The sequence below is a fragment of the Micromonospora marina genome, assembly GCF_900091565.1.
GTDB lineage: Bacteria > Actinomycetota > Actinomycetes > Mycobacteriales > Micromonosporaceae > Micromonospora > Micromonospora marina.
In genome coordinates, this window is record NZ_FMCV01000009.1 from 1 (window position 1) to 56,013 (window position 56,013).

Genomic DNA, 56,013 nt, shown 5'->3' on the forward strand with positions numbered 1-56,013 from the left:
CGTCGACACCGACTCGACCAGCCGAAACGCTTCACCACCGAAACGGTCTACGCCATCACCGACCTACCCGTGCACCAAGCGAAACCCGCGCAACTGGCCGCCTGGATCCGAGGGCACTGGCACATCGAAAACAAGATCCACTGGGTCCGCGACGTCACCTACGACGAAGACCGCAGCCAGATCCGCACCGGCAACGGACCCGAGGTCATGGCCGCCCTACGCAACGCCGCCATCGGCGCGCTCCGCACCGCCGGAATCACCAACATCGCCGCCGGCACCCGCCATCACGCCCGCGACAGCACCCGCCCGCTGGCACTCCTCGGCGTCACCTGACGACTTTGCCGGGGCCCTGCAGGTCGGCCAGAGTCCGCATGTCGCCGCGGATCGTGGCGAGGGCGTCGAGCAGGCCGGGGTGGGTGCGTAGGCAGGTGGTGTCGTGTTCCCGGCCGGGGCGCACCGGGGAGGTCCACAACGGCCAGCCGTCCGGAGCGCACACCACCTGGATGTTCCCGCCGTGGTTGGCGTGTTTCTTCGACCACCACAGGTCCACTCCCTCGGTAGGGCCCGGGGTGGACACGCGGTCGGTCTCGATCAGTGTCCCGTCGAGCAGGACGTAGTCATAGCCGGCGGCCTTCGCCGCCAGCAACGCGCCGGGTAGCCCCGGGGCCTGGGCGGCGAGCACGGCGATGCCCTCGTGGAGGTAGTCGTAGCCGGTGCTGCGGCTGATCACGTTGTCCTGGGCCAACTGGGCCATCCGGACGCCGTCGAGCAGCCACCGCAACACCAGTACCGCCTGCTTGAAGCAACTCAACGCGCGGACCCCGGTACGGGTGCCGCGGCGTTGCCGTTCGGCGTGCAGCAGGCCGGACAGGAACAGCACGGTGTCCTCGCGTACCGGGAGGGTCGCGGTGTAGGTGATACTCATGGCGGCGCGGAACTTCGGTGGCAGTGGTCTGTGAGAGGAACACTTCGTAACGGAGTTCCGCGCTTCTATCTCTCACGCCGGCTCATCCCGGCGATTCCCGCACGTCTGCACTCATCTCGGGCAGCACGCTCCGCACCCAAACCGTTGCGCGGAAGGGCTCACTAACCTCGGCCGAGATGGCATTGCTGCAACGCTGGATTGATGGTGGGCGGCGGAGTGGTTCTACTACCAAGAGTATTGGTGACATTCTGCTGTGTGCTGGTGGGCGCCAGGGTCATTGCGTGTTGGTGCAACTGCTGGTCACGGCGTCGATGAGGTCGCGTGATCGGCGGTCGGAGCGGCGGTTGGCGCGAGCGATGTTGGTGTCGCCGTTGGTGCGGTGCCAGCCGATCGCGGTGTTACGCAGGGTGGCCATGACGGCGGGTCCGGTGCCGGTCCGGGCTTGATGCTGGTCTTCACGGAACGTGACATCTCTGACGTTATGGACCTGGTTCTCGATCAACCACTCTGCCCTTGCCTACCTCTGCAGGTCAGTGGGTTGAGCGTCGGCGGCGGTCAGGGACGTGACCAGGTAGGCGGTTTCTCTGCTGGTCTTGCCGTCCACGGTGCGGGTCCGGATGATTCGGGCGGCCTGCTGGGCGCGCGGAAAGGCGATCCCGCTCGGGATTTGCAGGGTGACGGCCTTGATCGTGCGGGTCTCCTTGCGGCCGTGTCCGCGGTCGCGGGTGCGGTCACCGACCGGGATCTTCGCCCACGGCAGGGTCTTGAGCTGGGCATGAAGAGTGGGCTGGTTGCCCTTTGCCTGCAGGAGAAGGTGTGCTCCGCGGCTGGTGATCTGCTCGGCGTGACCGGTTTGGGTATACATCGCGTCGGCGACGAACAGGACCCCGGTCAGGCTGCTCAGGACTTTCTCGACGGCGTTGAGCAAGGGTGTGAAGGCCGGAATTTTCGTTGCTCTTCGTCTCGATGGTGACCTGGGCCAGGACGATGCCGGTGCTGGTGTCCAGCGCGGACAGCAGATGCACCTGGCGGCCGGCGGGCAGGCGGGCGCCCCGCAAGGTTTTGCCGTCGACGGCGATCACTGTCCGGTAGCGGCGCGGCCGGGCGGGTGCCGGCGGTGTCCGCGACCGCAGCCAGCCGGCCAGAACAGCGCTGAGCATGGCCGCGTCGAGGCGAGTCAACACCCGCCACATCGTCGTGCCGGCGGGCACGCCGCGGGTGAACCCGAGCCGCTGCTGGTCGGCCTCGTCGAGGTCGTACAGCCAGTCCACGATCGCGGCAAACGAGGTGGCACCGGCCAGGACCGCGCAGACCGCGACGGTCAGCAGCGCCACGAGGGGATACCGGGTCCCGTGGGGGTTCCGTGGGTCCGGGATCCGGCCCAGGGCTTCGATAAGCCCGGCGTGTTCACTATCGGTGACCGGCGGTGTGGGCGTGCCTGAGCCGGGGGTTGTCACGGTCAGTGCGGAGATCAGAGATGATGTCATCGGCGGGTGGAGTTCCTCGGTGGTCGTGCAGCGCCAGAAACTCCATGATCACCTTGAGGGCTTCACCCGCTTCATCCGCCTCCACAGAGGCCACTCACCCCACGAAATCCCTGTTCAGCGCCCCGCGCCGGGAGAACGCAACAGCCCTGCCAGCCTGATCCTGCGTGAGTCGGATAAAGGGCGTCGAGAGTTGACCCGGGAGGTCAGTTCAAGCGATCAGTCGAAGTGCCTATAACCTTCTTCCGCAATCCTATCTGACGCCTCCTGCCCAATCACTCGCTCAAGAGCGTCAAACATCGCGCTTCGCGCCGAAGCGAGGCGTTGCCGAACGTTTCTTTCCGACACATAAATCGTCAGCAAGTCCGAATTTGCTTCCCCAAAGGCAATCCGCGAGAGAATCTGGTCGAACGCGACAACGAACTCATTGAGGTCGGTGGCGACCCTGATCGCCTCATCGACCGCCAGCTGGCAATTCTTGCTGCCGCCTTCAGTCATCGAACCACCCTAGCATTAGAAATTGGCAAATCACCATCGGCCACCCACTCGGTGATACCCATTGTTGGGTTAGATCTACTACTGACTCTACTGGCTGGTGCATCAAACTCAATGACCTTACGGCCACGGCCACGCCCAATACCCAACGTGTCCTCGGCATCGCGCGGGCTCATCGGCTTCCCTCGCGCGGGCACCATGAACACCTTGTTTTGGTCACTGGCTCTAATTACGCCACTCTCCATGATGCCAGCAGCGCCGCGAGAGTTAGTGTAATACCGCATTCTAACGGTTGCTTCCGCAACTTCCTCGCCGCCCAGCCCGGAAGGGCAATTGTGCACGAGGACTGGCGTGTTGCCGGCCACCACTTAGTACGTGTGGGATTTTTATTCCGTCACGCAGTGTGACCTACGTGGTCATGGCGTTTCACCTGGCCTTTCGCGTGTGACACCAACTCGCCGCATCGAATCTATCGGTGTTGACGGCGACGGTGACGGCAACCTGGAGAGACGCCCGCGCCCGCCGACGGCCAGCGCATCGATGGGTGGGGCTATCCGAGGTAGGGGGTGTCGCGGTGCTCGGCGTGGTGGTGGAGGCGGAGGCGGACGGTGTCGTGGATGGGGATGCGGTCGAAGTCGGTGGGGTGGATGAAGCGGACCTCGGTGGACTCGTCGCTGACGGTCAGCGTGCCGCCGGTGACTCGGGCGAGGTAGGTCACGGTGAACTCCTGCCGGACCTCACCGTCGGCGTAGGCGATGACGTGGGCGGGGTCGGTGTAGATGCCGAGCAGGCCGGTGATCTCGATGTCGAGTCCGGTCTCTTCTTTGACCTCGCGGATGGCGCACTGTTGAAGGGTTTCGCCGATGTCCATGGCGCCGCCCGGTAGGGCCCAGTTGCCGGAGTCGGTGCGGCGTTGCAGCAGTACGCGGCCGTGCAAGTCGGTGACGATGGCGGCGGCGCCGGGGACGAGGCTGTTCGCGGTGGGGGCGTGCGGGTCGTGGTAGTAGTCGCGCCGGCCGGTCACCGGGTCTCCTTCGGGTAGGCGGTGGTGGTTTGCCAGATCTGTTGGAACTGGTCGGCGTGGACGGCGAAGATGCCGTGCGCCGAGAGTTCGCGCAGGTGCAGGGCAGGGTGTTGGTAGCCGCGGGCGCGGTACAGGTGAGGGGTGACGATCATCTGGTGGTCGAACCGGAACACCGAGTTGTACAGGTGCACGGTGTGCAGGCCGATCTCCACCCCAGGCACGCCGTGGAGGGGTTCGCAGAAGTTGAGGGCGTTACGGATCCGACCAGGCAGAGTGCCGCCGATCTGTTCCAGGGCGTCGCGTTCGGCGACGTGCGGGCAGTCGGGGTCGGCGAACGCGAGACGGACCCGGGCGCCGTTGGCGGCTTTGTCGGTGATGAGCTGCATGGTGTTGGGCAGCAGTTCCAGCAGGAACGGGTAGGCGTAGCCGAGCAGGTCGATCCGCGTGGTGGCGCCGTTGAGCAGGGCGGCCCAGACGTGGTGAGGGATGTCGGCGCGGTGGGCGTAGGCGGCGACGACCTCAGCGGTGGCTTCCGCGCCCGGAGCCTGGTCGGGGCGGGTCTGGGGCCACAGGTCGGCTTCGGTCTCGCCGAGGGCGTCGGCGACGGCGAGGCGGGTGCGTTGATGGGGGACGCGACCGGCGAGCCACCGGGTGACGGTCTTGACGTCGACACCGACGGCTGCGGCGAGGGCGGCCGGGTCGAGGTGGGCGCGGAGCATGGCCGCGCGGAGGCGGTGACTCATACCGACCCAGGGTAGTGGACACGGCGGGACGCACCAGGGCCGTAGAAGTGTCCGACGTGATGTCTGTCGGGACGTTGGGGTGCCCGGGGTTGGTTCGTAGGTTCAGCGGCGAGGGCCTCGCCGGTTCGCTTGCGGCAGATTCGCCGGGCTGGTGGGTGCCAGGGGAAGGGGTTGCCGTCGACCCGGGATGTGGTCGGGTCGGGTGTCGGCAGTGGCCCCTTCCCCCTTCCAACGAGTCGGGAGGGTGGTGGGGTGGGTGTCGGTGCATCAGCCGGTACGGCCGCAGTGGATCTGCGCGGGGTGCGGCGCGGCGTGGCCGTGCCGGACCCGTAAGCGGCAGCTCGTGGCGGAGTTCACCGGCGCGCGGATATCGCTGATGCTGCACCTGTCGGCGTACCTGGTCCAGGCGTGCGAGGACTTGCCGCACACCCCGTCGGGGGTGTTGCACGCGCGGTTCCTCGCCTGGCCACGCTCGGCGGCACTGCGCAGCGAGTAGCAAGCGCCCCGACCAGGATCATGGGTCCGGGTCGGGGCGCCGCTGGTCGGATGTCAGTTGTCGGCGGGTGGGGCGTCGTCGTCTGGGTCGGTGTCGTCGGGGTGTAGGGCGCGGTTCATGGCTTCGATGGCGTTGCGGTGCAGGCGGGGTCGGACGTGGGCGTAGATGTCGGCGGTGACGTGCAACCGGGCGTGGCCGAGGAGTTCCTTGATGGTGACGAGTTCGACGCCCTGTTCCAGCAGCAACGTCGCGCACGTGTGTCGGAGATCGTGAAAGCGGATGTATCGCACCTCGGCGAGGTAGCAGATCGTCTCGTGCTGGCGGTGAACGTTCGCGGGATCGAGCGGTCCGCCGGTCGCGGTAGCGAACACCAGGTCGAGATCTGTCCAGGTGTCGCTGGCTTCCCGCCGGTCGATGTCCTGTCGGCGCCGGTAGCGGGTCAGCGAGGTGATGCAGTCTCGGGGTAGCAGGATCCGCCGCTGTGAGGCTTCGGTCTTGGGTGGTTGGAAGGTCATGCCGCCTTTGGTGCGGGCGAGGGTGCGGCGTACGGACAGGTGCCCGGCGTCGAGGTCGATGTCGGACCATTGCAGGCCGAGGATTTCGCCGCGTCGCATGCCGGTGCGTAGCGCGAGTTCGAACAGTGGGCCGTGGCGGTGGAACGCGGCGGCGTACAGGTACTTGCGGGCCTCGCCGGCGGTGAACGGTTGGTATCGGCTGCGGGCGGGGGTGGGGAGGCGGACCGGGGAGGCGACGTTGCGGTACAAGAGTTCCTCCCGTACGGCGTGGGCGAGGGCGGCGGACAGGACCGCGCGGATGTAGCGGACGGTCGCCGGCTTTACGTGGCGTTGGCAGCAGGCGCCGATGGCGCAGCAGCGGGGTCGCCGGTCCTTGCGCGGGTGGTGCGGGTCGCGGCGGGCGTCCCAGCCTCGGGCGCAGCACTGGCACACGGTTTGGATGGTGTCGAGGAAGGTGCGGACCTCGGTGACGGTGAGCGCGGCGAGCCGGCGGTGACCGAGTGCGGGGTTGAGGAACTGGCGGATGTAGGTGTCGTAGTTGGCGTAGGTGGTGGGCCGTACCTGGTGGACCGCCACGGTGGTGAGCCAGCGGGTGAGGTAGTCGGCGACGGTGAGCGTGGGGTCGGCGGTCGCGGGTAGGCCCCGGTGGGAGTCGGCGAGTTTGCCGGCCAGCTTGTCGGCGGCTTCCTTGCGGGTGGCGCCGTAGACGCGCACACGTCGGCTGCTGCCGTCGGCAGCCTGGACGTAGGCGGCGCCTTCCCACCGGCCGTCGGCGCGCTGGTAGACGGTGCCTTCACCGTTGGCGCGTTTCCTACCGGCCATGTCCGGTCACCTCCCCGCTCAACTCGTGCAGGTAGGCGGCCAGCGCCGTGGCGGGGATGCGGCGGCACCGGCCGATGCGGACCGATCGGAGTCGTCGGGTGCGGATGAGGTGGTAGACGGTGTGTTTGGAGACTTGGAGCCGGTCCATGACCTGGGCGACGGTGAGCAGGTCAGCGGTCACGCTCCACCTCCGGGTCCGGTGTAGCGCCAGTCGTCGACGACGAGCACGCTCGCCGGGTCGACGCCGGCCCGCTCGGCATGCCGGTCGGCCATCCAGTGACGGCGTTCGGCGCGTAGCGCGGTGAAGGTGGTCGAGTAGCGGCGTGAGGTGGTGGCGAAGTGGCCCCGGAAGCCGAGGGTGTGCGCGTACCGGCGCAGCCGCAGCCGACTGAGGCCGGGTTGGGCGCCCAGCCACCAGCAGGTGTCAACCAGCCGACGGGCGTGCCCGCTCAGGTGCCGCAGGCTGACGCCGGGTCGCCGGCCGGTCCCCGCGCACCGGTGACACAGCACCGTCGTCGTGGGGTGGGTGCCGTGGCCGTCGCAGGCGCGGCAGTAGATCGGGCCGAGGTCGACCCCGACCGTCTCGGCGGCCTTGGTGGCGTACTTCGCCACGTACCGGGCCACCACCGTCTCCGACATGCCATCAGCGCGGGTGATCGGGCGGACGTCGACCTGCCGGCCCCACCTCAACCGTCGCGAGGGCACCCGGCGAGAGGCCGGAGTGGTGACCTCGACCCGCCGGATCGCGGCGTGGATGGCGTGGTCGAGCAGGTCGACGCTGGCCCAGCCGGCCGGGGCCAAGAAGGGGCCGTCGGCGCCGTCCAGGCGGACGATCGCGTGCAGGTGCACCACGCCCCGGGCCTGGAACTCGGCGACCTTGGCGAACACCACCCGCACCTGCCGGGCCGCCACCGCCCGAGGCAGACCGGCTGCGGCAGCCAGGCCACGACGCGTCTCGGTCGTGAACCGTGCCCACAGCAGTCCGACATGGGCGTTGAACAGCACCTGACCCGGGTAGTCGTAGCCGGTGGGGTCCAGTGGCGTGCCGATCGCCGGGTCGGCGGCCGGGTGCCATCGGCCGCAGCTACGGTGCACGGGCGTACGCCGGGCACGGGGGTGGCAGGGGCGCGGCTGGCCGTGCCGGTCCGGGCCGAGGTGCACCGGCCCGAACGACGGCGCGGTCACCGTGACGAACAGCCGGGGCCGATCGGCGACCTGCGCCGGGGTGTCCTTCCCGCCGTGCAGGCCGGCGGCGATCAGATGGTAGGCGTCCAGCTTGTACAACGCGGAGCAGGCCGGACACACCGACGCGCGGCGGCTGCGGCAGCGCAACCCGACCACCCGGCCCGGTGAGGTGACCGTGTCGAGGCGGTCGACGATCCTGCCGGTACCACGCTCGACGAGCAGACTGCTCCCGGCGACGGCGACCGGATGCCGGCACTCGCCAACCCGGTGGGCGAGGCCGGTGGAGGCCGCCACGCGGAGCAGGCCCTCTGGGTCTGCCGGTATGGGGCGGGGTGACATCATCGGGGGCGGTTCCTTCTCCTTGCTGGGATAGGGGCTGGACCCGGGCAGCGCGGCGGAGTGTTCTTGGCGGAATGGGCCGCCGCTCTGCCCGGGGAACTCGTCATCGGGGTGCGGCATCGGCCACCACCTTCCCCGTGGTCAACAGGTGCAGCGGGTCGCGGACCAGGTGCGCGGTCGCGGTGGCGATCGCATCGGCGGTCGCGTCCGGCACGTACGGCGTGCGGACCAGGGTGAACCCGGGCCGACCCTGCGCAACCATCGAGGCGACACCGACATAGGCCGGGTCTTGCAGCCGACGCGGGTGCTCATCCGGCGCGGCCGTGATGTCCGAGCCGAGCACCGCCGTGGCCGCCTCCGAGGTGCGCTGCGCGAAGCTGATCGCGACCTGGCAGTTGTCGCGGATCTTCGTCGGGATCGCATCCCCGGTCGCCTTCTGCGTCGCCAAGATGACCTGGATGCCGACGTTGCGGCCCTTACGGATCAACTCCTCCACCAGCCGGGCGGTCTCCCGGGCCAGGGTGTCGAGGCGCTTGGACTGCGCGTCGGTGCCCTTGGTCTCGTTCAGGAACGTATGCGCCTCATCGATCACCGCCACGATCAGGGGCCAGGAGGCGGACGGGCCGACGTGCCACACGTTCTTCACCCCGAGCACCGCGCGGATCGCGTGCTGACGGGCGACCATCAACTCCCGCACCCGGGCCAGATGGTCACGGACCTGCTCCGGGTCGTCCTTCGCCGACAGCCACGCGCGGGTGAACAGGTCGTCGTAGTCAGGGCCACCCTTGCCGTCGATCAGCACGAACTGCACCGCCGACGACGGGGCGAGCTGGCAGAACCGGGCGTTCAGGAACGACGTCTTGCCGTAACCCGCCAGCCCCGCCACCACCACACCGGAAACACCAGCCGATCGGATCGTGACCGGCTGACCGTCGGCGTCCACGCCAGCAACCCACACCGCCGGATCCGACCCGGCGTCGGCCGATTCGGCCCAGGTCGCGGGTTCGGTGAGGGGGTCGTGCATCAGCGCCCGTATCCGGACCAGGCCGGGACGGACCTGCGCCACCCTCACGAGGGGCACCCGCCACACGTCGGCCAGATGCCCGGCCGCCTGCGTGAACTCCTCAACGCCGAGACGACCGACGGTGGAAGCGTCGACGCGCACGCCCCACCGCTCGGCCGCCACCGTCACCGCCGGGATCAACTCCCGGGTCACGACCGTGCCCGGCGGACGGTTGGACCACCACGGCGGACGGACCCGCTCGATCTGGGCCAGGCCGACCCGGCGGGCGGTCCGCCGCCACGTGTACCTGATCCGCCACGCGACCCGCAGCACCGGACGAAGCTGCCTGTTCGCCGCCAGGTACCGCACGGCATGCGCGCCGAGCCACACGAGTACGGCCAGGGCGGCGACCGACAGCACGACGGCTGGCATCGCCATGACCAGGCGGCTATCAGGGGGATGGATCATCCGGGCTTCACCGCCGTCAACGCCGACGCCCGGAAGATCTGCCAGGCCCGGCCGTTCTTCTCCCCCGTCACGAACGTCAACCCGGACGCCCGCACCATCTGCCCCACGGCCAGGTCCTTCGGCACCGACGGCTGCGGCACCGACACCCGCAACACCTGCGGCTGCCCACCCTCGACCGTCAACGCCAGCGGCACCTCCACCAACGGCGCACCCGTGACCCGATCAGTCGCGGCCACCCCGTTGGCCTTGTCCTTGAACTGCGGCGCCGGCACAGCCAGCACCAGCAGCGTCTGGCTGCCATCAATCGGCAACACCAACATGTTGTGTTCTCCTCTACTCCGGTCCACGCCACCGCGCGGCGTGCGTCCCGTGCACATAAGGTGTCACGTGACACCTGTGACAGTCAAGGGGTTTGGAGACACGAGTGTCATGTGACGCCTGTCTCGCCTGATCAGCTCGTGATAGCTACGATCAGCGCATGGCCCACGACCCAGACGACAAGCGAGCACTGTTCCAGCAGGTCGTCGACGACATCCTCGACCAGATCCGCGATGGACGCCTCAACCCCAACGACCCACTACCGTCCGCCCGCAAGATGGCCGACCTCTACGGCGTGGCCTCCATGACCGCCCAACGCGCACTGCGCGAACTCCAACACCGGCGCATCACCTACAGCGTCGCCGGCAAAGGCACCTTCGTGCACCCCGACGCCTTCGACCTGCTACGCGGCGGCGTCCTCCGCGAACCCATCGACGACCCCGACCTCCGACGCCGAGTCGCCGCCTACCTCGCCGACCAGCAGGCCATCACCATCCGCTACCACCACGCCCGCACGGCCGACGACAAGAACGAAGCCCTGCACGACCTGCTGCGCCACGCCGACACCAACAACGACCTCATCGACGAAGTGATCAAATACCAGGCCGACCGAGGCAACTTCGCCCAGCAACCCGAACACCTCCGACGCCCCGGCAACGACGAGGCGCCACCACCCGCCAAGCGCTCCCGCAGCAGCCGCGACCGCGCACCCAAGCAGTAAGCCAGCCGGACCAAGGCTCTCGACCAAGATCCGACTGGCTCAAAACTGCTCTACAGGATCAAGAGCGCCCGGCTACGCCGGACGCACGCGCACGCGCTACAGCCGTACCGGCCCCGCGCGCACGCGCCCACGCAACAAGATCGCCCAGACGCCGGCGAAGGATCAACCCACCACGCCAGAGACCATGACGATCGCCGAGTGGCGACCCGGTCGGTGCGCCCGGCGATCGACGCGACGCCGCGCAAGCGCGGCCCGGCACCGAACAACCCACTCACCCACCCAGCCATCAAGCGCCGCCTGCCCGAAGCCAACTCATCCATGCATTCAGATATATGCCGCCTATCTGACGGCAACGCTGACGGCAACCCGGGCGGACAACCACGGACTTCGGCGCACCGCGCGAACACCCACCTACAGACCGTAGTCGCGTGAAGTGTTGTCATGCAACTCCCAGCAAGCTAAGCAGTGACCGAATATTCGGCGCAATTTCGACCCACCCGTTGTCGCTCCTAAGGTAGACCACCGATGGGTCCAAATCTGAGGTGCGGTAGTCCAAAGCAAAGGGTTGATCTGGCCCCATGTCACCGATCAGTAGCGACCTGGCGGGATCAATATCTCCTGGTGGACTTTCCATGCTCTTCGATCCCACATACCACTCGCGCGTTTCGGGTTCCATCTCCGAATGCCATGATTCGTTTTCGCGCACCATGCCGTTGACTTTGTAGAAAGTCGGTTGCTGTGGAGTCTCGCCAAAAATCGAGGCTAGCAAGGCTGGATCGTTCGGAGCCACCCACCGATCTTCACGGATCACTCTCAGTAGGAGCTCGGGAACCCGAAGACCGCCTACGAGCAGCTCGGTTTCATCAGTCATCGGGACCATACCTTCCTGCCTGTGGCTGCCGAGATGGCGTCCATAATCGACTGCCTGGTGCCTACGGGCGCTAGGGGGTTGCCGTGGTTTCGACCATTTACGCTTCGTGACATCCAGCTCACAGAGAAGCCGCCCTCCTCAGAGAACATTGTGAAGCCAACAGTCTCCCGTGAACCGCCAAAATGCTCGAAATTAATCTGCCCATGCCCACCAAGCCGTCGAACCGAATTCGCCGGCGGATTCGGCATGTCAGGATCAACGCTTAGATGAGCCCGGAAGCCACCTGTGCTCGGCTCGTAGATTCCGCTAAAGGCCGTACCATTCCCATGTGCGCCCAGGGCGCCCGCATTGTCGTATCCGTCCGCGTTTGAAATTACGTTATTGCAATTGTGGACCAGCACCGGCGTGTTGCCGGCGAGCACATAGTACGTGTGGATGTCGTCGACGGTGAGGTTGTGGACCTGTGCCGGTTCCGTCCACTGCCTGGTCGCGCTGATCTGCACGTGGGTGCCGGCCGAGGTGCGCAGCCACTGACCAGCCCGCAGATTGGCGGCGTCGACCCACTCGTCCAGGCCGGCCACCCAGAACGGGTGGTTGTCGGTGGCGACCACGCGCTCCGTGGCGTCGCCGCTGTCACCGTCGGGATCGATGGTGACTTCGACCAGGTTCTTGGTGCCATGGCGATGATCGTCGCCACCCCGAGTTTGGTCGTCGTCTTGCCGGTGGCCGGATCGGTCACCAGAACGGCCTCGCCGGCCTTGACCTCCTCGATCGGCTTACGGGAGCCGTTGGCCATCACCACCAACGTGCCCGGCACGAAGCTGTTCTTGCACTTGATGAACGTCTTCGCGCTGCTCACCAGGTCGCCGAGCAAACCCCTGAGCCGACTGACAAGTGCCGCGGCTTTCTCCCACTTCCATGGTGCGCCGTATCTGGCGGCCAACTTGCCGAGCGAACCACCGATGGCCGGTTGCGGTGCGTAAGGCAGCCCCCTGCAGGGACGAGGAGGCGCGGCCTTGGTCACGCCTCCTCGTCCGCTTGCCACTTAACTACTATCTCTATTGAAGGTTTTCAGGAAGATGCTCCCTAGTCAGCGCTTTGGCGGAAAGCACCACTCCGTAATTCGTATCGACTATGGAGTCAAACCTCCGGGAAATCGCCTGGACAACCTTAACCATGAGCCTTGGATCGACATAGTCGAAACTGAAAACGGACGCTGATTTCTGTGGAATCATTGCCGTCGGCCAGTCTTCGAAGACCCCCTCTGCAACGAAGTCCGTTACCGGAACCAGGAACAGCGCTGCCTGAACTTCGTCCGGATCACTTATTGTCAACGACACGGAATCGCCACTGACTACGAACTCATCCTCAAGTAAATCCCGCAGTTCACCCAGCCCGACCGATGGGTCAAGAACAACGATTAGCAGGGTAGCGCTCATTTTTTGGGACCAACCCAAGCGGCGAGGTCTTCCAAGGTTCTAAAAACCGGCACACCCTGAGCTTCGATACCCTTTACCACGCTACCCTTCAACTTAGGCCCGAATACTGCAACTCTTGTCCCGTTCGCGCTAGGCAGAATATTGTTTTGCATCTGCGCCACCTTTCCACTTCCGCCCCCGCATGCGACTTCGCAGATGAAGTCGTCGTCGTAGACGTCGTGGTCGGTCAACTGACTGCCATCTTCACGATACACATCACGGTTCTGCCGAATATTCCTCTCAGGGAACGCGCTCTGAAGGTGATCGGCTACAGCTTGTTCCGAGCAGTTGTGTACGAGAACCGGGGTGCTGCCGGCGAGCACATAGTACGTGTGGATGTCGTCGATCGTGAGGTTGTGGACCTGTGCCGGTTCCGTCCACTGCCGGGTCGCGCTGATCTGCACGTGGGTACCAGCCGAGGTACGCAACCACTGACCGGCCCGCAGATCGGCGGCGTCGACCCACTCGTCGAGGCCCGGTACCCAGAACGGGTGGTTGTGTGTGGCGACCACGCGCTCCGTGGCGTCGCCGCTGTCACCGTCGGGATCGATGGTGACTTCGACCAGGTTCTTGCTGCCCTGACCGATGATGGTCGCCACCACCGGCTTGATCGTCGTCTTGCCGGTCACCGGATCGGTCACCAACACCATGTCGCCGGTCTTGACGTCCTCAATCGGCTTGCGCGATCCGTCGGCCATCACCACCAACGTGCCGGGCACGAAGCTGTTCTTGCAGTTGATGAATGCCTTGGCGTTGTCGACCAGGTTGATCAGCAGGCCCTTGACCCGGCTGGTCAGGTTGGCGAGTTTCTTCCACTTCCATGGAGCGCCGTATCTGACGGCCAGCTTGCCCAGCGCACCGCCGATCGCCGCGCCCGCGACGTTGACTGCGGTGGCCAGGCAGCCGCCCATGTCGCCCTTGAGGAAGCAGTCCAGGGCATCGGTGATACCCAACTCGTCCATCAGGATCTTCGCCAGGGCCTTGGCGGCGTTGAGCATCTTCGCCTTGGCCGCGGCGACCCGCCGCTGCCTCTCCTTCTCCGCCGCCGCCCGCGCGGCCGCGGCCCGCTCCTCCGCTGATGCCCGCGGGTTGTTGTGGACGTTGATCGTCGGCTCGTCCGGGTCGTACGCGCCCGAGCAACCACCGCAACCGTCGTTGTGGCCCTTGACCTTGTGGTAGGTGCCGTACATGTCCTCGTAGTCGGCGCCCGGCCCGCAGGCGTCGTCGGAACAGGCCTTGAGGCCGTCCGGGTCGGAGAACGAGATCGGGTTGTTGTTGGCGTACGCGTACCCGTTCATCTGCTGCGGGTCGTTGACGTCGATGATCGGGTCGACCGAGATGAACCGGCCGGCGATCGTGTCGTACTCCCGCGCGCCGATGTTGACCAGGCCTGTCGTGGAATCGATGTTCCCGTTGACGAAGCCCTTCTCCGTCGGCCACTGACCTGGCGACGCTCCCCGGTTCTCGCCGTACGGGGTCATCCGCCGGTGCGTGACAGCGCCGCTCTGGTCCACCACTGCCTGGCCGGTGCCGTGGTGGTCGTTCGCGACGTACCGGAGGCCGTCCACCTTGCGGACCAGGCTCGCCCCGCCCGGAAGCGCGTAGTACCGGGTGGCGTCGGTGGACCGGGTCTGGTGGTTCAGCCGGATCTCCATGCCCGGCAGGTAGAGCGTGGTCGAGGCCGGCTCCTTGCGGAGCATCCGGGAGCCGTCGACGTCATAGAGGAAGCTGGTCTTCTTGCCGGCTTCGGTGACCGACTCGAGGTTGCCCTCGGCGTCCCAGACCAAGGTCTGGTCCTCGCCGGTCCTCGTCCGCTTCTTCGTGTTGCCGGCCGCGTCGTACTCGTACGAGTACAGCCGGTCGCCCTGCGGAGTCTTCTCCGTCATCTGGCTCAGCGTGTGCGGCTGCGCCTGGCCGGCGGCCGGATAGGTGTAACTGCGCTCGATGAGCGGAGTGCCGTTGGTCCCGTACTGGACCTCGGTCTTGCGGTTACCCGTGACGTCGAAGGTGTAGGCGTGGTGGTAAGGGGCCACACCGCCCACCCCGGTCACCGAGGGCCCACCGGCGCACGGGTCGGTCGCGGTGCTCGCCGACGTCCAGGCCCGCTCCATCCGGCGCAGGTAGTCGTACGTGAAGCACTGCGTGTCCTGCGTACCGGACGGGTTGTTGGCGATCCGCAGGATGTTGCCGGACTGGTCGTACGTGTAGCGGGCGTCGATGTCCACGACCGGGGCCGACTCGCGGTCCAGCCGTTGCCGGGTGAGCCGCTTGGAGCCCTGCTCGTACTCGTAGGTCGACCAGACCTTCCGGGTGCCCACCCGGGCCTCGGTCTGCAACACCTCGCCAGTGGTGGCGTACTCGACGCCGGTCAGGTAGGGGGCGTCACCGGTCGCCGCGGTCAGGCGCTCAAGATCGTCGTAGGTGTAGGCGACCGTCTCGAACGGCAGCCCACCGCCGTCCGACATGCTCAGCGACTGGATGCTGCCGTCCCGGTTGTACTCGGTACCGAAGGTGTAGAAGCCGGCCAGTTCGGCACCGGCGTGCTCGGGTACGGAGTAGTAGGTGGCGTGCGGCCGGTAGAACTCGTCGTAGATCGAGAAGTACGTGGCGTACTCGTGTCCGTCGATCCAGCGGCTCGTCGAGGAGAGCTCACCGAGCATCTCCAGGTCGTACGTCCAGCTGCTCACCAGTTCCCCGGTGTCGGCGGCCCCCTTGTAGACGGCGATCTTCCGGCCGATCTCGTCGTACTTGGTGCTGATCGTCTGGTTGAGGGCATTCGTGGTGCTGGTGAGCCGGTCCAGGTCGTCGTAGCCGGACGTCGACGTGCCGGCATCCGGGTCGGTCGACTTCGTCTTGCGGCCCAACTGGTCGTACTCGTGGGACCAGACGTTGCCGGCCGGGTCCTTGACCGTCTTCAACTGGCCGGCGTGCGTGTAGGTGTACTCGGTCTTGTCGAAGTCGCCCGTCGGACCGCTGCCCTTGTACTGCCGCAGTTCGGTGGTCTTGCCCAGGGCGTTCGTGATCGAGGTCGTCGGGGTGCCGCCGGCCGGCGGGTCGACCGAAACCCGGTCGCCGCCGTAGGTGGTCGTGGTGCGCCACTTCTCGTTGCCCGCGACCGCGAAGATCTCCGCCGTGACCCGGTCCGCGCCGTCGTAGACGTACAGCGTCTGGCCGTTGACGTCACCGTTAACGGCCGGGTAGATCACGTCGGTGGGCGTGCCCGCGACCGTGTACGTCGCGTACGTCTTCGCCAGCTGGCCGGTGCCGGTGTAGAAGGTGTCGGCGACCGTACGGGTGCCGTCCGGGCCCTCCGACTGCACCTGGCGGGGCCGGAGCAGACCGTCGTGCAGCTTGTACTCGACGCTGTAGGAGCCGTCGTTCTGCCGCCGCTCGGTCTTGATGGCGACCGGCTTGTCCGTGCGAACCAGGTAGCTGTAGCGGATGCTCGGCTCCAGCCCGCTGGCGCCCGTCCGGTCCGGCATCCAGACCTTCGCCAGCCGGCCCAGGGCGTCGTACTCCAGGACGCTCTTGAGGCCGTTCTGGTCCACCTGGCCGACCGGCACACCCCACGCCGGGGCGTAGTCGGTGGTGGTGACGAACTCCAGCGGGTTGGTCTCCTTGACCTTGGTGGTCAGGCCGTTGGTGTCCGTGTACACGGTCTTCGTGACCCGGCCCAGCGCGTCGACGGCGGTCAAGGGCCGGCCGTACGCGTCGAACGTGCCCTCCGAGGCGCGGATGTAGGTGGCCGTCGTGCCGTTGTGGCTCTTCAGCCGCTCGGTCCGGGTCGGGTTGCCCAGCGTCGGCGCGACGCCGAACGCCTTGCCGTCGTAGAGCGTCCGGGTGTCGGAGATGACCTGCTTGCTGCGGTCGGGGGTGGCCGAGCACGCCACCGACACCGACTCGACCCGCGACACCAGGCTGTACAGGTGGGCGGTCGCGTTGTCGGCGTACGTGGTCCGGCTGCAGGCCTCGTCGCCGGTGACCGCCACGTCACCCTCGTTCTCGGTCTCGGTCACCCGGCCGAAGCTGGTCTCGAAGGTCGAGGTCTGCTTCGTCTCCCGCCACCCGCCGGCGGCCAGGGCGACCAGGCTCCGGGCGGTGGTGGTGTTGATGAACCAGGCCTTCTTGCTGCCCCAGATGTGGGTCTCCGTCGCGGTGTTGTGCCGCCACGGGACGGCGATGCTCTTGCTGACCGCGTCGGCGCCGTCGTAGACGATGCTCTCCAACTGGTGGCCGGAGAACTCGTTGTGGTCGGTGTGGCTCCCGCCGGTCGAGTCGGCGACGCTGACGGTACGCGTGCCGCCGTCCGGATCCTTGTCGCCGTGCATGCCGCGCAGGTAGCGGTACTCCGTCTTGGTCGTCTGGACCTGACCGTCGCCGGCCGTGACGATCACGCGGCCGTAACCGCGCCAGTCGCTCCAGGTCAGGTCCTTCGGGTCGGAGATGCCGTCCGGGTCGGCGTGCCGCCAGGCCGCACCGTCCAGGTACTGGTAGCGGGTCACCATGTCCGGCGCCCCGCCGGTGCGGTCGGTCTCGACGACCTGCTCGACCACGTACTTGTGGAACCAGTCGGTGATCGGGTCGCCGCTGCCGAGCGGATTCCACTTCACCGGGTAGCAGCGCCTGGTGCTGTTGCCCGGCGTGGGCAGCGTGCTCTTGGTGCAGTCCGGGGTGGCGTAGTTGACGTCGATCTGACCGCCGGCGTCGGTCCACACGGTCGCCAGCCGGAAGCGGACCAGCGGGGCGATTTTGTCGCCGTCGCGGTCGATCCGGTTGGGCAGTTGCAGACCGCCCAGTTCGACCGACGGCATGGCGATGTCGGCGCCCGGCCCGTAGAGACCGGTGTGGGTGATCTTGTGGAGCCAGAGGGTCAGCGAGCCGTCACCGTTGTCGGTGAGCAGGTGGTCGAGCTTCCAGTTGTCCACCGGCGTCCAACCGGTGCCTTCGCGGATCTCCGTGGTGATGCCGGTCAACCGGGCCCGGGTCCAGAACGTCGGGGTGATCTGGTCGAGCTTGCACTTGGTGTCCTTGGCGCAGTTCCGGTCGAACGGCACATCCGGCCAGTAGGGTGCGGTGGTGGTGTTCAGATCCTGCGGGTCGCAGTCGACGTTGCCGGACGGCAGGCACCGTTCCTTGGTCTCGAAGCGCACCCGGGCGGGGGCGTTGGTCGAGTAGACGGCCTCGTGCCGCTGGCCGTAGTCGACCCGCTTGAGCCAGCCGCCCCGGACGTACGGGACACCGTTGACGTCGGTCTTCTTGCCCCGGGCGTAGTAGTTGATCTCCTTCTCGTAGAAGTACGAGGTGACGTTGCCGTAGCGGTCCTTGACGTAGTCGAGGCTCCAGCGCCACGCCTGGTCGCAGTAGGCCGACGTGAACGTCGCGTTGTAGCAGGGCTCGCCCGAGTCGTCGCCGTAGATCGGCACGGTCCAGGTCGAGCCGGTCTCCTCCTTGCCGGAGGTCCAGCCGGGGAGCCGGTTGCGGCCGAAGTGGTACTGGGTGCCGTCGGTGGTGGTGACCCGCCAGTACTCGCCGTCGTTGTCACCGTTCACCGCGCCGGTGAGCCGCTCGACCTTCGAGCCGTCGTCGGTCCCGAACCGCCAGGTGTCACCGGTCTTGACCAGTTCCGTCGACTTGCCGTTGAGCAGGATGGTCGCGTTGTCGTACGCCCAGCACTGGTCGGCGTACTGGTCGTGCCCGTCGTCCGAGCAGGGCTTGTACCGGCGCTCGATGTGCCCGGGCTCGTAGTTGAAGCCCTCACCGATCCACGAACCCTGGTTGTTGGTCGTCGCGGTCCGGCCGTCGACCGACTGCGACGAGTAGGCAAGCGCGATCGGCGGCGCACCACCACCCGGCACCGGCGGGCTCCGCAGCGGGTAGCTCCAGGAGAAGCCACCCGTGGAGGGGGCCACCGACCACTTGGACGACGGGGACAGCTTCGTGGCGCCGTAGTCGCCCTGCGAGGAGGAGTCGGTGGCGGTCATGGCGAAGAGCGCACCGGTGCCCGCCTCGGCGGAGAGCGTCTCGGCGGCGCTGTCGTTCGTCGTCGGCAGCGGAACCGGGGCACACTGGGCCTTCTCCGGCGTGGTCAGCGCGCACTCCGGCAGGCGGACCAGCCGCAGCCGGGCGCCGAAGTCGCCACCGAACGCACCGGCGACCCCGCCGTAGCCGAGGTCGAGGCGGACGTTCCCGGCAGCGGCCTGACCGTCGGCCCGGTCGAGCCGGACGATCGGGCCGTCGACCTTGGCCTTCTCCGAGGCCTTCCGGTCGAGCACCTCGATGCGTACCTTGCCGGGAGCGGAGGCCGCCGGACGGGCCGAGTCCGCCGCGGCGGCCGCCGCGGCGGGTGCGGCCGACACCGCGACCGGCAGGCCACCGATCTTGGCGGTGGCCGCCGGGGCCTTCCCGGCGGTGGAGCGGGCCGACGCGGGCGCCGGCACGGTGATGTCCGCGGCGCCGGCGGCGGGCCAGGTGACCTTCGCCGGGGCGGTGGAGGCGGCAGCCACCGCCGGGTTGGCCGCCTTCGGCTTGGCCGGCAGCGGGTCGCGCTTGGGCAGGACCTTGGACGCGTCCGAGGTCGACGGACGGTTCGGCTTCGCCTCGGCCGAGGCGGGTGGGGTCGCGATCTGGATGAAGCCGGCGGCCATGACACCGGCCATCGCCCAGGAAACCGGTCGTACGGTGTGGCGGACGAGCCCGCCGGACCGGACCAGGAGTCGGGAGAACATCACCCCTCCAGGGGTTACGGGAGAAGAACGGGAAAGGTCTCGCGTGCCGGTGGGCCCGCCCGGGAGCGGGCGGACCCACCGCCTGTCACGTCAGAGCGAGAGTTGTTCGCGGACCTGGACGTTGAGCTTCTCGATCAGGACCTTGTCGGCGACACCGTCGTAGACCCGGACGTCGTCGACGGCGCCGGACAGGTGCTCCTTGAAGGCGCCGTCGAGCCAGGCGCGACCCAGTTGCACCCCGCCGGTGGCGACGAACGGCGACACCAGCTGGATCGCCTCGGTGAAGGACCCGTTGACGTACAGGGTCACTTCGCGGGCGTAGCCGTTGTAGACGAGGGTCAGATGGTCACCCTTGCCGACCAGCTTCGGCGCCTCGTCGGTGGCCTTCGTGGTCCACTCCGGCGCCACCGTGTCGGTGCTCGCCATCGCCAGCTCCCACTGCCCGGCGTTGTTGCAGCGCACGACGACCGAGCTGCCGTTGGTGCCCTTCTGCGAGAAGACGGTCATCGGGGTACCGGCACAGTTGCTGGTCAGCTTGACCCGGGCGCTGATCGAGAAACTGCCCGCCATGTCCGCGTTGGTCGATGTGCTGGCGTAGCTGTCCGCGTTACCGGTCAGTGCGAGGTGACCACCGCCGAGCAGCGACAGGACCGGGTGCTTGAAGACCGTCGCACCGCTGCCCAGGGTGAGTCCCGCGCCACCGCGCTCCTCAGGGCTGACCTTGTTGGTCTCCGCGTTCAATCGCCAGTAGGCCTTGCGGCTCGGCGCCGTCTTCTGCAGGCCGGTGACCTCGTCGGCGATGATCAGCCGGTCGAAGACGGAGACGTCCGCCATCGCTCCTTCCCAGTTGTCGGCGTAACCGCTCTTGCTCAGCACACGGCCGATCTGGAGCGGACCGCGCGCCTTCGTCAGCGACCTGCGCTGGGCGATGCGCGGGGCGTTGTTTCCGACCTGGAGCGACATCTCCTTCTTCGCCCCGTCGAAGATGGCCGTCACGTACGTCCAACCCGTCGTGGCCACCGCACCGTCGACCTGCCAGCGGCCCAGTGAGTTGACGTCGTTGACCGGCATCCGGAAGAACCAGGATCCGCCCTCGACGCCCAGCGCGAACCCGGGCTCACCGGTGCCGTCCTGGCTGACCGCCACCTGCCGCCGGCCGGCGTCGTCGACCTTGAACCAGCCGGTGACGGCGAAGCTCGCCGACGTGTCGGTCAGGACCGGCTTGGTGGTCGTGAGGTGGGCGTCGGCCGTCCCGTCGAACCGGGCGGCCGTGTCGGAGGTTCCACCCGGTCCCTCGACCCCGAACGTGACACCACTTCCGGCCGTCGCGTCGTTGTCACCGAGCCCGTCGCCGGCGCCGCCCTCGCCCGCGACCTCGCCGAGCGACCACTGTGCGGTCGGCGGTCGCTTGCCCACCCGGAACGTGCACGAGGCGATGCTGCTCGACCGGCCGGCCCGGTCGACGGCTTGCACGTTGATCGTCCGCGGGCCCTCCTTGTCCGGGTACCAGTTCGGCAGGGTGACCGACCCGCCGTCGGTCGTGGGCCGAAGCACGTTCACGCCCGGCGCCGGGTTGGTGTTGAAGCCGTACCGGTACTCCACCACGTCCGTGGCGGCGGAGTCGAAGACGAAGTTGCCGGGCACGCCGATCGAACCCAGCCACTCGTCGCTCTCGATGCAGTTCGACGCGCTCGCCGTCCCGTCGTCGGCCGCGTCCTGCGGCAGGTAGACCGCGGAGTCGACGTCGGGGGCGCTTGGACTGGTCTTGTCGTAGAGGAACTGACAGACATTGCGCGAGCCCTCACTGCTCCACGGACCCCAGCTGGTGTTGTCGCTGGCACGGACCTCCCAGGAGATGGGGACGTTCTGCGCGATGTCACTCGGGACCGTGTACGAGAAGACCGATCCGCTGGCCTTCAGCGGAGTGGTGTACGAGCGCGTCTGCAACGTCCCGCCGGCCGGCGTCCAGGTCACCTTGAACTCGGCCTTGATCTGCTCGGTGTGGGCCGAGGAGTGGTCCGGGTCCCGCAGCACCGCGTTCAGCCGCGGCGGCACGTCCACGTAGGGCGCGCTGGAGCCGTACACACACTGCCCGCCGGGGGACATGGTGAGTTCGTTGAGGTTGGCGATCACCGGCGCCCGGTTGTAGCGGACCGAGAGGACGCCGTTGTCGCAGAACCGCTTGGTGTGCGTCGAGTCGCTCTCACTGACCGACCGCAGGCCGAGGGTCAGGTTGCTCCAGCCCTTGGTCACCGCCTGCTGCACCGCGGCCTTCGCGTTCCACTCCGTGTTCTGGTTGGTGGAGGTGCAGGTGGCCTGCGTCTTGGTCGGTGAACTGGTGGCGAGGTGCGTGGCTCCGGACCAGCCCGAGCCGCCGGGCTGGTTGCTCCAGTTGGTGGCGGAGGTAATCCCGGCCGGCATCAGGTAGAGCGCCGCCGCCCGGGCGGTCGAGCTGTAGACGTGCTGCAGGGTGACCCGGAAGGTGGCCTCCAGGATCGTCTTGCCCGAGTACGGCGTGGCGAGCCGGTAGAACAGGCGCTTGACCTTCGAGTTGTTGCAGGAACTGGGGCAGAGGCCGATGCGTTCGTGCCGCTTGCCGTCGAACTTCCAGTACTCCTCGTTGGGGTAGCCGCTGTCCACCATCGCCCACGCGCTGTTGGTGCTGCTCTGCCAGACCGGGTCGATGTAAAGCGGAAATGAGGCCTCCGGGTCCGTGAGCATGGACCGGTCCGGGGTGAGGGTGAGGGTGTTGTCCGAGTAGTCGAGGCCGACCGGAGCCACCTCCGACGTGTCGCCCGGCCCCTCCGCCGAGGCCGCACCCGGGTCGGTGGACGAGGTGTCCATCGACCGCATCGCGGTCGCATCGCCCCCCTCCTGGCTTCCGCTGTCCCACATGGTCGGCGCGTCCGCTTCCAGGACCGGGTTGCCGGTGACCGGGTCCAGGGCGACCACACCGCCCTCGGCCGTCTCCTCGATGGTCAGGCCCACCGCGGCGACGCCGAGCCGGAGGTTCTGGAGTTCCGGCAGACTGGCCGCCTCCGGCGTCTTGACCACGAGTACGTGCGAGAAGCCTTCGACGGTGACGTTCGCGACCAGGTCGACATCCGGGAACACGTTCGGGTAGGTCGCCTTGCTCTCCTCGACCACGGGAGCGGGAAGTGGCCCGTGTGGCCAGGTCAGAGTCATGCTCTTCTGGTCCCGGGTGACCACCATCAGCGGTGCGGTGCCGCCCTGGGAGAGCTGCATGCCGAGCAACGCAGCCGCCGGGGCGTACGAGCCGTCGGGCTGAACCACAAGGGTCGAGTCCGCGGGTACCCAGGCGTCTCCCTGGGTGACCCGCACCGGCTGCGTGTGGCCGTTGGCGATGAGCGTGCCGTCCGGCTGCGCGAAGACGTCGCGGTACTCCGTGCGGTGCGCCAGCACCTCGACCGGCTGGTTGAGTGCCCTGGCGGCCACCAGCGCCTCGGCCTCGGTGTCCCGGACGAGGTCCTCCGAGGCCGCGGCGGTACGCGGCGCCGGCTCCAGGGGCTGGACGAGCACCACCGTGGACATCAGGCCGGCGAGGCCGAGCGTGAGCCCGAGCGTGAACACCCGGCCCCGTTTTCTCGTATGACGGGCCACCCTCTGGTCCTCCCCCGCTGGACAACTGCTCATGTCGATGGTCTTCATCAGCTGATCGCCGCCCCGAACGCGCTGTGCCCGGTGGGGAGACCGCCCTGTCCCGGCTGCCAGGTGACGCTCGGGGCCGTGTTGCCCGCGCTCAGGTCGGACCAGGTGAACCCGTAGACGGCGTCGGCACCGTAGGGGGTGCCGACGTAGAGCCGTTGCGAGGTGGCCGAGAGCGAGGTGCCGACCAGTTCCTGGGCGCCGGCCGTCCCCGGCATGCCGCCCGATTCCCGGTGCAGCGTGGTCGGGGTGCCGATCGGATTGGCCAGCGCCGGGAAGACACGTACCCGTCCGGAGTCGGCCACCGACGTGCCCGCGTCCTCACCCGGCACGCCGATCGCGACGAACATCGTCGCGTTGGTGCCCTCGCTGCCCGGCGCGGTGTTCACCACCACGACCTTCTCGCCGAGGTAGTCGCCGTCCTCCGAGGCGTACGTGATCGCGGGCAGTTCGGTGAAGGTGTTCGCGGCCGTGACGTGGAACCGGTGCACCAGTCCGGCGTCCGGCGCCGGGGTGTTGGTGGCCGCGACGACCAGGTCCTCACCCGGCACACCGACAACGACCAGCGAGTCGGCCTGGCCGGCGGGAGCACCGACGGGCCGGTACGGCGCGATCGAGATCGACTTGCCGAAGTTGTCGTTGGCCTCGGCGTCGTTCGAGACGTTGGCGACGTTCTGCTCCAGGCCGGCGGCGAGGGTCGGCAGACCGTTGCTCAGCGTGTGGCTGAAGACGTTCACCGCTCCGGCGAAGGCCTCGGTGCCGATCGCCTCGCCCGGGGAACCGACCGCCCAGTGGTGGGTGGAGGCGGCCACCGCATAGCCCGTTCGGTCGTCGATCTCGGCCGCGCCCGGGATGCCGCTGCCCTGGGACATTGCCACGTTCACGGTGCCGCGCATGTAATGCACGATCCCGGTGACCGGGTTGGCCAGCCCTTCACCGGGCGCGCCGATGACGAGGTACGGCTCACCGCTGGCCGTCCGGCTGCCGGCCACGGCGTAGCCGAACCAGTCGTACGCCTCGGCCGCGTCGGGGACGTTGGCGCTGTCCTGGTGGTACGAGACGGCGGGCGGGCCCTGCGCGAGGCCGGCGGGTGATCCGAGCAGTACGTACACGACACCGGCCTGGGCCTGGCCGCTGACGGCCTGGTTCGGCACGCCGACCGCCAGGTCGGTGCACCCGTCGTTGTTGGCGTCGTACGCGGCGATCGACGTGCCGAAGCGGTCACCCGCCTCGGCTGCACCGGGCATGCTGGCCCCACCCTCGTGCAGGGTGTGCACTGTTGTGCTGCCGCCGTACGTGACGTTGATCCGGCCGGCACGGATCTGACCGTTGACAGTGGCCTCCGGGTCGGCGATCGCGATGTCGGCGACGCCGTCGCCGTTGAAGTCGCTGTCCGTTCCGCCGGTGCAACCGGTGACCGGAGTGGCCGTGGTGTACACCTGCATCTCACAGAACGACGACCAGATGTCGCTGCCGCTGACCCCGTCCGCGGCCTTCACCCGCCAGCGGTAGATACCGCCGTCGACGAAGGCGCCGGCGGGAACGGTCGCCGTCACTGTGGCGCCGGAGGCGACGTTGCTGGACGACGCGGAACCGATCGCCTTCTCCGCGTTCATCGCCCACCACTCGACGGTGACTGTCATCGCGGTGCCGTCGCCGTCGGCGACGGTGGCCTTGAGCTGCGGCGTCAGCGTGTTGACGAGGGGACGGGCGGAGCCGGTCGCGCAGGTGGTGGCGGGGACGGTCGACCGGGCCGTCACGGTCGGCCACGAGTTGTAGGTGACGCTGGCCTTGGGCACCTCGGTACTGGCTGCGGCGTTGCGGGAGCGGAACTGCTTGAAAGACTTCGAATCGGTTTCGTCGGTGGCCCGTAGGCCCATGTCAGCGCGGGTGTCACCGGCGTTCGCCGCGCGCTGGAAGAACTTGGTACCGCTGATCCCGACCCAGGCGTCGTTGCAACTGGCGTCGTAGCCGGCAGTCGCCAGGGTGGTCGCCTCCTGGTTGTTCCATGCCGGCTGGGTGTCCCAGATCATGTCGTCGGCCACCGCCCCCACGGTCCAGAGCTCCCACGATCGGCCCTCGCACAGGGGCGACCACCAGTTCCAGAACGAGACGGTGGCGGAGGTGATCTGCTTACCGACGAAGGCCGTGGTGTCCCAGCGCAGCAAGGACCGGGTGACGGGCCCGGTCGGACCGAGCCGACCGAGCCGGAGGTCGTCGGTGCCGCCCCGGTTGACCGTGTCGCCGGCCTGGATGTACGTGTCGAACGTGGTGTACACCGGGTTGATCGTCGGGTCGATGACGATCGGGTACTCCCGCTTGGAGTCGTTCAGCCAGCGCAGGTCCGGGGTCAGCGTCAGGTCGAGCCCGCGAGTTGCACGGGCCTCGGCGGCGGGGGCGATCGTGGATGCGACAGCCGTCTCGGCGGTGGGGTTGCCGAGCGCGTCGACCCGCGCGTCCCACATCCGCAGTGCGGGGGTGTGCGCGACCACCCGGCCGGCGGCGTCCTCGATGGCGGTGTTGCCGCTGGCGTCGCGGACCGCCCGGGCGGCGTTCGGCCCGGTGATCGGCAGTGTGAGCCGGGCGACGTGCTTCACGGCGCTGCGGTCCTTGACGACGAAGAACGCCTCCATGCCGGCGCGAGTCGCCTCGACGACCAGGTCCACCCCGGGCAGCGTGTCGACATAGGTGGCCCGTCCGCCATCCAGCTTCGGCTCGGGCAGCCGGCCAGCCCAACCGACCGCGAGCCGATCCGCTCCGTGGCCGAGGACGGCCAGTTCCGGCGTCCCGCTCGGGTGCGCGCCGGAGACGACGAGATCGAAGGGGTGGGCGACGGCGCTGATCCGCCCGTCCGCGCCCTTGCGCAGGGTCAGATCGACCGGAACCCACTGGTCACCGCGCCGAATCCGGCTCGCGCCGACCGAAAGCTCGGCCCGGAACTGACCGTCCGGCAGTGCGTAGACCGCTGTCGTCTCCGACGTGAGGCTCTTGACCTGCACCGGCTTGCCGGACTCGCGGGCGGCTCGAAGGGACACCGCTTCATCGGTCCGGCTCTCCACGCCGCCTGTCACGCCGTCGGGTCCAGCGGCGAGATACGCCGCCGGTTCTCCCGGTACGCCCGCCAACGCGGCCGCCGTCAGTACGGCGACGCACGCAGCCAGGCACGAACGGACAGTGGCCGTCACTCGACGTGCCACAAACCCTCCCCCGTGTGCTCTCCAGTTGTGCGAGCGGGACTCTAAGGGTGCCCTGCCTCAGCGCACAAGGTCGGATACGTTCCGTCAGGACGGATCACGGCGAAATGGACATCCCATCGATCGACCAACACGCTGCGCAACCGACCTCGCCGCCACAATGGAGCCTTCGGCCACCGCCGCGCCCGCGAGCGGCGACGGCGGGGCATCGAGCCGATCCTCAAAACCGCAGATCAGAAGATGGTTGCCGCAGTCAACTGACACCCCGCGGATCGCTCCACCACTGCGAAGCACTATTACGCATCGCCCTCCTTGAATATGACACGGCGTAGCTGTCAATGATCGAACAATCGACCGATGCTGCACTCGTCCATCGGTGGACAACACCGGGCCACTCGGACCCATGGAGGCACCGGAACGGCGCCGGACGGCATCATGTCAACCACCCCGAGCAGATCATCGATCCAGCGCAGAGCGCCGAACAATGATCGCGAAAACCGATTCGCGCCGTCAGAGAATCGGACGTCATTCGCCTCATTCGGGCGTCGGGACCGCCCTCGTACGGGGAGAGACGGGTTGGTGATCCTCATGCGCAACGCCAACGAGGTAATCCGCGAAGACCGTTACCAGCAATCCGGGCTGTGGGCAGGTTCAAGCGCATGGTCACGGCGGTCGCAGGGAACCCGATGCCGTCATCGTGGACGCCACCGCTCAGCACACGGGACGTCGCGCCCGCTGATGGGGCTGTCGGGGCGGACGAGCCGTGTTCGGTGCTCTGCCGGGGTGCGGGCGATGGGGGCCAGGGTCAGCCGGCGGCGTCGAGCAGGGACTGGACGGCGGCGAGGACCCGGGCGGCGCAGCTTCGCACGTACACCTCGTCGGCGGCGGCGTCGGCGCCGTGGCGGTCGAAGTGGATCGGTGGCCCCACGACGATGGTGATGCGCACCGGAAGCGGCAGGTAGGGCACGGACGGGAGGAACGTCAGGCCCCACGGCACACTGAGCAGGAGGGGCCAACGGGCCAGTCGCAGCCGCCGCCGCGTGCCCAGCAGCCGGGCCACCGCGGCGCCGTCGTGCAGGACGATCGCGGTGTTGTGCGCCCCTGCCGCGGCGATCGGGACGACCGGCACGCCGCACGCCACGGCGAGCCGGGCGTGGCCGACCCGTCCCTCGAAGACCACCCTCCGCCGCTGGGTCCACCGGCGGGCGCCGTCGGCGTCGCTGCCCGGGTACACCAGCACCTTGTCGCCACGGTCGAGCAGGGCCGCGGCGGTCGCCAGGTCCGCGGGGACGGCGCCCAGCGGCCGGAGCCAGCGGCCGAGCAGGGTCAGGCCGAGATTGTGGGTGAGTACCCAGGGCGTGTCGGCGAGCCCGCGGCTGCGGTGGACGGCGGCGCCGAACAGGTAGGTGTCGCCGGTGTAGAACCCGCCGTTGTGGTTGCCGACGAACAGTGCCGGGCCGGCGGGGATCCGGTCGAGGCCGACGACGCGCGCGCGGTGGTACGGCACCAGGACACGCCGTACCAGCCGCGCCGCACGAGCGATGGCGGCCGGGTCGCGCTGTGGCGTCACGAGGTACGCGCGGCGGCCCGGAGCGCGCCCAGCAGCGGCCGGGTCAGCCGCCGGGTGGTGGGAGTCAGCAGGCGCCGCTGCAGGTGTTCACCGACGGCGTCGACGGCGGCCAGCGCGTACGTCGGGTAGGGGTGCACGGTGCGGTACAGCTCGGTGAGCCGGCCGCGGCGGGCGATCAGGGCTGCCAGCTCACCGATCACCTCGCCGGCGGCCGGTGCCACGACGGTCGCGCCGACCAGCCGTCCCGCCGGATCGGCGACCAGGGACGCCCACCCGTCGGTGCGCCCGGCGGCCACCGCCCGGTCCACCTCGGCCAGGTCGAGGCGGGTGAGCACCGCCCGTCCACCCCACCGGCTCCGGGCCTGGGACGCGCGAAGGCCGACCCGGGCGACCTCGGGGTCGGTGAAGACCACATACGGCATCGAGAGGTACCGCACATGCCGAGGGAGCAGGAACAGCGCGTTGAGCGTCGCCGTGGCGGCCTGGTGGGCGGCGACCTGGGTGAACGGCAGTACACCGGTCACGTCGCCGGCGGCGTACACCCCGGGTGCGGACGTCCGCATGCGGGTGTCCACCCGGATCGCCCCCCGGTCGGTCAGCGTCACACCGGCGTCGCGCAGGCCCAGCCCGGCGGTGCGGGGCCGCCGCCCGCCCGCGACGAGCACCCGGTCGACGTCGATCCGACCCGGTCGCGCCCCGTCCACCCGGGCCCGCCACGGGCCTTGCCCGGTGATCTCCCTGAGCTCGGTGCCGGTCCGCACGTCGGCGCCCTCGTCCCGCAGGCGCGCGGCGATCAGGTCACCGACCTCCGGGTCCTCCCGCGCCAGCAGTCGCGGGGACCGTTCCACCAGGGTCACCTCGCTTCCGAGGCGCGCGAACGCCTGGCCCAGCTCGCAACCGACCGGCCCGCCGCCCAGCACCAGCAGGCGCCGTGGCAGTGTCGTCAGGCCCCAGACCGTGTCGCTGGTCAGCGGGCCGGCATCGGCGAGGCCGGGCACCGGCGGCACCGCCGGCTCCGAGCCGACCGCCACCAGGACGCACCGCGCCGTCAGTTCGCGCCCGTCCGAGGCGAGCCGCACCCGGCGCGGCCCGACGAAGGTCACCTCGTCGGAGATCACCTGAGCGCCGGCGGCGCGGATCCGCTCCGGCGCGTCGTGTGGCGCGATCGTCCGCTGGGCGGCGCGCACGTGCGCCATCACGTCGGCCAGGTCGACCACCGGCTCGACCGGCGTCAGGCCCACCCGGTCGGCACGCCGCATCCGCTGGGCCAGGTCGGCCGCCTCGATCAACGCCTTGCTCGGTACGCAGCCCGTCCAGAGGCACTCGCCGCCGGTGCGGTCCCGTTCGACCAGAGCGACCCGGGCACCCAACCCTCCGGCGACCACCGCCGAGACCAGCCCCGCCGTGCCGCCGCCGAGAACGAGAAGATCAAGACCGGTCACAGGTGCCTCACCACCGTTGCCGGCCGGAGTATGCCTTCGTCATGCCGTGACGCTATCCGCGCGGCACGCGCGCCCGCACATCCTGCCGGAGATGTCAGCGATCGGTAAGAACCGACCGGCCCGGCTGGTCAGCCGGATCGCCGGCCCGACACCACGTGGACGTGTCCGCCGCGCAGCACCTCGTGCCCGACATCGGTGAACCCGGCCTCCAGCAGCTTCCACGGATGCCGGTGCGGGTCGGAGCCACCGGCGAGGCACGCCAGGCGGGCGGCCGGGGAGAGTACCCGCCACCCGTCGGTCGGCAGGGCGAGATCGACGATCGTGGCCCGCCCACCGGGGCGCAGCAGGTCGATCGCCCCGTACCAGGCTCGACGCCAGTCGGCAACGACACTGAGCGCGTAGACGAAGAGCACCGCGTCGAATTCCGGTCCCGCCCGCAGTGCCGGTGGCGGATCCGCTGCGTCCGCCCGTATCAGTTGGACATTCGTCCAGCCGGCGCGCTCGATGCGCGACCGCGACCGGCGCAGCATCTGCGGACTCGCGTCGACACCGACCACCGCACCTCGCGCGCCGACCACGTCGCGGACGAGGGGCATGCTCAGTCCCGTCCCGCAGCCCACGTCCAACACCCGATCCCCGGCCCGCAGGCCGGTCGCGTCGACTCCGACCACGCGTCCCGCCCGGTAGACGGGCCACTCCAGCGACACCACGTCGTACAGGTCCGCCACCAGGCGATATCGCAGTCCGCTCACGGCGCTCTCCGGGCCGGCTTCCTCGACGGCGGGGGGCTCAGGTCGGGCGGGATGCGGGGCATGCCACCGGCCTACCCGTCGCCGTGCCTGTTAATCTAAGCGCGGGCGTCGCCGCCGGCCGCGAACCCGGGACACCAGAAAGCCCTGGCCCGCAGACACCTGCCGGACCGGGGCCTTGCTCGTTGGTGCACCGCCAGGGACTCGAACCCCGAACCCGCGGATTAAGAGCTTGATCTTGGCCGAGTCACCCGGTCCAACCGGGTCTACTGAGTCCATCTGTTCGCGGTCATGGCCCGACTCAGTCGAGTCGGCGTCCCAGTCAGTCCCTCCGACCATGGTCGCGTCCACGGCGCCCGAGCACCCGTCGAGCACCAATGCACGCCCGCGGTTGAACGCTGACGACCGTGGCATGGCGCAACGTCCGGATCACCGATTCGTCTGGGTCGACGACGAGATCTCCCATGTCGACCAGCAGTGGGTATCGACTCATCACCCCGGCCCGGCCCTGCTGCATCGGGTCGATCCACGCCGCGGACTGACCGAGCACGACTTCACTGCCATCGAGAGATGGCTCGCTCATGCAGGCGCAGTAGGGCGAGCATGCGGCGGTGGCAACCCGGCGGTCTGCTCTATGGAGACGGTACGTTCGGAAGCAGGTCGTCGTCGCGTCCGGTCTGGGGCAGCCCAGCAGCAGCGGCGATGACCTCGACGGCCTCGTTCAGTCCGGTGGTCTCGGGGAGAACAAGTTCGTCGGGCCAGCCGAGAACATCGTGAGCCGAGTACCAGCCGCTCATGTGCTCGGCGGTGAACTCACTGAGCTGCGGGCGTGTGAGGTGCCGGCGCAGGGTCTCGGCCAAGGACACATCGAGGTAGCAGAACAGCGACCGCCCTCGGTGCCCGTCCCGCAGGGCGGTCAGCATGCTGCGGTAGCGGCTGCTGTGCAGGATGCCCTCCAAGACCACGTGGTAGCCGTGGTCGAGGGCGAACCGGACGGTCTGCGCGATCAACGCCGGTGCCGCGCCGCCGGGCTTGTCCCGCTCGCGCAGCACGATCCGGCGCAGGTAGTCCTGCTCGACCAGGGCGCAGCCCCGGCCGTGCCGGAGTCGTAGCTCTCGGGCGATGCTGCTCTTGCCCGAGCCGGAGTTGCCCCGGATACAGACGAGGATCGTGTCCGGGTTGCCGGTGGGTTCAGCGAGCACGATCCCTCCTCGGATTCACTCGTTGCGCACGGTGAGGTCGAGGGCGGCGACGGTCAGCTGGGTGAGGTCAGGAAGTTGGTCTTCGTCGACGGTGACGCCGCGCAGGTTGTCCAGCGGCGTCTTCAGCCCGTGGAGTCGGTTGCCCCGAAGGTCGGTCCCGTCGAGCTGACAGGAGTCCAGTTCCAGGCCTGCAAGGTCACATGACCGCAGTGCGATGCGGGGTAGCCGGCACGACGACCACGCGCCGTTGGTGAGAGTGCACTCGGAGAAGGCGACCGAGCCGGCGGCGGCGACACGCTGGAGGGTGGCGTAGTCGAAGCGGCAGCCGTCGAACAGGACGTCCTTGAGGCGGACGTCGGTGAGTCTGGCGCCGGTGAACCGGGAGCCGGTGATCGCGCACCGTTCGATGGTCATGCCGGTCAGGGTCGCGCCGGAGACGTCGGTTCGGGTGATCTCGCAGCCGTAGAGGCTGCCGGCTTCCCAGGTGCTCTCACTCAGGTCCACGCCGGTGATCATGCTGCTGCGAATGCTGACGTCCTCAAGATGCGAGCCGCGCCACGCCGAGCCCTCGACGAGGGCCTCGGTGAGGCCGCCGCCCAGGTTCGTCGTGGTGTCGAGGTCGTCCGGTTCGAGGTCCGGCAGCAGGACCTTCACGTCGCCGATCATGGTGGTGCGCATGTGTCCTCAACCTGTGTGGGCGCGGGATGGGCACGCCACCCCGCGCGTCCCGTGGCGGGGGCTACTTCTTCTTGTTCCAGTTGTCCCAGCCGGGTCGACTGTCGAACCTACCCTTGTTGTCCCAGGTGGGGCGGTTGTCGAACTTCGCCGCGTCGATTGACGCTACCGACCGCTGCGGGTCGACGCCGAGGCGGGCGAGTTGCTCGGGTGCGGCGTTGACAAGGACCGCGAGTGCGTTGGTCATAGTGCTTCTCCTTGAGTGGTGAGGTGATCCGCGGCGGCGCAGACGAGGGCCTGTCGGGTGATCCGGCAGTAGGTGGTCTCGCGGGCGGTGAACGTCGCGTGCTCGAAGTAGCGGTTGCCGGCCTGGGCGCCACGGCAGAAGTCGTAGAAGGCGCAGTGATCGGCGCAGTCGTTGAGGGCCGTGATGAACTCGGCGACGTAGTCCAGATCGCCGGCGCGGGCGAGCATGGCGGTGATGGGTTGCCGGAGGACGTTGCCGGCGATGAAGTCGCCGTATCGCGGCTCGGTAATGCCGAGCAGCTCCGGTGACAGCAGCACCACCTGCCCATCCCAGGAAACGGTCGGGATCGGCTCGTACGGCGCGTGGTCGACGTGTCCGGCGCGGGTGGCGGCGAGATAGTCGGCCAGCCGGTCCACGTCGCGGATCCGCAGCGGGCTGCCGCCGACGCGACGTGCGATGAGGTGCTGCCAGAACTGGTACGCGGCGTCCTCCGACACCGGTGCGCGGTCGGCGCCCTCCTGCTCCTCGATGTTGAAGCCCACCGACTCGCAGCCGGGCAGGCCGGTGAAGAAGTCGACGAGGGATTCCGCATGGTCGATGGTTTCCGGGGTGACCACACAGATCACCGAGTACCTCAGCCCTGCGTCGGCCAGGGTCTGCATGCCGCGCAGGGTCCGGGCGTCGGTCGCGTTGCCGGCCCGGTCGAGGCGGTTCCGGTTCAACGCGTCCGGTCCGTCGATGCTGACCCCGACCTCGAACCCGTAAGCGGTGAACAGCTCGCACCACTGCCGGTTGATCAGCGTCGCGTTCGTCTGGAGCTCGTGACGCACCATTCCCGCGCGCCGCAGCTCCTCGAACGGGGTCAGTAGGTTCCGGAACAGCCTGAGGGGTGCGGCGGTGGGTTCGCCCCCGTGCCACACGACACTCACCGGATGACCGCTGTTCTGCTGGGCGATCGACTCGGCGCAGGCCTGCGCGACCGCGCCGCTCATCAGGCGGAAGGATCTCCGGTCGGGCAGGTAGCAGTAGGTGCAGTCGAGGTTGCAGAAGCTCGTCGGCTGCACGACCAGGGTGTGGAAGCTGCCGGCGACCGCCGGCTGGCCGGTGGCGTTGATGAGGCCGATGCCGTTCACGAAATGGCCTCCTCGATGCTGGCGGCCGTGGTGGTACTGACGCGGTAGGCGTGGGTGTGACGGGCGGGCCAGCCCAGGAACCGGTCGAACATGTCGGCAGCGCTGCCCGTCACGCTCGGGTTGAGTCGGTGCAGGTCGTCGATCGCATCGTGCAGGCAGCCGGCCAGGTAGAGGAACAGGCTCACCGGCATTTCTCGGTACTCGGCCAGGAGCGCGAGCTTCGCTGCGCCGCAGGGCCACGGCTGACCGCATCGGCGGCACAGCCACAGCGGGCGCATCGGTAGATGTTCCACTCCGGATGGCGCGAGCCGGTTGACCGCGAGACGGCGCTGCGGCCCAGTCACCGGCGACCACCCTCGCGGGCCTGCTGCTCGAACAGCCGACGCCACACGAAGGTGAGCAGCGGCGGATCAGCGGGCCACCCATGCCCCGGCGAGGACGTCCACCTGGGCTCGGGGCGCCGGGACCGGCTGGCCATGGCGTTACGCGAGATGTACACCGTCATGCCGCCACCCCCACCAGGGACGATGAGCGGCGGGCTCGCCGGGGGAAGGGCGAGCCTGCCGCCGCATCACGGCGGCTGGGAGCAGACCCCCGCCGATCACCCACCCACGCAGCCCTCATGGCGGTACGCAGACGGGGCCTGTTCCCCAGGCCTGTGGGGGCGTCACAAGCTGGCGTCCGACGCGCCGGCAGACACCCTTGCCCTGCGGGAATTTCGTTGTTCATGCCGAGCTCCCTGGCGTGAGGCCATGAATGTGTGCTGGCCGCCTACTCGTTAGGAGCGGCGCCAAGCACAATCAGGTTCGCCCGCTGAGTGCGGCGCGGGAATGTCCTGTCGGTGCACTCACGGTGCACCTGCCAGCACGCCAAGTGCCGCTACGATCGTCCGGCCGACAACTGTCCCGAGCGAGAGGACGTGCGATGGCTGCGGTGACGACCTGGACCGGCCGGGAAGCGAACGCGCTGCGCCAGGCGTTGCGGATGAGCGTCACTGGCTTCGCCGAACACCTCGGTGCGGCGCGGCGGACGGTGGCCAAGTGGAGCAGCCAGGGCGACAAGGTCCACCTGCGTGCGGACATGCAGGCCGCTCTGGACACGGTGCTGGCTCGAGCCACCCCAGAGGCCCGTGAGCGCTTCGAAGCACTGGTGAGAGAAGGCACCAGCGGTGCACTTGCGGATCCCGCGCCGCTGCCTGTCACTGCCACGCAGGTCCATACTGGCGTCGGCGGTGCTCACGACATGGACTCGGACGGCGACGTGCGGCGCAGAGATCTCCTGGCAGGCGTGACGATCAGTGGCATCGCCCTGCCGCACGTCGCAACCCTGCTCAACACACTGGTCGCATCACCAGCCCGCAGCACCGAGCCGGATGCCCTACCGCTTCGGCAGTTCGCTCGAGAGGTCGCCGCCGCGAAAATCGATTACCAGGCGTGCCGGTATGAGCAGGTTCTCGTCCGACTCGTGGCCCTTTTGCCCGCCCTCGAACCGACTCGCGCGAACGCCGAAGGCGAGCAGCTAGCGCAGCTCGACGCCTTGGCCGGCGACCTCTACCACGTCGTCGGCAGCGTATTGCTGAAGGTCGGTGACGAGGGCATGGCCTTGGTCGCCGCTGAACGCAGCACCCGCGCCGCTGCGATCAGTCAGGATCCGGTGGCGATGGCAGCGAGCGCCCGGATCATGACCCACGCCCTGATGAGCAACGGCCACATGGCACAGGCACGTCAACTCGCCGAAGACGCGGCCGAAACCCTCCGGCGCAGCACCTGGCTCGCCTCGACCGACGCGGTCGCCGTCTACGGCGCCCTGCTGCTGCGGGGTGCTATCGCCGCAGCCCGTGACGACAACCGGGACAGCGCGCAAGCCATGCTCGACGAGGCCTCCCACGCCGCGGGACGACTCGGCTACGACGGCAACGACCGGTGGACCGGGTTCGGTGCCACAAACGTCCTGCTGCACCGCGTCAACATCGCGCTGGCCATGGGTGACGCTGGCACCGCCATCGCTATCGCTCGCCAGGTTCCGCTGGACAAGATCAGCCTCGCCGAACGCAAGGCATCCCTATTCGTTGACGTGGCCCGCGCCTACACGCAGTGGGGTCGCTACGAGCACGGCCTGGACGCTCTACGCGGCGCCTATCAGGTGGCACCAGAGGAGATCCGGTGCCGTCCAGCGGTGCAGCGCATCGCCAGCGACCTGGCCGTCCTTACCCGGGGACGCGTTCGCAGCGCAGTCCTCGACTTCGCCCAGCATGCCGGGATCCGCGTATGACCAGCGGCCACCTGCAGATCGTTGTCTGCGCTGCCGGACCTGCCGCAGACGTGACACAGCTGGTCACCGATGCGACGCAGCAGTCGTGGACAACGGCGGTCACCGCCACCCCCAGCGCCCTCGACTTCATCGACGCGGCAGCGATAGAGCGGCTGACCGGGCACCCGGTCCGGTCCACCTACCGGTCGTCCCCCGGCGCCCGCCGCTCGCTCCCCGCCGCAGACGCGCTCATCATCGCCCCTGCCACCTACAACTCCGTCAACAAGATCGCCCTCGGCATCGCCGACAACTACGCGATGACCACGGTCGCGGAGCTGATCGGCCGGCAGGTGCCGACCGTGGTCGTTCCGTTCGTCAACGCCGCCCTGGCCATCCGCGCACCTTTTCAGCGCGCCGTGGCGAGTCTCCGCGACGAGCGCGTACGGGTCGTCCTCGGGACCGAGGATGGATGGGAGCCTCACCCGCCCGGCAGCGGCAACATCCGCCAGCGGGCCTTTCCGTGGACGGCGGCGTTCGAGGCGGCGACCCGGATGGCTGGCGACGCGCCTGCCAGCAGCACCGATCGGGGCTGATCCAGCTTGGGTCCACGCCCCGACCGGCATAGAACTACCAGGTCAGGGCCTTGCTCGTTGGTGCGCCGCCAGGGACTCGAACCCCGAACCCGCGGATTAAGAGTCCGCTGCTCTGCCAGTTGAGCTAGCGGCGCTCGCTGACAACGGGACGAGACGTTAGCACGCCCGCGGACCACCGCCGAAACGCAGGGTCGGCCTCACCGCCACGCTGGCGTGACCTGCCGATCGCCGCCCCGGACGGGTGCGGGCCGTAGGAACGGACGCCGGTTTCCGCGCCGTCTGCCGGGGACCGGCCGGAGCCGTATCGTGCTGGTGATGAATGTCTTCGGCACGGTGGCCGACCTGTACGAGCGCGCACGGCCCGGATATCCGCCCGAGATCGCCGAGGCGATCCTCGCGTACCACGACGGCACACCGACGTCGGTGGCCGAGGTCGGCGCGGGCACCGGAAAGGGCACCGACGTGCTGGCCCGCCTCAGTGCGCCCCTGACCTGCGTGGAGCCCGACGCGCTGATGGCGGCCCGGCTGACCGAGCGGTTCCCGGACGCCCACGTCGAGGTGACCACGTTCGAGCGGTGGTCACCGCCGGCCGGCGGGGTGGAGGTGCTCGGCTGCGCGATGGCCTGGCACTGGCTGGACCCGGCCACCCGCAACGCCCTGGCCCGGCGCGCCCTGGCGCCCGGCGGCACGCTCGCCGTCTTCGGGCACCGCTACGACTACGCCGACGCCGACCAGCAGGCCGCTGTCCGGGCCGCGCTGCGGTCCGTCGACCCGACCGTCCGGGAGCGGCCCGTCGACTGGTTCCACCGGGACGTCCTCGACAGCGGGCAGTTCGACGACGTACGCCGGGAGGTGTTCCGCCGGGAGCTGCCGCTGGACAAGGAGCGGTACCTGGCGCTGATGCGCACGTTCGGGCCGTACCTGTCCCGCACGCCGGAGCAGCAGCGACGCGGGATCGCCGCCCTGGGCCGGCTGGTCGACGAGTTCGGCGGCACCGTCGTGCTCGACCTGCGGACCACGCTGGTGCTGGGCCGGGCCGATGCTCGGTGACCGGTGGGGCGTGTCCGACGACGAGACACGTCGCCGGTATCCGTGCGACGACTTCGTTCCCGCGCCCAACCTGCGGGCGTGTCGCGGGGTGACCGTGGACGCGCCGCCCTCCGCCGTGTGGCAGTGGGTCGCCCAGATCCGGCTCGCGCCGTACTCGTACGACTGGATCGACAACCTCGGCCGGCGCTCACCGCAACGGTTGGTGGACCTGCCGGAGCCGGTGGCAGGCGAGGCGTTCACCACAGCAGGCGGGCGGCGGCGGGGCCGGATCCTCGCGGTCGAACCGGGACATCACCTCACCGGCCGGATCATGGGCGCGGTCCTGTCGTACGTCCTGGTGCCGGACGGCGGAGACGGCACCCGGCTGCTGCTCAAGGTGGTGATGCGGACGAACCCGGTGATCGCCCTCGGCGGATGCCTCGGTGACCTGGTGATGGCCCGCCGGCAGTTGCTGAACCTCAAGCAGCTCGCCGAGCAGGGCGCGGTTCCGGGGCGCTGATCCTTCACTCCGGTCGTCGTTCGACGGGTGCGCTGCTCAGCACGCCGTCGACACGGACCTCCAGACGCAGGCGCGCCAGGTTGACGAACCGGTCGCCGTCCAGCGGTTCTGCGTCGAGCAGACGCAGGACCACTGTGCAGTACTTGGCCATTGTGTTGCGGCCTGGCATGAAGATCGACAGCTCGTCGTGGGCGCCGGGCGTCTGCACGATCAGGTCGGCGGGCAGGACCGGCAACGTCTCCGGGGTGCCTGCCACCGCGACCTTGACGATCCAGAACGGTCCGGCGCCGTCGAGTACGCGCCGGTCCTGTTCCGGCGTCTCCAGTGCCAGCGTCCGCCACGGCTCACCCAGGCAGGTGACTCCGGCCTGCCGCACGGTACTGACCAGTTCGGCCGCCGCCGCCGTGATGACCTCCTCGGCCCGGTCCCACTCGTGCGCGTCCCGGCCCAGCGGTGTGCCGGGCACGAGCCGCGCCACCACCGTCATGGGCGGCACGTGCCGCAACCGCGGTTCGGGCTGCGCCTCGAAGACGGCGCGGGCCGCCGCGATCGCGTCGGCCTGAGCCCGCCGCTGCCGGTCGACCTCGTCGCTGTGCCGGTCGAGCAGGGCGACCGCCTGGTCCGGTTCGTCGAGGGCACGCCGGACGAGCTTGACGCTCATCCCGGTGTCCCGCAGCAAGGTGATCAACATGGCCCGTTCCACCTGTTCGAAGGCGTACGAGCGGTGGCCGGTCCGGTCGTCGATCTGAGCGGGCACGAGCAGCCCTTCGGCGTGGTAGAAGCGCAGCGCCTGCGGCGACAGGTGGCACATCTGGCTGAACTCGCTGATCGACAACATGACCCCAGACTGCCCCCTACGGTTACCGCAAGGGCAAGGGACGCCGGCTGACGCCTGTCGTCGTCGGGGGCGGCGCTGCTCTTGCCCGAGCCGGAGTTGCCCCCGGATGCGGACGAGGGTCGTGTCCGGGCTACTGGTGGCAGCCAGCGTGCGCGATCCCTCCCGGCCCGACCGCGTCTGGGTGGAACGTCACGGGTGTCTCCCGGCCCGTTTGACACCCATGGCGTTCCACCCACGGGCGGCCAGCTGCCGCGCAGCGGGCGGCGTACGCGAAAAAGGCCCCGGTAGGCGTGGAACGCCTGCTCAGGGCCTTGCTCGTTGGTGCGCCGCCAGGGACTCGAACCCCGAACCCGCGGATTAAGAGTCCGCTGCTCTGCCAGTTGAGCTAGCGGCGCTCGCTGACAACGGGAAGAAGATTAGCACGCCCGCCGAGGTGGGCTCCAATCCGATCCCGGGGTCCACCCTTCGGACGAGCTTAACCGGCGCAAGCGGCAAAACGGTCACCCGAACGGCGCGGGGACGGGCGCAGGAGCGTCGATACGGCACGATGTCCGCCAGGCACGCGAGGACAGGGGTGGGCATGGGCAGGTTCGCGCGGGCCGGGGCGATGGTGGGCGCCCTGGTCCTGACGGCGTCGCTGGCACTGACCGGATGCCGCGGCGACGAGGGGAGGAAGCCGGAGTTCATGCCCGGCCAGCAGCAGGTCGGCGGCGTCTCGTCCGCCGCCCCCGATCCGAGCGTCGCACCGAGCGACAGCGCCGCCGCACCGCCGCTGACCGTGAGCCCGGCCGACGGCGCGGACGGCCGGCCGGTCAGCACCGAGATCAGCGCCCGCATCCCCGGTGGTGGCACCGTGTCGAAGGTGGTAGTCGCCACCGCCGACGGCGCCGGCGTCGCCGGGCGGATGCGGCGCGACGGCTCCAGCTGGGTGCCGTCGGCCGCGCTGGAGTACGGCACCAAGTACACCGCCACTGTCACCGGCACCGGCAGGGACGGCCAGACCTACCAGGGCACCAGCACGTTCACCACGATGGCCAAGCCCAAGTCGATGATCGGCTCCGGTCTCTACATGTTCAGCGGCAAGACGTACGGGGTGGCCATGCCCGTGGTCGCCGAGTTCTCGCCGGGCATCCCGAAGAAGGACCGGGCCGCGGTGCAGAAGCGGATGTTCGTGCAGACCGACCCGCCGCAGCCCGGCGCGTGGCACTGGGTCGGTAACGGCACCCAGGCGTACTACCGCGCCCCGGAGTACTGGAAGACCGGCACCACGATCACGGTCCGGCTGGCGCTGGCCGGGATCCCGCTGAGCAACGGCCGGTACGGCAACATCGACCGCAGCGCCACCGCCAGGATCGGGCGCGCGTTCGAGATGACGGTGGACAACGCGACCAAGCAGATGACGGTCTCCGAGGACGGCAGCGTGATCCGTACGCTGCCGGTGAGCCTGGGCAAGAAGAGCACCCCCTCCTCCAGCGGCACGATGGTGGTGATGGAGAAGAAGGAGGCCACCGTCTTCGACACCCGCGACGAGCCGGACCCGGCCAACCGGTACGTCACCGAGATCGACTTCGCCCAGCGGATCACCTGGGGCGGCGAGTACATCCATGCCGCGCCCTGGTCCGAGGGTGTGCAGGGGCGGCGCAACGTCTCGCACGGCTGCGTCAACGTGTCGATGGCCGACGGCCGGTGGCTGTTCGGCAAGACGCTCGTGGGCGACCCGATCACGGTGAAGGGCACCGAGCGCCGCCTGGCCCCTGGTAACGGCTGGACGGCGTGGAGCATGAGCTGGTCGCAGTTCGTCGCCGGCAGCGCGCTGCCGGTTCCGAAGGGCGGGCAGCCGGCGCCGTTCTGACGGGCGTAACGTGGTCGGACACGCCACCTCCGACGAAGCGCCGGACGACAGCGGAATCGTTACATGACGTGGGTGTTCCGTTTCACGTCCGGCAACGCGTACCCGCTCCGGCGCGTCTGACCTGAGACGACGGGGAACGGCATCACCTTGTGAGGGAGTCATGCGAGCTGGCCAGGACGAACCGATCCGGGGCGCGAGCGTCCGACGCGTCGGCCGCCGCCGTGCGCTGGCAGCCGGGCTGCTCGCCGCCGCGATGGCCCTGACCGCCTGCACCAGCGGCGGCGGCGACAAGCCGTCGAGTTGGCAGGGCGGCGACGGCGGCGAGGAGGCCCCGAAGGCGGCGGCCACCATCAGCGAGCCCGCCGCCGACGCCAAGGACGTGCCCGCGTCCACCGCCATCACCTTCACCACGAAGGAGGCGCAGGACACCACGGTCGAGCTGAAGGACGCCGCCGGCACGGTCGTCGACGGCACGCTCGCGGCGGACGGCGGGAGCTGGCTGCCGTCCTCGGCCCTGGAGTACGGGCAGACGTACACGGCGACCGTCACCGCGACCGGCGACGACGGCAAGGCCGCCACCGCCACCAGCACGTTCACCACGATGGCCAAGCCGGCCAAGCAGATCCGGATCACCAGCTTCCTCGGCGACGACCAGGTCGTGGGCGTGGGCATGCCGCTGATCGTGAAGTTCGGCCGGGCCATCCCGGAGGACTACCGCGACGACATCCAGCGCCGGATGACAGTCACCTCGAAGCCGGCCCAGGAGGGCATCTGGCACTGGGTGAGCCCGACCGAGGTGCGCTACCGGCCCAAGACGTTCTGGAAGGCCAACAGCACCGTCAGCTACCGGGTGCAGGCGGGCGGGCTGCCGCTGGGCGGCGGTTGGTACGGCCGCGCCGACCTCAGCGTCGACATCAAGATCGGTCCGGCGCTCGTGATGTCCGTCGACAACAGCACCAAGCGGATGACGGTCACCCGCGACGGCAAGGTGGTCAAGACCATCCCGGTGAGCCTGGGCAAGAAGAGCACCCCCTCCTCCAGCGGCACCATGGTGGTGATCGAGAAGCTCCGGCACACGGTCTTCGACACCATGGAGGAACTGGGCCCGGAGGAGGGTTACCGCACCGAGATCGACTACGCCCAGCGGCTCACCTGGGGCGGCGAGTTCATCCACGCCGCGCCCTGGTCCGAGGGCGTGCAGGGCCGCACGAACGTGTCGCACGGCTGCGTCAACGTCTCGATGAAGGAAGGCAGCTGGCTGTTCGCCAACACCCGCATCGGTGACCCGATCACCGTCAAGGGCACCGAGCGCAAGCTCCAGAACGGCAACGGCTGGACCGACTGGAACATGAGCTGGGACGAGTACGTCAAGGGCAGTGCCCTGCCGTACGATCCGCCGGCCGCCGACGTCACCCCGGACGCCGGGACGCCCAGCGTCGAGCCGACCCCCTGACCCCCGTACACGACGAAGCCCTCTCCCGAAGGAGAGGGCTTCGTGTTGGGGTGACTGATGGGAATTGAACCCACGACAACCGGGACCACAACCCGGTGCTCTGCCAACTGAGCTACAGCCACCATGCTCGCCGCTCCGGTCGCCCGGGCGGTGCGCGGACTAATCATAGCCACACTCCGGCCGACCTCGTCCACCGGGTTCGGCGCGGGCGTCAGAGCTCGGCGGCGATCGCCTTCGCGGCCTCAACGTCCGGCCCCGGCAGCGGCACGAACACGGTCCGCCGGTAGTACTCCAGCTCGCGGATGCTCTCCCGGATGTCCGCGAGTGCCCGGTGGGCGAGGCCCTTCTGTGGCTGCCCGAAGTACACCCGCGGGTACCAGCGCCGGCACAGCTCCTTGATCGACGACACGTCGATCATCCGGTAGTGCAGGTGCGCGTCGAGCCGGGTCATGTCGCGGGCCAGGAAGCCCCGGTCGGTGGCGATCGAGTTGCCGCACAGCGGGGCGGTACGCGGATCCTTCACGTAGCTGCTCACGTAGTCGAGCACCATGTCCTCGGCCTCGGCCAGCGTCACCGTCGAGCGGCGTACCTCATCGGTGAGCCCGGACTTGGCGTGCATGGTCCGCACGATCTCCGGCATGGCGTCGAGCGCCTCGTCGTCGGCGTGGATCACGACGTCGACGCCGTCACCGAGCACGTTGAGATCGGGGTCGGTGACCAGCGCCGCGACCTCGATCAGCGCGTCGCGCCGCAGGTCCAGCCCGGTCATCTCACAGTCGATCCAGACGAGAAGATCAGCCACTGGAACAGACTACGCGCCGCCGACCCGCCCGCGCCTGGGCACGGTGGCCGAGGTGGACCGCTAGGGTTTCCTGCGTGCCAGCTGAACCCGTCGACCCACCCGCCGTCCCCCGCGACGACGCGGGTCCGCGTGCGGTGCGGCGGGTGGTCGCGGTGCTGGCGCTGATCGCGATCCTGCCGGCGCCCTACCTGCGCAACCTGCGGCACGACTACTACGACCAGAAGATCTACATGTCGGCGATGGACTGGTGGGCGGCCGGGCACCCGCTCTACGACTACGTCCAGCCGGACCGGGTGCAGGGCGCGCTCTACTTCACCTATCCCCCGTTCACGGCGCTGCTCCTGGCCCCGTTCGGGCATCTGCGGCTCGGGGTGGCCATCGTCGTCTTCGCGGTGCTGACCCTCGCCGCCGTGGTGCTGACCACCCGCTGGCTGGTGCTGCCGGTGCTGCGGCGGCACCAGCTGCCGCGCGGTTTCGGGCTGACCGTCGCCGTGCTGCTGGTGCTGGCGGTGGAGAGCACCCGGGAGACGCTCACGCTCGGGCAGATCAACATGCTGCTGGTGGTGCTGATCCTGGCCGACCTGCTGTTCGCCGTACCGCAGGGGCGGCGCTGGGCCGGCGTGGGCGTGGGCCTGGCCACGGCGCTGAAGCTCTTCCCCGGCATCTTCTTGCTCTACCTGCTCGTTGCCCGCAAGTGGCGAGCGGCGGCCGTGGCGGCGGTGACCGCGGCGGCGGCCACGTTGCTGGCGGCGGCGGTCGCGCCGGGTGACTCGTGGCGCTTCTGGACCCACGAGCTGTGGGCCACCGACCGGGTGGGCCGCACCGACTACACCGGGAACCAGTCGCTGTTCGGGCTGCTCAGCCGCCTGACCGCGCCGGCCGAACCGGGCCGGCTGCTGTGGCTGCTGCTCGCGCTGGCGGTGGCCGCGTTCGGCCTGTGGCGGGCGGCGCGCGCGGCCCGGGCGGGCGACGCGCTCGTGGGTCTCACCCTGACCGGGCTGGTGGGTGGCCTGGTCAGCCCGATCACCTGGATCCACCACCTGTACTGGTTCATCCCCGCGCTGGTGGTGCTCGTCGACGCCGCGTTGGACGCCGATCCGGCGACGCCCGCCGGGGCCCGCCGTCGCGGCGGCCTCTTCGCGCTGGTCGCCGTCGTGGGTCTGCCGATCGTGTACGGGTTGGTGACGTTCCAGGACTGGGGTACCGCCATCGTGCACACGGACGACCCGGTCGATTTCGTCGTCCGCAACGTGTACGTGCTGCTCAGCCTGCTTGTGCTGGCCGTACTGCCGATCCGTCGGCATGCGGGCGAGGAACCAATGAAACGGACTGAACGGACACACCTCGCAACGAACGGCGATCAGCGCTAATCTAGGAGCAACTACCTCAGTTTTCTCCCAGGTAGCACCGATCCCCCGGTGAAGAACGGCCCTCCGCGTCGGCAGCGCGGAGGGCCGTTCGGGTTCTCGTCGTCAGTCCTGGTCGCCGGGGCACCGGCCCGGCGGCGCAGCGATCGCCGCGCGGGTCCGCCCGGCGCCGGAGCCCACCGCCACCAGGTGCCGCTCGGGTCGCGACGCCGGGCCCGGCTGGTGGCCCAGCCCGGACAGCGAGGTCACGCCGAGACGCCCGGCGAGCACCGGCACCTGGTCCGGCTCGACCACGAAGACCACCTCACGGGGCCGCAGCGGGCGCAGCAGCACCACCACGGCGAGGAGCACCAGCAACGTCCCGCCGACCAGCAGCACCCACGCCAGTCCCGGGAACCACCCGGCCCGCAACTCGGCGCGCATTCGCAGGTCGAGCCCCGCCGCGCCGTCCACGCGCATGACGACCAGGCTCAGCGACCGGCCGGACATCTCCGACGGGCTCCACTCCAGGGAGCCGACGCCCTCCCGTACCCAGAAGGACTGAGCCGTCGGCGCGGCGATGCCGGCGCCGGCGGTGGCCGGGTCCAGGTCGACCGGCAGCGGGCCTCGGGTGACCGCCACGCGGCGCACGGTGCTGTGCGGGACGTCGGCCAGCCACCCTCGCACCTGGTCGGCCGGGGCGAGGCCGAGGAAGACCGGGCCGTCGTCGTCCCGGGCGGTCAGGTGCAGCCGGGCCTGACCGGTGCGCGCCAGCGGCAGGTCGGCGCGCAGCAACGCGTCCACGTCGGTCACCAGCACCACGGAGGCGGGCGTGCGGACCGGCTCGAACCGGGCGTCGAAGCCGCCGTCCGGGCCGGCCTGCCGCGCGGCCAGCCACAGACCTCCGCCCGCCAGCAGCGCCGGAATCCCCAACGCCAGCAGCACCACGCCGGCGATCGTGCGTACGAAACGCATTCGCGTCGTCCCTCTCGGTAGCCAACTACCCGGCCGACCTTACCGACGCGCGTCGGCCGATCGCCGGATATCGGCGGCACCCGTCCGCCGACGGCGACCGGCCCGGCGGATCGTCCCGCCGGGCCGGTGCCGTCGCTCACGTTCAGGACTTCGCGGCAGGCTCCCGCCGGGTACGGGCGAACGCCAGGCCGCCGAGGGCCAGGCCGCCCAGCCCGGCGACCAGGCCGGCCACGCCGAGGGCGGTGGCCGCGCCGGACCCGGCGTCGTCGTCATCGTCGTCGTCGGCCGTGGCGGCCGGCGCGCTCGCGCCCGGCGAGGCGGGCGCCGCCGCGGCCAGTTCGAGCACCGGCGCGGGGTTCTCCGGTTCCTCCGCGCCCGGCGTCGGCTCCTCGATCCACCGGGAGACGTTGCCGTCGGAATACGTCTGGAGCACCTTGAACACCATCGTGTCGGCCTGCGGCAGCGGGCCCATCGACACCGGGAACTCCTGGAACTCGCCCGGCTTCACACCACCGTTCGGCGCGGCGGTGAAGGTCAGCTTGGAGACCGCCTCGGTGATCTGGCTGCCGTGCACCTCGATCGGCGGGTCGACCTTGCGCTTCTCCACGGCGACCGTCCAGCCCGCCACCGGCATGGTGGAGACCGAGCCGACCGGGGCGTTCTCCGGCAGGTTCACCTCGACCTTGACTGTCGACGCCGTGTCGCTCTCGTTCGGCACCCGGAACGCGAACCGGCCGTAGCCGCCCTGCGTACCCTCGGCCGGGTTGATCGTGACGTGCGCCGAGGCCGGACCGGCCAGGCCGAGGACGGCCGTGGCCACTGCGGTGAGGGTCAGCGCGGCGACTGTCGCGGGACGCCGGAGACGGATCATCAGATGGGACCTTCCGTTACTTGATCGGCACGGTGGCGGTCACCGTGGCCTGGTCGATGTCGGACGTGCGGACGGTGATGCGCACCTGCCAGTCACCCCGGGCCGGCAGGTTGACCTCACCGGTGGCGTGGTTGTCGCTCAGCGGCAGCAGCGGGACGGTGATCGGCTCGATCCCGGCCGACGGGAGCGCGGCGGTGACCTTCCACTCCTGCACCGGCTGGGGGCGGTTGTCCTTGGTGTAGGCGTACAGGTGGATCGAGTTGTTCCCGGTCTCGGCCGGGTCCAGCTGGACCTCCAGCGAGTAGATCGGGCTGCTCAGCGTAGTGGAGAAGTAGCCCTGTTCGGTTCCGGCGACGTCCGCGGCGGCGGTCCGCGCCGGAGTGGTCTGCACGAGCGTCGCCGACACGCCCAGCACCACCGCCGTGATCACCAGCTCGGCCACCACGGCCCGCCGCATCGAACCCGGCCGGCCGGCGGCGACCCGCCGCCGCACCAGCGCCCGGGAGTACGCGGCCACGCCGATCACCAGTGCGAACAGCACGATCTTGGCGAGCAGGAGCCGGCCGTACGTGGTCCCGAACAGCGCCTGCACGCCGGCCACCTCGATCAGGCCCTGCACGGTGCCGGCCAGCAGCAACGCGGTCACCGCGAGCGCCGCCCAGCGGGACCAGATCGGCAGGATCGCGTCCAGCTCACGCTCGTCGGCCCGGCGCAGCAGGAAAACCGTGAGCATGACCAGGCCGCCCAGCCACACCGCCATGCCGCCCAGGTGCACCGCGTCCACCACCACCGACACCGCGGGCGCGGGCGAGGCCGCCGCGTGCCCGGCCAGCGGCCAGGTGAACAGCGCCGCGCCGCCGAGGACCGCCAGGATGATCCCGTCGGTACGGCCGATCGGACCGGCGAACAGCGGCCGGAGCAGGAACGCCGCCGCGGCGAGCAGACCCAGCCGGACCAGGTGGGTGGTGCCGTAGGCGCTGCCCAGCACGTCACTCAGGCCGGAACCGGTCACGTCGAACAGGCCGCCCCCGTTGACGTACGGCACCTGGAGCCACACCTCGGCGATCGTCGCCGCCGCCAGCACGCCGAGCCCGGTCCAGGCCAGCCGCGCCGGTCCCCGGCGGGACAGCCGGCGCGGCCAGAGCGCGGCCAGCACCAGCGCCGGGCCGACGAGCAGCAGCAGACCGGTGTATCCGGCGAACTTCGCCACCTTCACCGCGTTCTCGGTGACCAGGTTCGCCCGGTTGTCCGAGCCGCTGTCGGTGGGCGGCTCGGACGGCGCGCCGACGGAGTAGGTGAAGGCGCCGGAGACCGGGTGGCTGTCGGCCGAGATCACCCGGTAGCTCACCAGGTAGGTGCCGCGCCCGGCGGCGGGATCCACCGGGATGGTGACCTCGGCGCCCTGGAACGTCGGCTCGCCCCGGTCGGCGCGTGAGCCGTCGGGGGCGATCACCCGAACCTTCCCGGGCACCTTCCGGACGCCCTCGCTGAACGTGATCACCACCTGGGCGGGCGCCTCGGGCACCACGGCGGAGGCGGCCGGGCTGCTGCTCACCAGCACCGCGTGGGCGGCGGCCGGGGTGGCCGGGACGAGCAGCAGGGCGACCAGCAGGAGCAGCAGCCCGGCAACGGCCCCGGAGCGGGCGGCGACGACCCGGGACGGGCGGGGTACGGCAGCAGTCATGACCGCCATGGTTCCCGAACCGGGGCGGGTCCGGCGAGCCGGTGCCCGGCGGGCGTGACCGAGCGCCCACCCGGCACCGCGGCGCGCACCACGCCGGCCCTGCTCGGAGGTCATAGGAGGGTAGTCGGAGAGCGGGCGGGAGAAGTTCCCGGAGTGTGCGGGACCACGGAATGGGTCGAAGGACCCTGTCCTGTCCAGGTACGCCGCGTAACCTCGGGTGACGTGATCCCCGGCCCGCGCGACACCGCCGCCGACCGCCCCGAGTCGGCGCTCGACGCTGCCACCGGCTGGGCGCTGGCCGCCCGCGACGGGGACCGCGACGCGCAGGCCGCCTTCGTCCGGGCCACCCAGGCCGAGGTGTGGCGCTTCGCCGCCGCGCTCGTCGACCCGGACACCGCAGACGACCTGACCCAGGAGACGTACCTGCGGGCCTTCCGGGCGCTGCCCGGCTTCGAGGGGCGTTCCAGCGTGCGTACCTGGCTGCTCGGGATCGCCCGCCGGGCCTGCGCCGACCACCTGCGCACCGTGGTGCGCCGCCGCCGGCTCGACGCGCGGCTCGCCGCCCAGGCCGCCACCGACCGCCCGTACCCGGACCCGGCCGGGCAACTCGGTGCCACCGACCTGGTCCGCCGGCTGCCGGCCGAGCGGCGCTCCGCGTTCGTGCTCACCCAACTGCTCGGCCTGTCGTACGCCGAGGCCGCCGACGTGGAGGGGGTGCCGGTGGGCACGATCCGCTCCCGGGTGGCCCGCGCCCGCGACGAACTGGTCGACGCTGTCGGCGACACGCTGGCCGGATAGCGGGAACCTTTCGTGGCGCTCGGACGACGAATGACTGTGACCCCCTCCCCCTCCCGGGCCGGCCGCTGGCAGACCCTGCGGCCCTGGCTCGGCGTCGCGGCCCGCCTCGGACTCGCAGCCGTGTGGCTGATCGCCGGCGGCACCAAGGTCGGCGACCTGGCCGCCTCCGGCCGGGCCGTGAACGCCTACCAGGTGATGCCGTACGACGTGGCCACAGTGATCGGCGCGGCGCTGCCGTTCGTCGAGCTGGCCCTGGGCGTCCTGCTGCTCGTCGGGCTCGCCACCCGGATCAGCGCCGGTGTGTCGGCGGCGCTGCTCGTGGTCTTCGTCGCGGGCATCGCCTCGGCCTGGGCGCGCGGCCTGGCCATCGACTGCGGGTGTTTCGGCAGCGGCGGCCAGCTCGCCGCCGGCCAGACGCCCAGCTACCTCCCGGAGATCCTCCGGGACCTCGGGTTCCTGGTACTCGCCGGGTTCCTGCTGATCTGGCCCCGCACCCCGTTCTCCGTGGACGGGTGGCTGGCGGGCGACGACACCGTGGAGGACGACGATGAGTAGTCGCAAGGGGCGCAAGGACGCGGCCCGGGTCGTACGCGAGCAGATCGCCCGGGAGAAGCGGCGCAAGCGCACGCTCTGGACCTCGATCGCCGCGGTGCTGGTGCTCGTCATCGCCGGTGGCATCGGCTGGGCCGTGTACTCGAGCCAGAAGTCCGACGAGTTCACCGCCCCGCCCGGGGCCAACGACGCCGGCACCGGCATCGTGCTGGGCACCGGGCCGGTCACCATCGACCTGTACGAGGACTACCTCTGCCCCGCCTGCAAGCAGTTCCAGCAGGTCAACGGCGACACGCTCGACCAGCTCGTCGACGAGGGCAAGGCGAAGCTGGTGTTCCACCCGGTGGCGTTCCTGAACCGCTTCTCCACCACGGAATACTCGACCCGGGCGTCGGCCGCCTCCGGCTGCGCCGCGGAGGACGGCAAGTTCCGCGAGTTCACCGAGCAGCTCTTCGACAGGCAGCCGCCGGAGGGCGGCGCCGGGCTCAGCAACGACGAGCTCGTCGACATCGGCGCGGGCGTCGGGCTGAACCGCGACGAGTTCGCCTCCTGCGTCTCCGACGGCACGTACCGGCCGTGGACCGAGCACGTCACCGACGAGGCGAGCAAGGCCGGCGTGACCGGCACCCCGACCATCAAGGTCAACGGCAGTGAGCTCCAGGACCGCAGCCCCGAGGGGATCAAGTCGGCGGTGGAGGCGGCCGGCAGGTGACGACACCCCTGCGCCGGGTCGCGCTGGTGCTCGCCGGCGCGGCCACCGCGCTGCTCACGCTCGCCGCGCCGGCCGCCGCGCACGGCGCGGACGCGCCCGACGGCACCGACTACCGAGCCACCATCAGCGACGTCGACCCGGACCGCCCCGGGCTGACCGCGCGCATGGTGGAGGCCGGCGCGCGGCTGGAGCTGACGAACGACACCGGCGCCGAGGTGACGGTGCTCGGCTACTCCGGCGAGCCGTACCTGCGCGTCGGCCCGGCCGGCGTGTACGAGAACCTCCACTCCCCCGCCACGTACCTGAACCGGACGCTGGCCGGGGAGACGCGGCTGCCCGCCGAGGCGAACCCGGCCGCCGCGCCCGACTGGCGGCGGATCGACGACGGGCCCACCGCCCGCTGGCACGACCAGCGCACGCTGTGGCGGGAGGACGCCCCGCCGCTCGCCGTCGCCGCCGCCCCGGACCGGGAACACCGGGTACGCGACTGGACCGTGCCGCTGCGCGCCGGTGACACCACCGGAGCCGTACGCGGCACGCTGGACTGGGTGCCGCCACCCGACCCGTACCCCTGGTGGGTGGCCGCCACGCTGGGCTTCCTGCTGATCGGCGCGGCCGGGCTGGCGCCGGGCGGCACCGCCGCCGGGGTGCGGGCACTGCGCGCGGTCGGCGCGCTGCTCGCCGCGGGCGGCGCCGCCACGGTGGCGCTGACGGTCGCCCGCGCGCTGGACACCGGCGCCCCCGGCGTCGGCGGAACGCTCGCCGAGCTGGTCACCGGTCAGGTCTGGACGCTGCTCACCGGGCTCGGCGCACTCGCCGCCGGTGGGTACGCGCTGGCCCGCCGCCCGGCCGCCGACTTCGTGCTCGCGCTGGCCGGCGCCTGCCTCACGCTGTTCGCCGGAGTGACGAACCTCGCCGCGCTGTCCCGCTCGATCCCCCCGGCCGCCGGCCCGGCCGTGCTGGTCCGGGTGCTCGTGGTGGTGGGCCTGGCGACGGGCGCCGGCGCGGTGGCGGCGGGCCTGCTGCGCCTGCGCGCCGCCGCACGAGCGGCCCGCCCCACCCTCCACCCGAACCCCACTCCCTGACCCGCCCCGCCCCGGCGATCGATGAGTGAAGCGCCCCGGCCCCCGGCCCTTTCGTACCAAGATTCACACTGCTCCCGACCCACCCCCGCCGCACTCGCCCCCGGACCGGGTCAGGTCGGGCGGGGGCCGGGTCGGGCGGGGGCGAAGCCGTAGGGAAGCTCCAGGCGGTGGGCGGTCAGCAGCGCCTCGTCGGACAGGAGGTCCGCGGTGGGGGCGTCGGCGACGATCCGGCCACCGTCCAGGATCACCGAGCGGGGGCACAGCTCGGCCGCGTACGGCAGGTCGTGCGTGACCATGAGCAGCGTCACCGGCAGAGCGCGCAGGATCTCCGCCAGCTCCCGCCGGGCGGCCGGGTCGAGGTTCGACGACGGCTCGTCCAGCACCAGGATCTCCGGGCGCATGGCCAGCACCGTCGCCACCGCCACCCGGCGCCGCTGCCCGAACGACAGGTGGTGCGGCGCCCGGTCCCGGTGCTCGCTCATCCCGACCGCCGCGAGCGCCTCGTCGACCCGGGCGGCCAGCTCGGCCCCGCGCAGGCCCAAATTGGCCGGGCCGAACGCGACGTCCTCGGCGACTGTGGGCAGGAACAGCTGGTCGTCCGGGTCCTGGAAGACGATGCCGACGCGGCGGCGTACCTCGGCCAGCGTGTCCCGGTCGCGGCCGACCGTCAGGCCGCCGACGCTCACCGTGCCCTCGGTCGGGGTGAGGATGCCGTTGAGGTGCAGCACGAGCGTGGTCTTGCCGGCGCCGTTGGGCCCGAGCAGCGCCACCCGCTCGCCGCGCGGCACGGTCAGATCCACCCCCTGCAGGGCGACGTGACCGTCCGGGTACGCGTACCGGACGCCGTCGACGTCGAGGGAGGGCGGCTGCTGCACGTACCCGATCATTGCAGGACGAGCGCGACGGCGGCGATGGTGGCCGCGATCGCCGGCACCGTCGCGGCGGCCACCCACTGGCCGGCGGTGGCCGCGCCGGCCCCCTGCCACGCCGTCGGCATCCGGCCGGTGTAGCCGCGGGAGAGCATCGCCAGGTAGACCCGCTCGCCGCGCTCGAAGGCGCGCAGGAACAGCGCGCCGACCCCGGCGGCGAAGCCGCGCAACTGCCACAGGAACCGCGGGTCGTCGCCGCGGGACACCCGCGCCACCCGCATCCGGCGGGCCTCGCCGACGAGCACCTCCAGGTAGCGCAGCATGAACGTGGCGATCTGGGTGAGGATCTGCGGGCAGCGCAGCCGGTCCAGGCCGAGCAGCAGGTCACGCGTCGTCGTGGTCGCCGCCAGCAGAAGCGACGCGAGTACGCCGAGGGTGCCCTTGGCGAGGATGTTGAAGGCGCCGTGCAGCCCGTCGACGGACAGGGCGAGCCCGGCCACCTCGACCCGCTCCCCCGCGCCCAGGAACGGCAGGGCGAACGCGAACAGCACGAACGGCAGCTCGATCAGGGCCCGGCTGAGCAGCCAGCGCGGGCCGACCCGGGCGAGCGCGGCCACCACGGCGACCAGGAGCGCATACCCGCCGAAGGCCCAGTACGCCTCCCGTGGCGTGGCCACCACCGCGACGGTGAACAGCACCATCGCGGCGATCTTCACCTCCGGCGGGAGGCGGTGCACCGGCGAGCCGGACTCGCGGTAGAGGACGTGCGGGTGCCCGGCGCCCATGGTCAGCGGGTGCCGCCGGACGGGGTTGCGGCCTCGTCCGCCCGGTCGGCGGTAGCGGCCGGCGTGGCCGGCGCGGCGGGCGTCGCCGGCCCGCGACGGCGGGCCAGCCAGAACAGGCCGCCGCTGGCCGCGAAGGTGAGCAGCACACCGAGTACGCCGGACAGGCCGGTGGAGACGAAGTCGTTGCCGATCCCGCGCACGCCGTAGTCGGCGAGCGGGCTGTCCGCCAGCTCGTGGTCCTTGGCCTGCTGGGCCGGGCAGCTACCGCCGGTGATCTCGTCGTCGGCGTTCACCGTGCAGCCCTTGAGCAGCGACGAGTCGAGCCCGTCCGGGTGCGAGGAGGCGTAGTTGCTGACCACGCCGGCCAGCAGCAGGGCCACCAGCAGGCCGCCGAGCAGGAACGGCCAGTGACGCTTGCTCATCGGGCACCTCCGGCGACCGGGACGGCGGGAGCCGGCGTGGCCGGCTTGAGGGCACGCAGCGCGTACACCAGGTCGGGCCGGACCTTGGCGACCGTGACCACTGTGGTCGCGGTGATCAGGCCCTCGCCGACGCCGATCAGCAGGTGGGCGAAGGCCATGGTGCCGGCCAGGCCGGTGAGGTTGCCGCCGAGGTCGGTGGTGCCGCCCAGCCAGTACTGCAGGACGAAGCCCTGGGCCGCGACCACCACGCTGACCAGCGCGGACACGAACGCGGTCACCGCCAGCCCGGACGGGCTGCGCGGCAGCACGCGCAGCAGGAGCGCGATCAGCAGGTACGCGGCGGCGGTGCCGAGCAACGCCATGTTGGTGATGTTGAGGCCGAGCATGGCAACCCCGCCGTCACCGAAGACCAGCGCCTGCACGATCAGCACCACGGCGACGCAGAGCGCGCCCACCCAGGGGCCGACGAGCATCGCGGCCAGCGCGCCGCCGAGCAGGTGACCGCTGACTCCGGCGGTGAAGATCGGGAAGTTGAGCATCTGCACGGCGAAGATGAACGCCGCCACCAAACCGGCCATCGGGGCGAGCCGGTCGTCGAGGTCGGCCCGGCCCCGACGTACGCAGAAGGCGAGCGCGGCCAGCGCGAAGGCCGCGAAGATCGCGGCGACCGGACCGTTGATGATCCCGTTGGAGATGTGCATCGCCAGGGTGTCCACGCGCTCAGCGTATTTCCAGGGAGGCACTGTTGCCAATATCTTGCAACTGCAAATGATGGCCGTCACCGCGCCCGCGCGTCGCCGTGCCGCCGCCGTGCCGGCCCGGCGGTATCGTCACCGTCATGACCGACCGCCTCAAGCCCGGCGACCCCGCACCCGAGTTCACCCTCCCCACCGACGACGGCGGCACGCTGTCCCTGACCGGCCTGCGCGGCCGCAAGGTCATCCTGTACGCGTACCCGGCCGCCATGACGCCCGGCTGCACCAAGCAGGCGTGTGACTTCCGGGACTCCCTCGCCTCGCTCCAGGCCGCCGGCTACGAGGTGGTGGGGATCTCGCCGGACAAACCGGCCAAGCTCGCCAAGTTCCGCGACCGGGACGCCATCACGTTCCCGCTGGTCTCCGACGAGGACAAGGCGGTGCTGACCGCGTACGGCGCGTTCGGCGAGAAGCAGATGTACGGGCGCACGGTCACCGGCGTGATCCGCTCGACGTTCGTGGTGGACGAGGACGGCAAGATCGAGCAGGCGTTCTACAACGTGCGGGCCACCGGTCACGTCGCCAAGCTGCGCCGGGACCTCGGCCTCGACTGAGGTCGCTCCGGTCGCGGCCCGGAGTACACACGGCTGCGGCGTGACGCTCTAGACTCAGCGGGTCGGCGGGAGTGGCGGAACGGCAGACGCGCAGGCCTTAGGAGCCTGTGTCCGAGAGGACGTGGGGGTTCGAAACCCCCCTCCCGCACCATCAACTGTGTCACCCGCATCACGAACACGGGTCCGGGCCGCGTCGTCACGCGCAGGATGGCGTCGTGGACCTGCGCTTCGTACTCGACCCCGACCTGACCCCCGAACTGCGCGAACAGATCGCCGCGCTCTGGGTGGACGTGACGAACGCCGGTGGTGCCGTCGGCTTCGTCGCCCCGGTGACCGCCGACGAGGTACGCCCGGTCGCCACCTCGACGCTCGACGAGGTGGCGGACGGGCCGGACCGGCTGCTCGCCGGCTACGAGGGTGAGAAGCTGGTCGCGGTTCTAGTCATCGCCGACAACCGGTTCCACCTCAAAACGCACTGGCGGGTGCTCAAGCGCGTCATGGTGCACCCCGACACACAGGGACGCGGCCACGGCGCGGCGCTGATGCGCGAGGCCGAACGGATCGCCAGCGGCCTCGGGCTGGCGGCGCTGCACGTGACGGTCCGCGACGGCCTGGGGCTGGACCGCTTCTACAAGCGGCTCGGCTACCGCGAGATCGGCCGTCTCCCCGCCGCACTGCGCCTGTCCCCCACCGACACCCGCGACGAGATCCTCATGTGGCTGGACCTCCCCACCTCCCCCTGACCCCGCCCTAGCCTGCCCCGCCGATCTTGCACTTCCGCCCCCACAAAAGCCGCGTCCAGGGCAGATCGAGGGCCGCAAGTGCAAGATCGGCGAGCCGGGGCGCCGGGGGCGGGCGGGGTCAGGAGCAGGGTGGCGGGGTGGGAGGAGCGGCGGCTGCCTGCACGACGGGGTCCACCGGGGCGGCGGCGGGGGCCGGCGACGTTGTGCGGGTGGAAGGGCTGGGGGCGGGGGTCCGGGGTGTGGGGATCGGCTTCTTCGGGGTGGATCCGGCGGTGGCGGGGTCGGCGCCGTACATGCGGGTCTTGCTGCGCTGCACCTGGCCGGGGAGCATCCGGATGCCGGTCGCGGTCGCGCGGTGGCCGTACACGTCGGTGACCCGGATCTCGTACGGGCCGGGACCGGCCCCGGACCCGATCAACCAGTAGTTGTAGTCCTGCCGCTGGGCCGTACGCCACGAGCCGTCGCGCCGCACCTCGACCGAGCGCAGCGGGTTGCCGTGGTCACCGACCAGGACGGCGAACCACCACTGCGACGAGCCCTCCTTCATCCGGAAGGTGAGCGGGCCGGGCAACTTCGGGTTCACCACCGCCCGGTAGCTGACCTTCACCACTCCCTGCACCGGGTCGGCGATCCGGGCGAACGCCTCGGCGGAGAGGTCGAGGTGGCCGGGCGCGCACTCCGGGCACTGGTCCATCACCAGCACCCGGACGGTGCCGCGCGGGCCGGTGACGTCGAGGAAGCCGCCACAGGAGGCGCCGGAGGCGTACTCGTCCGGGCCGAGCGCGACGTACATCCGGTCGGCGGGCGCGGCCGGCCGGGAGCAGTTGCCGCCGGCGCCCTCGGAGTCGTAAAAGGTCGCCTTGCCGCTGCGCGTCGCGCCGCCGACGGGCGGAGCGGCAGCCACCGGCATCGCGGCACCGGGCGGGAGCGCGGCGGCCACGGACGGGAGCGCGGCCACGGCAGCGCGCGGAGGCGGGGCGGCGCAGGCCGGGGCCGCGCCGCCGCGTACCGCGAGGGTCACCGCGACCGCGGCGG

General features: G+C 70.2%; 54 protein-coding genes, 4 tRNA genes and 2 pseudogenes (1 of these 60 only partly in view). 18 read left to right on the top strand and 42 right to left on the bottom strand.

Features of this window, described 5'->3' with window-relative positions; genetic code table 11:
- Positions 1–333 (top strand): transposase (locus GA0070215_RS12800; protein WP_141708188.1); only part of this gene is annotated, 333 nt, incomplete at its 5' end.
- Positions 334–355: 22 nt separating this feature from the next.
- On the opposite strand, the pseudogene GA0070215_RS12805 reads toward GA0070215_RS12800, so the two are convergent.
- The 8 genes and pseudogenes from GA0070215_RS12805 to GA0070215_RS12830 form a co-directional block, all read right to left on the bottom strand.
- Positions 356–925 (bottom strand): annotated as a pseudogene (locus tag GA0070215_RS12805) (transposase family protein); the annotation flags it as partial.
- Positions 926–1,199: 274 nt separating this feature from the next.
- Positions 1,200–1,427, bottom strand: coding sequence for a hypothetical protein (locus tag GA0070215_RS29015; RefSeq protein ID WP_231394938.1), 228 nt, complete (start codon positions 1,425–1,427; stop codon positions 1,200–1,202).
- A 15-nt stretch (positions 1,428–1,442) separates the two neighbouring features.
- Positions 1,443–1,853 carry a transposase gene (locus tag GA0070215_RS29020; RefSeq protein WP_244166973.1) on the bottom strand — a complete coding sequence of 137 codons (411 nt, stop codon included), beginning with the start codon at positions 1,851–1,853 and terminating at the stop codon, positions 1,443–1,445.
- A 58-nt stretch (positions 1,854–1,911) separates the two neighbouring features.
- Positions 1,912–2,412, bottom strand: a pseudogene (locus GA0070215_RS29025) (transposase family protein); the annotation flags it as partial.
- A 216-nt stretch (positions 2,413–2,628) separates the two neighbouring features.
- Complete coding sequence (locus GA0070215_RS12815; RefSeq protein WP_018789248.1) at positions 2,629–2,907, bottom strand: hypothetical protein; 279 nt, start codon at positions 2,905–2,907, stop codon at positions 2,629–2,631.
- Entirely contained in the window at positions 2,904–3,188 is a 285-nt protein-coding gene (locus tag GA0070215_RS29835) for an HYD1 signature containing ADP-ribosyltransferase family protein (protein ID WP_091045579.1), read from the bottom strand. Before GA0070215_RS29835 ends, GA0070215_RS12815 begins: the two co-directional genes overlap by 4 nt.
- Positions 3,189–3,454: 266 nt before the next feature.
- On the bottom strand, positions 3,455–3,928 hold the full coding sequence (locus tag GA0070215_RS12825; protein ID WP_091045583.1) for an NUDIX domain-containing protein: 474 nt from the start codon (positions 3,926–3,928) through the stop codon (positions 3,455–3,457).
- Positions 3,925–4,647, bottom strand: a complete 723-nt coding sequence (locus GA0070215_RS12830; RefSeq protein WP_244166994.1) for a helix-turn-helix domain-containing protein — start codon at positions 4,645–4,647, stop codon at positions 3,925–3,927. The genes GA0070215_RS12825 and GA0070215_RS12830 overlap by 4 nt, the downstream gene beginning before the upstream one ends.
- 271 nt (positions 4,648–4,918) lie before the next feature.
- Here GA0070215_RS12830 and GA0070215_RS12835 point away from each other — a divergent pair, with 271 nt between their 5' ends.
- Entirely contained in the window at positions 4,919–5,167 is a 249-nt protein-coding gene (locus GA0070215_RS12835; protein ID WP_091045590.1) for a flavin reductase, read from the top strand.
- Positions 5,168–5,220: 53 nt separating this feature from the next.
- Here the strand turns inward: GA0070215_RS12835 and GA0070215_RS12840 are convergent, their stop codons facing one another.
- The 5 genes from GA0070215_RS12840 to GA0070215_RS12860 form a co-directional block, all read right to left on the bottom strand.
- A complete protein-coding gene (locus GA0070215_RS12840; RefSeq protein ID WP_091045593.1) occupies positions 5,221–6,504 on the bottom strand; it encodes a tyrosine-type recombinase/integrase in 1,284 nt (427 codons plus the stop codon).
- Positions 6,494–6,685 carry a helix-turn-helix domain-containing protein gene (locus tag GA0070215_RS12845; RefSeq protein ID WP_091045596.1) on the bottom strand — a complete coding sequence of 64 codons (192 nt, stop codon included), beginning with the start codon at positions 6,683–6,685 and terminating at the stop codon, positions 6,494–6,496. Before GA0070215_RS12845 ends, GA0070215_RS12840 begins: the two co-directional genes overlap by 11 nt.
- On the bottom strand, positions 6,682–8,031 hold the full coding sequence (locus GA0070215_RS12850; protein ID WP_091045600.1) for a replication initiator: 1,350 nt from the start codon (positions 8,029–8,031) through the stop codon (positions 6,682–6,684). The genes GA0070215_RS12845 and GA0070215_RS12850 overlap by 4 nt, the downstream gene beginning before the upstream one ends.
- Positions 8,032–8,131: 100 nt before the next feature.
- The gene (locus GA0070215_RS12855) at positions 8,132–9,469 is read right to left on the bottom strand and encodes an FtsK/SpoIIIE domain-containing protein (RefSeq protein WP_091045604.1); all 1,338 of its coding nucleotides are present in this window, start codon (positions 9,467–9,469) and stop codon (positions 8,132–8,134) included.
- A gap of 26 nt (positions 9,470–9,495) precedes the next feature.
- Positions 9,496–9,819, bottom strand: a complete 324-nt coding sequence (locus tag GA0070215_RS12860; RefSeq protein WP_091045608.1) for a hypothetical protein — start codon at positions 9,817–9,819, stop codon at positions 9,496–9,498.
- Between the two features lie 158 nt (positions 9,820–9,977).
- On the opposite strand from GA0070215_RS12860, the gene GA0070215_RS12865 reads away from it, so the two are divergent.
- Positions 9,978–10,538: a GntR family transcriptional regulator gene (locus tag GA0070215_RS12865; RefSeq protein WP_091045612.1), complete on the top strand. Its 561-nt coding sequence runs from the start codon at positions 9,978–9,980 to the stop codon at positions 10,536–10,538.
- Positions 10,539–10,977: 439 nt separating this feature from the next.
- Here GA0070215_RS12865 and GA0070215_RS28000 read toward each other — a convergent pair whose 3' ends face one another.
- A complete protein-coding gene (locus GA0070215_RS28000; protein ID WP_141708190.1) occupies positions 10,978–11,409 on the bottom strand; it encodes an SMI1/KNR4 family protein in 432 nt (143 codons plus the stop codon).
- Positions 11,406–12,020, bottom strand: coding sequence for a polymorphic toxin-type HINT domain-containing protein (locus GA0070215_RS12875; RefSeq protein ID WP_244166974.1), 615 nt, complete (start codon positions 12,018–12,020; stop codon positions 11,406–11,408). Before GA0070215_RS12875 ends, GA0070215_RS28000 begins: the two co-directional genes overlap by 4 nt.
- On the opposite strand from GA0070215_RS12875, the gene GA0070215_RS12880 reads away from it, so the two are divergent.
- Positions 12,000–12,392 (top strand): hypothetical protein, encoded by a 393-nt coding sequence (locus GA0070215_RS12880; protein WP_091045623.1) that lies wholly within the window; start codon positions 12,000–12,002, stop codon positions 12,390–12,392. The two genes, GA0070215_RS12875 and GA0070215_RS12880, sit on opposite strands and share 21 nt — an antisense overlap.
- Before the next feature lie 75 nt (positions 12,393–12,467).
- Here GA0070215_RS12880 and GA0070215_RS28005 read toward each other — a convergent pair whose 3' ends face one another.
- From GA0070215_RS28005 to amcA (GA0070215_RS28440), 14 genes are all read right to left on the bottom strand, one after another.
- On the bottom strand, positions 12,468–12,848 hold the full coding sequence (locus GA0070215_RS28005; RefSeq protein WP_141708191.1) for a hypothetical protein: 381 nt from the start codon (positions 12,846–12,848) through the stop codon (positions 12,468–12,470).
- A complete protein-coding gene (locus GA0070215_RS12885) occupies positions 12,845–19,612 on the bottom strand; it encodes a polymorphic toxin-type HINT domain-containing protein (RefSeq protein WP_244166975.1) in 6,768 nt (2,255 codons plus the stop codon). The genes GA0070215_RS28005 and GA0070215_RS12885 overlap by 4 nt, the downstream gene beginning before the upstream one ends.
- A gap of 90 nt (positions 19,613–19,702) precedes the next feature.
- Positions 19,703–23,164, bottom strand: a complete 3,462-nt coding sequence (locus GA0070215_RS12890; protein ID WP_208600343.1) for a LamG-like jellyroll fold domain-containing protein — start codon at positions 23,162–23,164, stop codon at positions 19,703–19,705.
- 116 nt (positions 23,165–23,280) lie between these two features.
- Entirely contained in the window at positions 23,281–26,475 is a 3,195-nt protein-coding gene (locus GA0070215_RS12895; protein ID WP_091045630.1) for an FG-GAP repeat protein, read from the bottom strand.
- 802 nt (positions 26,476–27,277) lie between these two features.
- Positions 27,278–28,042, bottom strand: a complete 765-nt coding sequence (locus GA0070215_RS12900) for a 1-acyl-sn-glycerol-3-phosphate acyltransferase (protein ID WP_091045634.1) — start codon at positions 28,040–28,042, stop codon at positions 27,278–27,280.
- A complete protein-coding gene (locus GA0070215_RS12905; RefSeq protein WP_091045638.1) occupies positions 28,039–29,484 on the bottom strand; it encodes a dihydrolipoyl dehydrogenase family protein in 1,446 nt (481 codons plus the stop codon). Before GA0070215_RS12905 ends, GA0070215_RS12900 begins: the two co-directional genes overlap by 4 nt.
- A 128-nt stretch (positions 29,485–29,612) precedes the next feature.
- Positions 29,613–30,236 carry a class I SAM-dependent methyltransferase gene (locus GA0070215_RS12910; RefSeq protein WP_091045642.1) on the bottom strand — a complete coding sequence of 208 codons (624 nt, stop codon included), beginning with the start codon at positions 30,234–30,236 and terminating at the stop codon, positions 29,613–29,615.
- A 319-nt stretch (positions 30,237–30,555) separates the two neighbouring features.
- Positions 30,556–30,816: a hypothetical protein gene (locus tag GA0070215_RS28435; protein ID WP_167361514.1), complete on the bottom strand. Its 261-nt coding sequence runs from the start codon at positions 30,814–30,816 to the stop codon at positions 30,556–30,558.
- A gap of 49 nt (positions 30,817–30,865) precedes the next feature.
- A complete protein-coding gene (locus tag GA0070215_RS12920) occupies positions 30,866–31,435 on the bottom strand; it encodes a kinase (RefSeq protein ID WP_091045650.1) in 570 nt (189 codons plus the stop codon).
- Between the two features lie 15 nt (positions 31,436–31,450).
- Complete coding sequence (locus GA0070215_RS12925) at positions 31,451–32,113, bottom strand: pentapeptide repeat-containing protein (protein WP_091045653.1); 663 nt, start codon at positions 32,111–32,113, stop codon at positions 31,451–31,453.
- A 61-nt stretch (positions 32,114–32,174) separates the two neighbouring features.
- Positions 32,175–32,357, bottom strand: a complete 183-nt coding sequence (amcA, locus tag GA0070215_RS12930) for a multiple cyclophane-containing RiPP AmcA (RefSeq protein ID WP_018789098.1) — start codon at positions 32,355–32,357, stop codon at positions 32,175–32,177.
- Positions 32,354–33,490, bottom strand: coding sequence for a cyclophane-forming radical SAM peptide maturase AmcB (gene amcB, locus GA0070215_RS12935; RefSeq protein ID WP_091045657.1), 1,137 nt, complete (start codon positions 33,488–33,490; stop codon positions 32,354–32,356). The genes amcA (GA0070215_RS12930) and amcB overlap by 4 nt, the downstream gene beginning before the upstream one ends.
- Entirely contained in the window at positions 33,487–33,834 is a 348-nt protein-coding gene (locus GA0070215_RS12940) for a hypothetical protein (RefSeq protein ID WP_091045662.1), read from the bottom strand. The genes amcB and GA0070215_RS12940 overlap by 4 nt, the downstream gene beginning before the upstream one ends.
- Positions 33,831–33,995: a multiple cyclophane-containing RiPP AmcA gene (amcA, locus tag GA0070215_RS28440; protein ID WP_167361515.1), complete on the bottom strand. Its 165-nt coding sequence runs from the start codon at positions 33,993–33,995 to the stop codon at positions 33,831–33,833. Before amcA (GA0070215_RS28440) ends, GA0070215_RS12940 begins: the two co-directional genes overlap by 4 nt.
- Positions 33,996–34,414: 419 nt before the next feature.
- On the opposite strand from amcA (GA0070215_RS28440), the gene GA0070215_RS12945 reads away from it, so the two are divergent.
- Complete coding sequence (locus GA0070215_RS12945; RefSeq protein WP_091045665.1) at positions 34,415–35,761, top strand: hypothetical protein; 1,347 nt, start codon at positions 34,415–34,417, stop codon at positions 35,759–35,761.
- The gene (locus GA0070215_RS12950) at positions 35,758–36,333 is read left to right on the top strand and encodes a flavoprotein (protein ID WP_091045668.1); all 576 of its coding nucleotides are present in this window, start codon (positions 35,758–35,760) and stop codon (positions 36,331–36,333) included. The genes GA0070215_RS12945 and GA0070215_RS12950 overlap by 4 nt, the downstream gene beginning before the upstream one ends.
- Before the next feature lie 58 nt (positions 36,334–36,391).
- On the opposite strand, the gene GA0070215_RS12955 is transcribed toward GA0070215_RS12950, so the two are convergent.
- Positions 36,392–36,467: transfer RNA gene (locus GA0070215_RS12955), tRNA-Lys, on the bottom strand.
- Positions 36,468–36,648: 181 nt separating this feature from the next.
- Here GA0070215_RS12955 and GA0070215_RS12960 point away from each other — a divergent pair.
- A complete protein-coding gene (locus GA0070215_RS12960) occupies positions 36,649–37,383 on the top strand; it encodes a class I SAM-dependent methyltransferase (RefSeq protein ID WP_141708193.1) in 735 nt (244 codons plus the stop codon).
- Positions 37,373–37,882: an SRPBCC family protein gene (locus GA0070215_RS12965; protein WP_091045676.1), complete on the top strand. Its 510-nt coding sequence runs from the start codon at positions 37,373–37,375 to the stop codon at positions 37,880–37,882. The genes GA0070215_RS12960 and GA0070215_RS12965 overlap by 11 nt, the downstream gene beginning before the upstream one ends.
- Positions 37,883–37,886: 4 nt before the next feature.
- Here the strand turns inward: GA0070215_RS12965 and GA0070215_RS12970 are convergent, their stop codons facing one another.
- Positions 37,887–38,720: a MerR family transcriptional regulator gene (locus GA0070215_RS12970; protein ID WP_091045681.1), complete on the bottom strand. Its 834-nt coding sequence runs from the start codon at positions 38,718–38,720 to the stop codon at positions 37,887–37,889.
- Positions 38,721–39,039: 319 nt separating this feature from the next.
- A tRNA-Lys gene (locus tag GA0070215_RS12975) sits at positions 39,040–39,115 on the bottom strand.
- A 185-nt stretch (positions 39,116–39,300) separates the two neighbouring features.
- On the opposite strand from GA0070215_RS12975, the gene GA0070215_RS12980 reads away from it, so the two are divergent.
- Both GA0070215_RS12980 and GA0070215_RS12985 read left to right on the top strand, forming a co-directional pair.
- A complete protein-coding gene (locus GA0070215_RS12980) occupies positions 39,301–40,572 on the top strand; it encodes a L,D-transpeptidase (RefSeq protein ID WP_018786637.1) in 1,272 nt (423 codons plus the stop codon).
- Positions 40,573–40,732: 160 nt separating this feature from the next.
- Positions 40,733–42,025, top strand: a complete 1,293-nt coding sequence (locus GA0070215_RS12985) for a L,D-transpeptidase (RefSeq protein ID WP_091045684.1) — start codon at positions 40,733–40,735, stop codon at positions 42,023–42,025.
- 46 nt (positions 42,026–42,071) lie between these two features.
- Here the strand turns inward: GA0070215_RS12985 and GA0070215_RS12990 are convergent.
- Positions 42,072–42,147, bottom strand: a tRNA-His gene (locus GA0070215_RS12990).
- Positions 42,148–42,236: 89 nt separating this feature from the next.
- Entirely contained in the window at positions 42,237–42,827 is a 591-nt protein-coding gene (gene orn, locus GA0070215_RS12995) for an oligoribonuclease (RefSeq protein WP_026268187.1), read from the bottom strand.
- Between the two features lie 74 nt (positions 42,828–42,901).
- On the opposite strand from orn, the gene GA0070215_RS13000 reads away from it, so the two are divergent.
- Complete coding sequence (locus GA0070215_RS13000; protein ID WP_091045688.1) at positions 42,902–44,197, top strand: glycosyltransferase family 87 protein; 1,296 nt, start codon at positions 42,902–42,904, stop codon at positions 44,195–44,197.
- 102 nt (positions 44,198–44,299) lie between these two features.
- Here the strand turns inward: GA0070215_RS13000 and GA0070215_RS13005 are convergent, their stop codons facing one another.
- The 3 genes from GA0070215_RS13005 to GA0070215_RS13015 form a co-directional block, all read right to left on the bottom strand.
- Entirely contained in the window at positions 44,300–45,148 is an 849-nt protein-coding gene (locus GA0070215_RS13005; protein WP_091045691.1) for a hypothetical protein, read from the bottom strand.
- A gap of 142 nt (positions 45,149–45,290) precedes the next feature.
- The gene (locus GA0070215_RS13010; protein ID WP_018786642.1) at positions 45,291–46,019 is read right to left on the bottom strand and encodes a YcnI family copper-binding membrane protein; all 729 of its coding nucleotides are present in this window, start codon (positions 46,017–46,019) and stop codon (positions 45,291–45,293) included.
- Between the two features lie 16 nt (positions 46,020–46,035).
- Positions 46,036–47,703, bottom strand: a complete 1,668-nt coding sequence (locus GA0070215_RS13015) for a copper resistance CopC/CopD family protein (protein WP_091045982.1) — start codon at positions 47,701–47,703, stop codon at positions 46,036–46,038.
- A 222-nt stretch (positions 47,704–47,925) separates the two neighbouring features.
- Here GA0070215_RS13015 and GA0070215_RS13020 point away from each other — a divergent pair, with 222 nt between their 5' ends.
- Genes GA0070215_RS13020 through GA0070215_RS13035 form a run of 4 tightly spaced genes read left to right on the top strand, consistent with a single transcriptional unit; the run spans position 47,926 to position 50,850 of the window.
- On the top strand, positions 47,926–48,501 hold the full coding sequence (locus tag GA0070215_RS13020) for a sigma-70 family RNA polymerase sigma factor (RefSeq protein ID WP_018786644.1): 576 nt from the start codon (positions 47,926–47,928) through the stop codon (positions 48,499–48,501).
- 30 nt (positions 48,502–48,531) lie between these two features.
- Entirely contained in the window at positions 48,532–49,056 is a 525-nt protein-coding gene (locus GA0070215_RS13025; RefSeq protein WP_018786645.1) for a MauE/DoxX family redox-associated membrane protein, read from the top strand.
- Positions 49,049–49,765 carry a thioredoxin domain-containing protein gene (locus tag GA0070215_RS13030; RefSeq protein ID WP_091045695.1) on the top strand — a complete coding sequence of 239 codons (717 nt, stop codon included), beginning with the start codon at positions 49,049–49,051 and terminating at the stop codon, positions 49,763–49,765. Before GA0070215_RS13025 ends, GA0070215_RS13030 begins: the two co-directional genes overlap by 8 nt.
- On the top strand, positions 49,762–50,850 hold the full coding sequence (locus GA0070215_RS13035; RefSeq protein WP_018786647.1) for a hypothetical protein: 1,089 nt from the start codon (positions 49,762–49,764) through the stop codon (positions 50,848–50,850). The genes GA0070215_RS13030 and GA0070215_RS13035 overlap by 4 nt, the downstream gene beginning before the upstream one ends.
- A 110-nt stretch (positions 50,851–50,960) precedes the next feature.
- On the opposite strand, the gene GA0070215_RS13040 is transcribed toward GA0070215_RS13035, so the two are convergent.
- From GA0070215_RS13040 to GA0070215_RS13055, 4 genes are read right to left on the bottom strand one after another with little or no spacing between them, the layout of a single operon-like run.
- Positions 50,961–51,737, bottom strand: a complete 777-nt coding sequence (locus GA0070215_RS13040) for an energy-coupling factor ABC transporter ATP-binding protein (protein WP_091045699.1) — start codon at positions 51,735–51,737, stop codon at positions 50,961–50,963.
- Positions 51,734–52,504: a cobalt ECF transporter T component CbiQ gene (cbiQ, locus tag GA0070215_RS13045; RefSeq protein WP_091045702.1), complete on the bottom strand. Its 771-nt coding sequence runs from the start codon at positions 52,502–52,504 to the stop codon at positions 51,734–51,736. The genes GA0070215_RS13040 and cbiQ overlap by 4 nt, the downstream gene beginning before the upstream one ends.
- 2 nt (positions 52,505–52,506) lie before the next feature.
- Complete coding sequence (locus GA0070215_RS13050) at positions 52,507–52,926, bottom strand: PDGLE domain-containing protein (protein ID WP_091045705.1); 420 nt, start codon at positions 52,924–52,926, stop codon at positions 52,507–52,509.
- Positions 52,923–53,642: an energy-coupling factor ABC transporter permease gene (locus GA0070215_RS13055; protein ID WP_091045709.1), complete on the bottom strand. Its 720-nt coding sequence runs from the start codon at positions 53,640–53,642 to the stop codon at positions 52,923–52,925. Before GA0070215_RS13055 ends, GA0070215_RS13050 begins: the two co-directional genes overlap by 4 nt.
- 122 nt (positions 53,643–53,764) lie before the next feature.
- On the opposite strand from GA0070215_RS13055, the gene bcp reads away from it, so the two are divergent.
- The 3 genes from bcp (at position 53,765) to GA0070215_RS13070 (ending at position 54,978) form a co-directional block, all read left to right on the top strand.
- Complete coding sequence (gene bcp, locus GA0070215_RS13060) at positions 53,765–54,235, top strand: thioredoxin-dependent thiol peroxidase (RefSeq protein WP_026268189.1); 471 nt, start codon at positions 53,765–53,767, stop codon at positions 54,233–54,235.
- A 65-nt stretch (positions 54,236–54,300) separates the two neighbouring features.
- A tRNA-Leu gene (locus GA0070215_RS13065) sits at positions 54,301–54,386 on the top strand.
- A 64-nt stretch (positions 54,387–54,450) separates the two neighbouring features.
- Positions 54,451–54,978: a GNAT family N-acetyltransferase gene (locus GA0070215_RS13070; RefSeq protein WP_091045712.1), complete on the top strand. Its 528-nt coding sequence runs from the start codon at positions 54,451–54,453 to the stop codon at positions 54,976–54,978.
- 118 nt (positions 54,979–55,096) lie between these two features.
- Here the strand turns inward: GA0070215_RS13070 and GA0070215_RS13075 are convergent, their stop codons facing one another.
- Positions 55,097–56,013 carry the 3' portion of an expansin EXLX1 family cellulose-binding protein gene (locus tag GA0070215_RS13075; RefSeq protein WP_091045716.1) on the bottom strand. It continues 127 nt past the right edge of the window, so only the last 917 of its 1,044 coding nucleotides appear in the window; its start codon lies off the right edge, out of view; its stop codon occupies positions 55,097–55,099.

Bases quoted from the DNA above. Each gene is read 5' to 3' on its own strand.
- GA0070215_RS13015 (WP_091045982.1), bottom strand. From the start codon at position 47,703: ATGACTGCTGCCGTACCCCGCCCGTCCCGGGTCGTCGCCGCCCGCTCC.
- cbiQ (WP_091045702.1), bottom strand. From the start codon at position 52,504: ATGGGCGCCGGGCACCCGCACGTCCTCTACCGCGAGTCCGGCTCGCCG.
- amcA (WP_018789098.1), bottom strand. From the start codon at position 32,357: ATGACCAACGCACTCGCGGTCCTTGTCAACGCCGCACCCGAGCAACTC.
- GA0070215_RS12985 (WP_091045684.1), top strand. From the start codon at position 40,733: ATGCGAGCTGGCCAGGACGAACCGATCCGGGGCGCGAGCGTCCGACGC.
- GA0070215_RS12925 (WP_091045653.1), bottom strand. From the start codon at position 32,113: ATGCGCACCACCATGATCGGCGACGTGAAGGTCCTGCTGCCGGACCTC.
- GA0070215_RS28000 (WP_141708190.1), bottom strand. From the start codon at position 11,409: ATGACTGATGAAACCGAGCTGCTCGTAGGCGGTCTTCGGGTTCCCGAG.
- GA0070215_RS12850 (WP_091045600.1), bottom strand. From the start codon at position 8,031: ATGATGTCACCCCGCCCCATACCGGCAGACCCAGAGGGCCTGCTCCGC.
- GA0070215_RS12830 (WP_244166994.1), bottom strand. From the start codon at position 4,647: ATGCTCCGCGCCCACCTCGACCCGGCCGCCCTCGCCGCAGCCGTCGGT.
- GA0070215_RS12885 (WP_244166975.1), bottom strand. From the start codon at position 19,612: ATGTTCTCCCGACTCCTGGTCCGGTCCGGCGGGCTCGTCCGCCACACC.
- GA0070215_RS13010 (WP_018786642.1), bottom strand. From the start codon at position 46,019: ATGATCCGTCTCCGGCGTCCCGCGACAGTCGCCGCGCTGACCCTCACC.
- GA0070215_RS12815 (WP_018789248.1), bottom strand. From the start codon at position 2,907: ATGACTGAAGGCGGCAGCAAGAATTGCCAGCTGGCGGTCGATGAGGCG.
- GA0070215_RS12890 (WP_208600343.1), bottom strand. From the start codon at position 23,164: ATGTCCACGGTGGTGCTCGTCCAGCCCCTGGAGCCGGCGCCGCGTACC.
- GA0070215_RS12840 (WP_091045593.1), bottom strand. From the start codon at position 6,504: ATGGCCGGTAGGAAACGCGCCAACGGTGAAGGCACCGTCTACCAGCGC.
- GA0070215_RS12945 (WP_091045665.1), top strand. From the start codon at position 34,415: ATGGCTGCGGTGACGACCTGGACCGGCCGGGAAGCGAACGCGCTGCGC.
- GA0070215_RS13050 (WP_091045705.1), bottom strand. From the start codon at position 52,926: ATGAGCAAGCGTCACTGGCCGTTCCTGCTCGGCGGCCTGCTGGTGGCC.
- GA0070215_RS28435 (WP_167361514.1), bottom strand. From the start codon at position 30,816: ATGAGCGAGCCATCTCTCGATGGCAGTGAAGTCGTGCTCGGTCAGTCC.
- GA0070215_RS12865 (WP_091045612.1), top strand. From the start codon at position 9,978: ATGGCCCACGACCCAGACGACAAGCGAGCACTGTTCCAGCAGGTCGTC.
- GA0070215_RS12855 (WP_091045604.1), bottom strand. From the start codon at position 9,469: ATGGCGATGCCAGCCGTCGTGCTGTCGGTCGCCGCCCTGGCCGTACTC.
- GA0070215_RS12965 (WP_091045676.1), top strand. From the start codon at position 37,373: ATGCTCGGTGACCGGTGGGGCGTGTCCGACGACGAGACACGTCGCCGG.
- GA0070215_RS13005 (WP_091045691.1), bottom strand. From the start codon at position 45,148: ATGCGTTTCGTACGCACGATCGCCGGCGTGGTGCTGCTGGCGTTGGGG.
- GA0070215_RS29835 (WP_091045579.1), bottom strand. From the start codon at position 3,188: ATGCGGTATTACACTAACTCTCGCGGCGCTGCTGGCATCATGGAGAGT.
- amcA (WP_167361515.1), bottom strand. From the start codon at position 33,995: ATGACGGTGTACATCTCGCGTAACGCCATGGCCAGCCGGTCCCGGCGC.
- GA0070215_RS12860 (WP_091045608.1), bottom strand. From the start codon at position 9,819: ATGTTGGTGTTGCCGATTGATGGCAGCCAGACGCTGCTGGTGCTGGCT.
- GA0070215_RS12980 (WP_018786637.1), top strand. From the start codon at position 39,301: ATGGGCAGGTTCGCGCGGGCCGGGGCGATGGTGGGCGCCCTGGTCCTG.
- GA0070215_RS28005 (WP_141708191.1), bottom strand. From the start codon at position 12,848: ATGAGCGCTACCCTGCTAATCGTTGTTCTTGACCCATCGGTCGGGCTG.
- GA0070215_RS13040 (WP_091045699.1), bottom strand. From the start codon at position 51,737: ATGATCGGGTACGTGCAGCAGCCGCCCTCCCTCGACGTCGACGGCGTC.
- GA0070215_RS13025 (WP_018786645.1), top strand. From the start codon at position 48,532: ATGACTGTGACCCCCTCCCCCTCCCGGGCCGGCCGCTGGCAGACCCTG.
- GA0070215_RS12970 (WP_091045681.1), bottom strand. From the start codon at position 38,720: ATGTTGTCGATCAGCGAGTTCAGCCAGATGTGCCACCTGTCGCCGCAG.
- GA0070215_RS13030 (WP_091045695.1), top strand. From the start codon at position 49,049: ATGAGTAGTCGCAAGGGGCGCAAGGACGCGGCCCGGGTCGTACGCGAG.
- bcp (WP_026268189.1), top strand. From the start codon at position 53,765: ATGACCGACCGCCTCAAGCCCGGCGACCCCGCACCCGAGTTCACCCTC.
- GA0070215_RS12950 (WP_091045668.1), top strand. From the start codon at position 35,758: ATGACCAGCGGCCACCTGCAGATCGTTGTCTGCGCTGCCGGACCTGCC.
- GA0070215_RS12960 (WP_141708193.1), top strand. From the start codon at position 36,649: ATGAATGTCTTCGGCACGGTGGCCGACCTGTACGAGCGCGCACGGCCC.